This is a genomic window from Streptomyces sp. NPDC003011, from assembly GCF_053591515.1.
The window spans coordinates 1-57671 of the sequence record NZ_JBSFTY010000024.1 but is presented as its reverse complement, the minus strand read 5'-3'; the positions used below and the strand labels follow the sequence as shown (position 1 = coordinate 57671).

The 57671-nt window shown below is 71.8% G+C and carries 45 protein-coding genes and 1 other RNA gene (1 of these 46 running past the window's edge); 23 read left to right on the top strand and 23 right to left on the bottom strand.

Annotation, left to right across the window (positions count from 1 at the left end; genetic code table 11):
• The 4 genes from ACWD0J_RS14815 to ACWD0J_RS14800 all read right to left on the bottom strand — a co-directional run.
• A protein-coding gene (locus ACWD0J_RS14815) for a DEAD/DEAH box helicase (protein ID WP_451496182.1) crosses the window boundary here: on the bottom strand, positions 1 to 4624 show its 5' portion. Its footprint begins 2381 nt before the window's first position; 4624 of the gene's 7005 nt are visible here — the first part of the coding sequence; it begins with the start codon at positions 4622 to 4624; its stop codon lies beyond the left edge, outside the window.
• A 95-nt stretch (positions 4625 to 4719) separates the two neighbouring features.
• Entirely contained in the window at positions 4720 to 5172 is a 453-nt protein-coding gene (locus tag ACWD0J_RS14810) for a PIN domain-containing protein (RefSeq protein WP_451496181.1), read from the bottom strand.
• A complete protein-coding gene (locus ACWD0J_RS14805; protein ID WP_451496180.1) occupies positions 5165 to 5479 on the bottom strand; it encodes a type II toxin-antitoxin system Phd/YefM family antitoxin in 315 nt (104 codons plus the stop codon). Before ACWD0J_RS14805 ends, ACWD0J_RS14810 begins: the two co-directional genes overlap by 8 nt.
• A 13-nt stretch (positions 5480 to 5492) precedes the next feature.
• A complete protein-coding gene (locus tag ACWD0J_RS14800) occupies positions 5493 to 5960 on the bottom strand; it encodes an ATP-binding protein (protein ID WP_451496179.1) in 468 nt (155 codons plus the stop codon).
• 148 nt (positions 5961 to 6108) lie between these two features.
• Between ACWD0J_RS14800 and ACWD0J_RS14795 the strand changes: the two genes are divergently transcribed.
• Both ACWD0J_RS14795 and ACWD0J_RS14790 read left to right on the top strand, forming a co-directional pair.
• Positions 6109 to 7029, top strand: coding sequence for a helix-turn-helix domain-containing protein (locus ACWD0J_RS14795; protein WP_451496218.1), 921 nt, complete (start codon positions 6109 to 6111; stop codon positions 7027 to 7029).
• Entirely contained in the window at positions 7026 to 7223 is a 198-nt protein-coding gene (locus ACWD0J_RS14790) for a DUF397 domain-containing protein (protein WP_451496178.1), read from the top strand. Before ACWD0J_RS14795 ends, ACWD0J_RS14790 begins: the two co-directional genes overlap by 4 nt.
• A 54-nt stretch (positions 7224 to 7277) precedes the next feature.
• Here the strand turns inward: ACWD0J_RS14790 and ACWD0J_RS14785 are convergent, their stop codons facing one another.
• The 3 genes from ACWD0J_RS14785 to ACWD0J_RS14775 all read right to left on the bottom strand — a co-directional run bounded on the left by ACWD0J_RS14785 (position 7278) and on the right by ACWD0J_RS14775 (position 17413).
• The gene (locus tag ACWD0J_RS14785; RefSeq protein ID WP_451496177.1) at positions 7278 to 12851 is read right to left on the bottom strand and encodes an Eco57I restriction-modification methylase domain-containing protein; all 5574 of its coding nucleotides are present in this window, start codon (positions 12849 to 12851) and stop codon (positions 7278 to 7280) included.
• 43 nt (positions 12852 to 12894) lie between these two features.
• A complete protein-coding gene (locus ACWD0J_RS14780; RefSeq protein WP_451496176.1) occupies positions 12895 to 15957 on the bottom strand; it encodes an SNF2-related protein in 3063 nt (1020 codons plus the stop codon).
• A gap of 157 nt (positions 15958 to 16114) precedes the next feature.
• The gene (locus tag ACWD0J_RS14775) at positions 16115 to 17413 is read right to left on the bottom strand and encodes a serine/threonine-protein kinase (protein WP_451496175.1); all 1299 of its coding nucleotides are present in this window, start codon (positions 17411 to 17413) and stop codon (positions 16115 to 16117) included.
• A 247-nt stretch (positions 17414 to 17660) separates the two neighbouring features.
• On the opposite strand from ACWD0J_RS14775, the gene ACWD0J_RS14770 reads away from it, so the two are divergent.
• From ACWD0J_RS14770 to ACWD0J_RS14760, 3 genes are all read left to right on the top strand, one after another.
• Positions 17661 to 19247 (top strand): CBS domain-containing protein, encoded by a 1587-nt coding sequence (locus ACWD0J_RS14770; protein ID WP_451496174.1) that lies wholly within the window; start codon positions 17661 to 17663, stop codon positions 19245 to 19247.
• Between the two features lie 195 nt (positions 19248 to 19442).
• On the top strand, positions 19443 to 20648 hold the full coding sequence (locus tag ACWD0J_RS14765) for a hypothetical protein (protein ID WP_451496173.1): 1206 nt from the start codon (positions 19443 to 19445) through the stop codon (positions 20646 to 20648).
• A complete protein-coding gene (locus tag ACWD0J_RS14760; RefSeq protein WP_451496217.1) occupies positions 20569 to 21705 on the top strand; it encodes a type ISP restriction/modification enzyme in 1137 nt (378 codons plus the stop codon). Before ACWD0J_RS14765 ends, ACWD0J_RS14760 begins: the two co-directional genes overlap by 80 nt.
• Positions 21706 to 21847: 142 nt before the next feature.
• Here the strand turns inward: ACWD0J_RS14760 and rnpB are convergent.
• From rnpB to ACWD0J_RS14745, 3 genes are all read right to left on the bottom strand, one after another.
• Positions 21848 to 22249: RNase P RNA component class A (gene rnpB, locus ACWD0J_RS14755), an RNA gene on the bottom strand.
• Positions 22250 to 22536: 287 nt separating this feature from the next.
• Entirely contained in the window at positions 22537 to 23589 is a 1053-nt protein-coding gene (locus ACWD0J_RS14750) for a DMT family transporter (protein WP_451496172.1), read from the bottom strand.
• Between the two features lie 141 nt (positions 23590 to 23730).
• Positions 23731 to 24552 carry an AraC family transcriptional regulator gene (locus ACWD0J_RS14745; RefSeq protein WP_451496171.1) on the bottom strand — a complete coding sequence of 274 codons (822 nt, stop codon included), beginning with the start codon at positions 24550 to 24552 and terminating at the stop codon, positions 23731 to 23733.
• A 219-nt stretch (positions 24553 to 24771) separates the two neighbouring features.
• On the opposite strand from ACWD0J_RS14745, the gene ACWD0J_RS14740 reads away from it, so the two are divergent.
• Both ACWD0J_RS14740 and ACWD0J_RS14735 read left to right on the top strand, forming a co-directional pair.
• Positions 24772 to 25545 (top strand): MerR family transcriptional regulator, encoded by a 774-nt coding sequence (locus ACWD0J_RS14740; protein WP_451496170.1) that lies wholly within the window; start codon positions 24772 to 24774, stop codon positions 25543 to 25545.
• Positions 25542 to 26147: a hypothetical protein gene (locus tag ACWD0J_RS14735; RefSeq protein ID WP_451496169.1), complete on the top strand. Its 606-nt coding sequence runs from the start codon at positions 25542 to 25544 to the stop codon at positions 26145 to 26147. Before ACWD0J_RS14740 ends, ACWD0J_RS14735 begins: the two co-directional genes overlap by 4 nt.
• On the opposite strand, the gene ACWD0J_RS14730 is transcribed toward ACWD0J_RS14735, so the two are convergent.
• Positions 26098 to 27537, bottom strand: coding sequence for an RNB domain-containing ribonuclease (locus ACWD0J_RS14730; protein WP_451496168.1), 1440 nt, complete (start codon positions 27535 to 27537; stop codon positions 26098 to 26100). The genes ACWD0J_RS14735 and ACWD0J_RS14730 overlap by 50 nt on opposite strands.
• A 78-nt stretch (positions 27538 to 27615) precedes the next feature.
• Here ACWD0J_RS14730 and yaaA point away from each other — a divergent pair, with 78 nt between their 5' ends.
• Together yaaA and eda are read left to right on the top strand one after the other, a co-directional pair.
• Positions 27616 to 28398 (top strand): peroxide stress protein YaaA, encoded by a 783-nt coding sequence (yaaA, locus tag ACWD0J_RS14725; RefSeq protein WP_451496167.1) that lies wholly within the window; start codon positions 27616 to 27618, stop codon positions 28396 to 28398.
• Between the two features lie 89 nt (positions 28399 to 28487).
• A complete protein-coding gene (gene eda, locus ACWD0J_RS14720; RefSeq protein WP_451496166.1) occupies positions 28488 to 29126 on the top strand; it encodes a bifunctional 4-hydroxy-2-oxoglutarate aldolase/2-dehydro-3-deoxy-phosphogluconate aldolase in 639 nt (212 codons plus the stop codon).
• An 86-nt stretch (positions 29127 to 29212) separates the two neighbouring features.
• Here the strand turns inward: eda and ACWD0J_RS14715 are convergent, their stop codons facing one another.
• Genes ACWD0J_RS14715 through ACWD0J_RS14705 form a run of 3 tightly spaced genes read right to left on the bottom strand, consistent with a single transcriptional unit; the run spans position 29213 to position 32474 of the window.
• On the bottom strand, positions 29213 to 30865 hold the full coding sequence (locus ACWD0J_RS14715) for a bifunctional RNase H/acid phosphatase (protein ID WP_451496165.1): 1653 nt from the start codon (positions 30863 to 30865) through the stop codon (positions 29213 to 29215).
• Between the two features lie 11 nt (positions 30866 to 30876).
• Positions 30877 to 31620: a zinc ribbon domain-containing protein gene (locus ACWD0J_RS14710; RefSeq protein WP_451496216.1), complete on the bottom strand. Its 744-nt coding sequence runs from the start codon at positions 31618 to 31620 to the stop codon at positions 30877 to 30879.
• Positions 31617 to 32474, bottom strand: coding sequence for a Nif3-like dinuclear metal center hexameric protein (locus tag ACWD0J_RS14705; RefSeq protein WP_451496164.1), 858 nt, complete (start codon positions 32472 to 32474; stop codon positions 31617 to 31619). The genes ACWD0J_RS14710 and ACWD0J_RS14705 overlap by 4 nt, the downstream gene beginning before the upstream one ends.
• Positions 32475 to 32661: 187 nt before the next feature.
• On the opposite strand from ACWD0J_RS14705, the gene ACWD0J_RS14700 reads away from it, so the two are divergent.
• Entirely contained in the window at positions 32662 to 33951 is a 1290-nt protein-coding gene (locus ACWD0J_RS14700; RefSeq protein ID WP_451496163.1) for a hypothetical protein, read from the top strand.
• Positions 33952 to 34000: 49 nt separating this feature from the next.
• Positions 34001 to 34153 carry a hypothetical protein gene (locus ACWD0J_RS14695; protein WP_451496162.1) on the top strand — a complete coding sequence of 51 codons (153 nt, stop codon included), beginning with the start codon at positions 34001 to 34003 and terminating at the stop codon, positions 34151 to 34153.
• Between the two features lie 107 nt (positions 34154 to 34260).
• Here ACWD0J_RS14695 and ACWD0J_RS14690 read toward each other — a convergent pair whose 3' ends face one another.
• The 4 genes from ACWD0J_RS14690 to ACWD0J_RS14675 all read right to left on the bottom strand — a co-directional run bounded on the left by ACWD0J_RS14690 (position 34261) and on the right by ACWD0J_RS14675 (position 38323).
• Positions 34261 to 35223, bottom strand: coding sequence for a 3-oxoacyl-ACP reductase (locus tag ACWD0J_RS14690; RefSeq protein WP_451496161.1), 963 nt, complete (start codon positions 35221 to 35223; stop codon positions 34261 to 34263).
• A gap of 18 nt (positions 35224 to 35241) precedes the next feature.
• Complete coding sequence (locus tag ACWD0J_RS14685) at positions 35242 to 36318, bottom strand: Zn-dependent alcohol dehydrogenase (RefSeq protein ID WP_451496160.1); 1077 nt, start codon at positions 36316 to 36318, stop codon at positions 35242 to 35244.
• Positions 36319 to 36467: 149 nt separating this feature from the next.
• Positions 36468 to 37346 carry a MaoC/PaaZ C-terminal domain-containing protein gene (locus ACWD0J_RS14680; RefSeq protein ID WP_451496159.1) on the bottom strand — a complete coding sequence of 293 codons (879 nt, stop codon included), beginning with the start codon at positions 37344 to 37346 and terminating at the stop codon, positions 36468 to 36470.
• 161 nt (positions 37347 to 37507) lie between these two features.
• Positions 37508 to 38323 (bottom strand): class I SAM-dependent methyltransferase, encoded by an 816-nt coding sequence (locus ACWD0J_RS14675; RefSeq protein WP_451496158.1) that lies wholly within the window; start codon positions 38321 to 38323, stop codon positions 37508 to 37510.
• Between the two features lie 446 nt (positions 38324 to 38769).
• On the opposite strand from ACWD0J_RS14675, the gene ACWD0J_RS14670 reads away from it, so the two are divergent.
• The 6 genes from ACWD0J_RS14670 to ACWD0J_RS14645 all read left to right on the top strand — a co-directional run bounded on the left by ACWD0J_RS14670 (position 38770) and on the right by ACWD0J_RS14645 (position 45519).
• A complete protein-coding gene (locus tag ACWD0J_RS14670; RefSeq protein WP_451496157.1) occupies positions 38770 to 40509 on the top strand; it encodes an MFS transporter in 1740 nt (579 codons plus the stop codon).
• A 666-nt stretch (positions 40510 to 41175) separates the two neighbouring features.
• The gene (locus tag ACWD0J_RS14665) at positions 41176 to 41826 is read left to right on the top strand and encodes a class I SAM-dependent methyltransferase (protein WP_451496156.1); all 651 of its coding nucleotides are present in this window, start codon (positions 41176 to 41178) and stop codon (positions 41824 to 41826) included.
• 22 nt (positions 41827 to 41848) lie between these two features.
• Positions 41849 to 42826 carry an N-acetylmuramoyl-L-alanine amidase gene (locus ACWD0J_RS14660; RefSeq protein ID WP_451496155.1) on the top strand — a complete coding sequence of 326 codons (978 nt, stop codon included), beginning with the start codon at positions 41849 to 41851 and terminating at the stop codon, positions 42824 to 42826.
• Positions 42827 to 42995: 169 nt separating this feature from the next.
• Positions 42996 to 43811 carry a hypothetical protein gene (locus ACWD0J_RS14655; RefSeq protein WP_451496154.1) on the top strand — a complete coding sequence of 272 codons (816 nt, stop codon included), beginning with the start codon at positions 42996 to 42998 and terminating at the stop codon, positions 43809 to 43811.
• Between the two features lie 112 nt (positions 43812 to 43923).
• The gene (locus ACWD0J_RS14650) at positions 43924 to 44934 is read left to right on the top strand and encodes an LLM class F420-dependent oxidoreductase (protein WP_451496153.1); all 1011 of its coding nucleotides are present in this window, start codon (positions 43924 to 43926) and stop codon (positions 44932 to 44934) included.
• A 294-nt stretch (positions 44935 to 45228) separates the two neighbouring features.
• Positions 45229 to 45519: a hypothetical protein gene (locus ACWD0J_RS14645; protein WP_451496152.1), complete on the top strand. Its 291-nt coding sequence runs from the start codon at positions 45229 to 45231 to the stop codon at positions 45517 to 45519.
• Positions 45520 to 45744: 225 nt separating this feature from the next.
• On the opposite strand, the gene ACWD0J_RS14640 is transcribed toward ACWD0J_RS14645, so the two are convergent.
• Genes ACWD0J_RS14640 through ACWD0J_RS14630 form a run of 3 tightly spaced genes read right to left on the bottom strand, consistent with a single transcriptional unit; the run spans position 45745 to position 48985 of the window.
• The gene (locus ACWD0J_RS14640; RefSeq protein ID WP_451496151.1) at positions 45745 to 46815 is read right to left on the bottom strand and encodes a prenyltransferase/squalene oxidase repeat-containing protein; all 1071 of its coding nucleotides are present in this window, start codon (positions 46813 to 46815) and stop codon (positions 45745 to 45747) included.
• Positions 46812 to 47579, bottom strand: a complete 768-nt coding sequence (locus tag ACWD0J_RS14635) for a methyltransferase domain-containing protein (protein ID WP_451496150.1) — start codon at positions 47577 to 47579, stop codon at positions 46812 to 46814. The genes ACWD0J_RS14640 and ACWD0J_RS14635 overlap by 4 nt, the downstream gene beginning before the upstream one ends.
• Positions 47573 to 48985 (bottom strand): glycosyltransferase family 4 protein, encoded by a 1413-nt coding sequence (locus tag ACWD0J_RS14630; protein WP_451496149.1) that lies wholly within the window; start codon positions 48983 to 48985, stop codon positions 47573 to 47575. The genes ACWD0J_RS14635 and ACWD0J_RS14630 overlap by 7 nt, the downstream gene beginning before the upstream one ends.
• 210 nt (positions 48986 to 49195) lie before the next feature.
• Here ACWD0J_RS14630 and ACWD0J_RS14625 point away from each other — a divergent pair, with 210 nt between their 5' ends.
• Positions 49196 to 49819 (top strand): TetR family transcriptional regulator, encoded by a 624-nt coding sequence (locus ACWD0J_RS14625; protein ID WP_451496148.1) that lies wholly within the window; start codon positions 49196 to 49198, stop codon positions 49817 to 49819.
• A gap of 384 nt (positions 49820 to 50203) precedes the next feature.
• On the opposite strand, the gene ACWD0J_RS14620 is transcribed toward ACWD0J_RS14625, so the two are convergent.
• Together ACWD0J_RS14620 and ACWD0J_RS14615 are read right to left on the bottom strand one after the other, a co-directional pair.
• Positions 50204 to 50437, bottom strand: a complete 234-nt coding sequence (locus ACWD0J_RS14620; protein ID WP_451496147.1) for a ferredoxin — start codon at positions 50435 to 50437, stop codon at positions 50204 to 50206.
• A gap of 6 nt (positions 50438 to 50443) precedes the next feature.
• Positions 50444 to 51901 carry an aldehyde dehydrogenase gene (locus ACWD0J_RS14615; RefSeq protein ID WP_451496146.1) on the bottom strand — a complete coding sequence of 486 codons (1458 nt, stop codon included), beginning with the start codon at positions 51899 to 51901 and terminating at the stop codon, positions 50444 to 50446.
• Positions 51902 to 52125: 224 nt separating this feature from the next.
• On the opposite strand from ACWD0J_RS14615, the gene ACWD0J_RS14610 reads away from it, so the two are divergent.
• From ACWD0J_RS14610 to ACWD0J_RS14590, 5 genes are all read left to right on the top strand, one after another.
• Positions 52126 to 53151 carry an MBL fold metallo-hydrolase gene (locus ACWD0J_RS14610; protein WP_451496145.1) on the top strand — a complete coding sequence of 342 codons (1026 nt, stop codon included), beginning with the start codon at positions 52126 to 52128 and terminating at the stop codon, positions 53149 to 53151.
• Between the two features lie 349 nt (positions 53152 to 53500).
• A complete protein-coding gene (locus ACWD0J_RS14605) occupies positions 53501 to 54712 on the top strand; it encodes a prenyltransferase/squalene oxidase repeat-containing protein (protein ID WP_451496144.1) in 1212 nt (403 codons plus the stop codon).
• On the top strand, positions 54709 to 55392 hold the full coding sequence (locus ACWD0J_RS14600; RefSeq protein WP_451496143.1) for an SCO2322 family protein: 684 nt from the start codon (positions 54709 to 54711) through the stop codon (positions 55390 to 55392). The genes ACWD0J_RS14605 and ACWD0J_RS14600 overlap by 4 nt, the downstream gene beginning before the upstream one ends.
• A gap of 115 nt (positions 55393 to 55507) precedes the next feature.
• A complete protein-coding gene (locus ACWD0J_RS14595; RefSeq protein WP_451496142.1) occupies positions 55508 to 56677 on the top strand; it encodes an energy-coupling factor transporter transmembrane component T in 1170 nt (389 codons plus the stop codon).
• The coding region (locus ACWD0J_RS14590) for an ABC transporter ATP-binding protein (protein ID WP_451496141.1) at positions 56674 to 57671 on the top strand (998 nt) is incomplete at its 3' end. The genes ACWD0J_RS14595 and ACWD0J_RS14590, both read left to right, overlap by 4 nt.

Here is a 57671-nt window from a genome sequence, read left to right as displayed (position 1 = left end):
CGGCGGCGACGGTCGTGTACGGGGTCCGGTTGCGGTTGTCGTGGTCGTCGACGATCCGCGCGTCGTCCCGCTTGTCGTGGGCGGTGACCTTGCGGGGCACCACCACCCGGAAGAGGGCCGTGCGCCCGCCGATGCCGGGGCCGCCGCAGCGCGGGCACGCGGAGGTGTCCTGCTCCGCGTTCTCGCCGGTGCGGACGTGGCCGCATTCCTTGCACACCCGCCAGGTCCGGAGTCCGACGGGGGTGCCGTCGCGCGAGTCCTGACGGTTGGGGCCGAGTTCGAAGCCGTCGACGACGTGCCGGTAGCCGCGTACGTAGTAGGAGTTACCCGGGGCGAGTTCGGTGAGCGCGGCCTCGGCGGGCCGGTCGTAGGTACGCGGGTCGGTCTTCCAGCGCGCCTTGGGCGTCTCGTCCTTGTCCGCCGCACGGGCGTCCGTCGACCGGGTCCTACGCGCCGGTTCCTTGTAGCTGAGTATGGCTTCCAGTCGTACGCCGTCCTCGACGAGGCTGTAGTTGGGCAGCAGGCCGTGTTCGACGAGGAAGCTCTGGGCGTCCGTCTGCCCCATCTGTTGCAGAATCTTGGAGACGCCGGCCGCCTCGCGGCGGAGGCTGCGCTGCTCGCGCGCCTCGTCCTCCACGGCCTCCTGGAGCGAGTCGGCCGCGTCGTTGATCAGGGCGCGGCGCTGGAGGAGTTCGGCGCGTTCGGCCTCCCACGCCCGGATGGCACCGTCGATCACCTCGGCCAACTTGCCTTCGGCGTACCGCCGCAGCGTCTTGCGGGCGTCGCGGGAGACGCCCGAGCCGGGGACACCATCCATCTCGGGGAACAGGCGCAGGAACGCGTCCGCGAGATCCACACGTCCTTGCGTCGCCTTGCGGAACAACTGCAACCAGCCGGTACGGCCGACCAGTTGAGTGACCCGGTCGGGCATGGGCGGTACGTCCTCCAGGGCGCCCCGGGCGGCGCGGTCGATCAGGTAAGCGGTGAACTGGCGGCACAGCAGCTCCCCCGCGGACAGGAAGCATCCGGGCGGCAGGATGGGACCCGCGATCAGATTCCGCGGTTCGGCGAGGTGGTACAGCGCGCGGGGGCTGGTGTCGGCCAGCGTCACCATGAACGCGTTGCCGGTGGCCCGCCCCGCGCGGCCGACCCGCTGCACGTACCCGGCCGTGGACGGCGGCAGCGAGGCGAGGATGACCGACTCCAACTGGCCGATGTCGATGCCCAGCTCCAGGGTCGGCGTGCACGACAGGACGTTCGGGTCGGTGTGCTGGACGCCACGCTTGAAACCCTTCTCCACCTCCTCGCGTTCCCTGCGCTTGAGAACACCGGTGTGTTCGGCGGCGACCACGCTGTACGGCTCGGCCTCCCGGTAGAGACGCCGGTAGTAGTCGGAGCGGTAGTCGCGGGCCGCGCGTCCGCCGACCTCCTCCGAGGGCCGGGCGAGGGCTCCCTCGCACCGCTTGAGCGGGCAGCGCGTGCCCTGCCACACCGAGGCGCGCTCCGGCGGCACGGTCTGCGTCCAGCCGCACTCGGGGCAGGTGAGGGCGGCCCACGCGATCTGTTCGTCGTCCAGCGGGCGGACCCGGATGTGCCCGGGGGTCAGCCCGTACACCCCGTGCCCCTGTTGCTTGTCCGCCTGGTTGGTCCGCCGACGGGCCAGTGCGCCGATGTCGTCGAGGGACAACACCTCGAACAGTTCCGCCAGATAGGCCGCGGCCGTCTCCCGGTCCAGGCCGAGACACCGCTGGGTGAAGTCGACGTACCAGCTGTCCCGGGTGTTGACCCGTTCGAAATCGGTGCGTCCGCTGCGGGCGCCGACGAGGACGAACGCGGGAACCGCGGAGTTGCGGCCGAACGCGGGCATGCCAGGTTCGCGGAGGGTGGTGAGACGGGGGTGCCGGTTGCGGCCCTCCTCGTCTATGAACGGGTCCAGCCACCTGTGGTGGATGCCGCCGATCTGCCGGACGTGCTCCAGGAGCCCGCGCACATAGCCCTCGAAGTAGCGAAGCCGCTCCGGGCTGCCCTCGGCCGGGATGACGGCTTTCGGTGTTCCGGCCGCGTCACCGTCCCCCTCCCCCGGCTCCACGGCCATCGGCAGGAGCTCTCCCTGCTTCACTCGGAACAGCGACTCCGCCGCATTGGCCGCGGCCTCCGGATTAGGCAGATGAACCTCGGCGGCGACCGTGCGGGTCAGTTCGAGGGTTCGGCCCAGCCGGGAGTAGAGGCCGAACTCCAACAGGGTGTTGAAGGCGAGGCGCTCGCCGACCAGTTCCCAGGTGGACTCCGGGATGCGCTTCTTGCCCGCGAGCAGGCGCTTGACCGGGTCCACGTCGTGCAGGTCGGGCGGTACGACGGAGGCGAGGAGCCGCTCTTCCGGGACGGCGGCCCGGCTCACCAGGGAGGAGATCAGCTCGTTCAGCGGGACGCCGTCGGCCTCGAACTCCGGGCTGCCGCTGATGCGTTCCGTCAGCTGCTCGTGGATGAGGGAGCGCAGCGAGAACTTCCAGGAGCGGCTGGCCACGAAGCCGGCGCGGTGGGCGGCGTCCTGCACCGAGTCGTTGAAGATCAGGATCCTGCGGCGGTCACGCTTGTCCTTGTCCCGTTTCGGCAGTTCGCCGCCCGTGAACAGCTGAGTGACGACGACAGAGGCGAGCGGGGCGACACCGGCGCCGAGGAAGCGGATTCCCTGGGCCTGGCCGCAGGCCGGGCAGCGGTCCTGCTTGGCGTAGTCGCTCTGTTCCTGGTTGTCGAACCAGGTCCACACGTACACGCCGTTCTCGGGCGCGGGAGCGATATCGCCCCCGTCGAGCAGGACCTCGTCCGGGTCGAGCCTGCGCAGGGTCTTGCCGTTGTCCTCCAGGACCAGCAGGGTCGCGTCGTGCGCGGCACCCCGGCGAGCTCGGCGGGCCGTCCTGCGTGCCAGCAAGGCGCGGGCCTGCTCGGCCGCCTCCGCCGGGGTGGCCCGGATCATCGCCCGCACCCGGCCCTTGGCGGCGCCGCCCGCCACGCTGGCGCGGTAGATCTCGTCCGGCGCGTGCACTAGGTTCTGCGGGTTGCGGTCGGGGCAGATCGCCGCCCAGCCGGAGCGGCCGCAGTGCCGGCAGTAGGCGGCGGGCAGCCGTCCGGAGCGCTGCACCCGGCGACGCCGTTCGGTCTGTGCGGCCAGGGCGACGGCCCGCCGTTCCTCGTCCTCGCGATCCTGTTCGGTGAGGGCGGCCTGGTCCTCGTCCGACCAGGAGAAGACCGGTTCCGGCGCGACGAACCGCAGGACGCGCGACAGGGCCCGGAGCCACAGGTGGTTCTCCACGAGGAGCAGCGGCCGCTCCTTCTCCGTGGACTCCTTCGGGTCGCGCGCCATCGAGATCAGCGCCACGAACCGGGCGAGCGCCGCGGCGGCGGTCTCCGGGTCCTGTACGGCGGCGGCCCGCCAGGCCGACGCGGCGGGGAACGCCTGGAGCGCCTTGGCGGACGTGAGGGGCTCGTCCTTCGCGCCCAGCAGCGCGTGCGTGAGGGGATGGGCCAGCAGTCGCCGCCCCAGTTCGCGCGGGTCGGCCGTGTCGCACCCGACCGTCAGCTGGGCGACGGCGTCCATGCCGCCGGGCGTCCGCGCCGGGTCGGGCAGGGCGGCCAGGTCGGCGGGCGACGGCACGGGCAGCGAATGATCGACGGGAGACAGGAACTCCTCCACATCCCGCCGGTCCTCCCCCACCACGGCGTCGTCCGGGAACCGTGTCCCGAACACCTGCGAGGCCACGTCGAGCATGGCGCGGGGCCCGCCGGCGGCGCTGCCGGACCCGAGCGTCGCGGATGTCGCGACCGGACAGATCGACCCGAGCGGCCGTCCCTCCTCCGCGGCCCCCACGACGGCCGCGAGCCGCCGCAGCAGCATCGCCACGTCGGTGCCCTGCGCGCCGTCGTACGTGTGGAACTCGTCGATCACGACATACGCCAGATCGGCGTCCCGCCACAGCGGGGCGTCCTGCTGCCGCTGCAGCAGCAGATCCAGCATCTTGTAGTTGGTGATGAGAATGTCCGGCGGATTGCGACGGATCTCCGCGCGGTCCACCTCCACCCGCCCGTAGGGCGCGGTGCCCCGGGACGAGGCCTCGCCGATGTACAGCCCCGCCGTCACCTCGTCCAGCCGCCCGTCCCGCTCCATCTGCTCACCGAGGCGCCCGGCCTGGTCACCGGCGAGCGCGTTCATCGGGTACAGCAGGACGGCCTTGATGCCGGGCTTGCCGGCCGCCTTCGCCCGCCGGCAGTGATCGAGTACGGGGATCAGGAAGGACTCCGTCTTGCCGGACCCCGTACCGGTCGTCACCAGTGTGGGCTGCGGCTGGTGCCCGTCCTTGCTGGTCAGACGGGCGAACGCCTCTGCCTGGTGCGCGTACGGCGGCGGGAAGTCCGCCGGATACCAGTCCAGGTGCAGCTGCCACCCGTCCGCCGCCGGACGGAAGGGACGGCGGATCCGCAGATACGGCCCCCGGAACAACCCGTCGGCGGGATCGGTCAGGAAGTCCTCCAGGGCCTCCTGGGTATCGGGCTCGGCCAGCGCGAAGGTCGTCGTCAGATACTCGACCGTGGTGTCGCGCAGCGTCTGCGCGGCCAGTGTGGGTCTCATGACGCGCGGTGGCCCCCGTCTCCCGTTGTCGTCCGTCGATCGGAATCGATCACGTCCCACTCTACGAGCGGGCACCGACAACGGGAGCGGACAAGTCAGAGATCGTCCGGGAGCAGCCGGAAGGCCGGGTGGCCGGTCAGCGGTCGCATCATGCGGAAATGCCGATCGGTCGTGAACATGTCCGCCGTCTGATAGGCGGCCGCAAGCGCCACGTTCATCGCGTCGGCGAGCCCCACGCCCGCGCCGGAGTCAGCATCGGCATACCCACGCATGACCGCGATGGCGCCGCGCAGGTGAGGGGCTGTGTCGGGAACCGTGAAGCGGCGCGCCTCGGCCTGACAGGCGATGAAGTCCAGAGCGTTCAGAGCGGCCGCGAGCCCGATTCTCCGCGTCAGCAGATAGTCGAGCTCGGTGAGCACCAGGGGAGAAACCACGAGGTGGCCCACCCGGGCGAGGGCGCTCCTGTGGTCACTGTGGCGCGGATCCTTCGGTACGAACATCCGGTACAGGGCGTTGGTGTCAGCGATCGCGACCGGGACGTCACTCATCGCCGTCCTCCGGGATTCCCGCGCCGCCCATGCCCCGCAGCGTCGCTTCGATCTCGTCGTCATCGAGCACAGGTCCACCGAGGTCCGGGAAGTCCAGGTCACCCATCGGATCGGTGCGGAATGGATAGACAGGCTTCTCGTCCTTGCCCACGGGATCCGCGGGCGACGGAGGAGCGGTCTCGTCCGTCACCGGCGACAGTATGGCGACCGGCCGACCGTTCTTGGTCACGGTGATCCGCTCGCCGCGCTCGGCGGCGGCGAGGATCTTCGAGGCGTTCTGGTTGAACTCGCGAGCGGTCGTCTCCATGTACTACACCGTACTACCGCGCGAGCGTGTACTCAGCCCAGACGGTTTTGCCCGGTCCGTCCGGGCGCGGGTGCCAGTCCCAGCGGGTGGCCAGACCCGATACGAGGAGTAGCCCACGGCCGGCCTCATCGGCGCCGGTGATGTCCGAGGCGGGAGGGCGGCGAGGGAGGCGTTCGGCGCGGGTGTCGGTGACCTCGACGCGTACGGCGCGACCGTCGGCGGTCGCCTGGACGCGGAGACGGAAGTCCCGGCCGGGGACGTGGCCGTGCCGGACGGCGTTCGCGGTCAGCTCGGCGACGATCAGGACGATGTCGTCGTGGGGCGCGGTGCCGTACGAGATGCCCCACGCGTCCAGCCGTACGGCCGTCAGGCGGCGGGCGAGGCGGGCGCCGCGGGGCGTCGAGGTGAAGCTCATCTCGAAGGTGCCGTCGGGGGTGATGAGTTGCGTGAGGCCGATGGGGCTGTCGGGCTTGGTCGTCATGCCGATAACGGTCCCGTCGGTGGCGTAGCGTGACCAGTGGTGACGCACTGACGCGACCCGGTTGTACGCGCGGTGCGGCTACGAGTACGAGGTGCGCGGCGTGACGACGTCCCGGGGCGGGCGTTGGTCCGGGGAGGCGGTGCTTGGGATGACGGGTGTGGACAGGGATGCGGGTGCGGTTGCCCTGCCGGGCGGGGGCGGTGGAGCCGTGGTGAGCCTCGCGGACGGGTGGGAGAGCGGTGACGGGGTGGGGCGGCGGCCGGAGGACGAGGCCGGGAAGGGCGTGGTCTGCGCGTTCGGCAAGAACATGAAGACGCTGCGCCTACGGGAGGGGCTGGACCGCGAGGAGTTCGGCAGGCGGCTCGGATACTCGGCCGCGACGGTGGCCTCGTTCGAGCAGGGGCGGAGGATTCCGTCACCTCGGACGATCGACCGGGCGGATGAAGTGCTGAGCGCGGGCGGGTTGTTGAGCGTGTGGAAGGAGGAGGTGGAGCGGGCTCAGTATCCGGGGTTCTTTCAGGGGATGGCGGCGTTGGAGAAGGAGGCCATGGAGCTGCTCGCCTACGACACCCTCGTCTTCAAGGGCCTGCTTCAGACTGAGGAGTACATGAGGGCGCTGCTGAGGATGCGGCGTCCGGTCCTGGATCAGGAGACCATCGAGCAGAGGGTGGTGGCACGGCTGGCCCGGCAGGACATATTCGACCGGTGGCCTGCACCGTTGCTGAGTTTCGTGCTCGACGAGTCGATTCTCCGACGTCCGTACGGCGGAAAGGACGTACTGAGGGGGCAATTGGAGCATCTGCTCCTGATCGGCCAGAAGCGCAACGTCGCGATCCAGATTATGCCGCTGGACCGCGAGGAAAGCGCGGGCGTGGACGGGCCGTTCACCGTCGTCACACGCAAGGACGGCAAGAAGTTCGTGTACGCGGAGGCGCAGGGCACTGGCGCTCTTCAGACCGACCCGGAACAGACGGCTCTCGCCGCAGCACGCTATGGGATCATCCGATCACAGGCTCTCCCTACGCGAGAGTCGCTGGAGCTCGTCGAAGGGTATCTGGGATCGCTATGAACAACGCTGAGTCCTCGACCATTACCTCTGGCCTCGCCTGGTCCAAGAGCAGCTACAGCGGAGCCGAGGGCGGCGATTGTGTGGAGGTCGCCGCCGGTACGGCCGCTGTGCACGTCCGGGACTCCAAGGACGTCACCGGGCCCGTTCTCGCCGTGTCGCGTGAGGCTTGGGTGGGGTTCGTCGAGTTGATCTGACGCTCATAGGTTGCGAGAGCCCCGCCGGTCCAGGTCGGACCGGCGGGGCTCTCGTCAGTCTCCCGGGTGCCGCGTGTCACCGGGTTCCCAGCCGGCCTCGCGCAGGCGACGGGTGAACTCGGCGTGGGCGGCGCGCATCTCGGCCTTGCGGTGAGCCCGGTAGAGGGGGCCGGTGTAACCGTCCGGGACCTTGTACTCCTCCGGGAAGGCCTCCGGCGAACTCAGCTGCTTCCATGCCTCCTTGGGCTGTCCGTACCCGTACTGCTGGTGTGCCTTCGCGATACGTCGGCCCGTCGCGTCGAACCACATGTTCTCCTCGTACTGCTGGAGCACGGGGAACCTGGCGTCGTACATGGCCACCAACTCGTCGGCACTGATGCCGAGCCATACGGCGACGAGGGAGTCGATCTCGACCAGGGCCGCGCGACGGGTGAACTCCGTACGGAGGGGGGTGTCGCGGGTCCAGGTGGGGGATACGCCGTCGGTGAGTGACGGCGTGCCCTCGGGCCACGCGGTGGAGGCGGCCCAGGTGTCCTGTTGCCAGGTGGAGTCGTACAACTCTTGCCAGAGGCGAGCGTAGGCGTTGGTCTGGCAGTTGAGGCGGAGGGTGCGGAGGAGTAGGGCCTGCTCCAAGGGATGGTCCGCCGTCGGTGCGGGCATGACCTCGGCCTCGCCCTTTTGAAGGTCGGAGCGACCGGTTGCACGCAGGAAGTAGTCCAGGGGCAACGAGGCCCAGAAGCCCGCAGTGAGCGCGGTCTCCCTAGCTGTGGCCAGTGCGGCGCTGTGCACCATGTGCACGTGCGCCGGACCAGGCGGAATCAAGGCAGCGTAGAGACTCCGCTCAGTATCGGATGCGATCTGGCGGCGCCATGCCACACGGAAGAAGCGAGAGTACGGGCGCTCAGCCCAACTGCCGAGTGCGACCTGCTGCTCGTCCTTGTGGTCGGAAAGCGCCTGCAATACGTCAGCCACTCGCTCATCGTTCCGTAGTTCGTCGAGCAATTCCTCATCGATCCAGGCACGCCGGGCAAGGGCGGCAAAGTAGTCCGTGGCTGAGCAGGAGTCGGAGCGACGGTAGTTGGTGCGCGGCACTTCGTCTTCGGAAAGCTGGGCTGGGTTCCAGGGCTCCACTTGGAGTGAAGTCCGGGCGCCTTCGATCGGCCGCTTGAAGAATGCCGTGCCCACCCCAATCATTGGCCCTTGGAGGATCACGTCGTTCCAGGAGCCTGCCGGACCAGAGTCCCACGTGAAGTAGCCCGCTGTGCGGTCGTTCTTCTCATGGAAGCCGGGGCCAATACGCGGACCGAGTGCGGCAAGACGGCGCGGCCACTTCGCGAGAGCCGAGATGGCCAACTCTTCGGAGCGTGTCACAGGGTAGAGGAGCTTGGCCTGCTCGACCGGTAGCGGATTCTCCTCGCCTGCCAGCTCACGCCATTCAGCCAGGCGTTCGGCGTCCACCGTGACGATGCGCTGCAAGTGCGGCCGCAGGTCCCATTTACCCCCGTCCTTAACACCTGGCACAGGGCCCTTACCGTCGTGGCGGGCAGACTTGACCAGGACGCTGGGGTGCAGGAGCCAGCTCATGTGCTGGAAATGGACATCCCGGTCGCTGCCGTAGACATTGACGCTGAAGTGAGTGCTATGGCCCACGGGTTTGGTGAACAAATAGAGTTGATTCACGAAGTCCGCATGGAACCGCAGATGGCGATAGGCAGCTTTGCGCAGCACACCTTCCTTCGCCCCAGTCAAATGCGTCGACGGATGAATAATCCCCGCCGTCCCCCGCCCCCCAATGGCCCGCCACCCCAGCAACATGAACGCCCGATACAAATCCGGCTGCGTCCCCACCAGCTCCGGATACGTATCCACCGACGCCAGGAACCCGGACATCGCCGCATGGTCCGCCAGCTCACCCATAAAAGCCGACCGGACCCCAGGCCACCCCATCACATCGGCCTTGCGCTCGTCCCACGCCTCATTGCTCGGCTTCTCGGACAGTTCGAACCACGGCTCGAACTCGGCGAGGACCCCGCTCTCCTTCCACTCCTGCTTGACCCACGGCGGATTCCCCACCATCAAGTCGAACCCGCCCTCCGCGAACACATGCGCGAAGGTCAACTCCCAGTGGAGAAAGCCCCGTTCCTTGGCGATCCGCGTCACCGTCCCGTACCAGGGGAACGTGTACCCGAGATCCGCCGGCTTGGCCCAGGCCGTGGCCTCGATCATCTTCTGGTCGAGCTCGTGCTCCTTGGCATCCAACTGGTCGAGACTCTTGACCCCCTCGAAGGACAGCAGCGACACCTGCTGCCCCTCCCCCGTGTCCACGTCCACGCGCCCGACGACGGCTTCCGCGAACTCGATCCAGTCGTCGAGGGACTTGAGAGCGACCCGCCGTCGGGAGTCGCCCTTCTTCAGGGCCGTACGGTCCTCGCCGTTGGGCCGGTACTCGAACTCGTCGGAGCCGTCGAGGAGCCCGATCTCCTCCAGCGGCCAGAACCACAGCGCGCACCACGCGTCCATGACCTGCTTGAGCCGCCAGTACGGCGTGCCCGTGCGGTTCAGAGCGTCCAGGACGGCGTCTCGGTCCATCGGCTGACGGCCGCCCTGCTCAGAACCCTCCCCCTCCCGGGGAATCGCCGCACCCCAGACGTCCACGTGCCGCGAGATCTCCTGCTCGGAGAGCTTCAGCCGCATGACAACGAGGTCCCACAGGTACTCGACCCGCCGAGCGAGCCTCATCAGCCGCCCGGTCTGCGTCTTCTCCCCGGGCTCAGAGTCCTCATCCGCAGCGGTCCGGGCCGAACCGGCCCCGCCTCGGCGCCCGACATCCGCACCCGTACTCGCACCCGCGTCGTCGACGTCGCCCCCGGCCGAGTCGAAGTCGAACGCGACCGGCTCCCAGATCTCCAGCCCGAGATCGAGCGCGCCCTGTCCCAGCCGGGCGTCCTTCTCCTCCCGCGCCTCCCGCGTCGGGGCCGTCTTCTTCTGGACCGACCGCTTCGACTCCCCCTTGGGATTGCGCCGCATCGCCGAGCGCCACTTGCGCATGGCCTCGACCAGCTCGGGCTCCAGCCAGTCGACGACGTCACCGTCCACCACGGCCTTGACGGTCTCCTCCGGCGTGCCCTTCTTCAGCGTCCGCAGGCCGACCTTCTCCCCGATGGACCCCCACCCCATCGCGGGCAGCAGGAACTGGTGGACCTCGCGGGCCTTCAGCTTCTCGCCGAGCGGCACATGCCTCGGCCGTTGCGGGTCCTTCGTCGTCAGCCAGCCGCCGTCGCGCAAGGTGTTGCCGGGATACACCTTCCGCGCCGCGCCGATCAGCGAGTTGCCGCGGTGGAGGTGAAGGCCGTACCAGGGCGCCTTCATGCCCCGGTACATGGTGTTCAACCACAGGGAGATCTCGGCGAGTTCGACCGCCGTCTCGTTCAGGTCCACGCCGTAGGCGTTGTGCAGCGCGATGTACGCCTTCACCTTCTGCAACTCGCGCTGGTAGTCCTCGGGGTCGATCTCGACGCCCCGCTCGCGCTGCGCCAGCCGTAGATACAGCTCGGCGAGCTGGTTGACGGCCTCGTTGAGGAACGCGCCGGACCCCAGCGCCGGTTCGCACACGCGCCACCGCAGCACGTCCGCCGCGTTGACCCACGCCTTCTCCGGCTCCTTGGGATCGACCTCGCCCTTCTCGTCGAGCCGGAAGCGCAGGGTCTGCTCGACGGTGGCCTGGGTGAGGGACTCCGGCGTGTAGTAGGACGCGCTGGTCTGGCGGTCGCGGCCGGCCAGACGGTAGACGTACGACCCGACCTTGCGCGGCACCGGCACCCGCTCGTGGGTCTCCGGGTTGATCTCCGTACCGACGAACACGCTGTCGTCCGGGCCGTCGGGGTAGCGCCCCGAAGCGACCTGGCTGGCCCTGATCAGCCAGGAGCCGCCGCTCGGATCGCCGCCCTTGGCGACCTCGTACAAGGGCTCGTCGGCGATGAAGCCGGAGTACGACATCAGGCCCTCGTACACCGCGCCGAGGTGGTTGATGCTGAGGTTGGCGTACGAGATGAAGCCGCCGCGTCCGCCGCGCCCGCGGCCCTCGACGACGGTCAGGTTGCGCAGCACCTGGTGCAGGACCTTGTTGCGCAGGCGCAGGTCGAGGCAGCGTGCCGAGTCGGCGATCGTGCCGTCGGGGGCGATGTCGTCGGGGTGCGTGATCTCCTGGTCGACGAGCTTGATCGAGGCCGGGTCGAAGAGGCGGGACTTCAGCGCCTCGATGCGCACGCCTTCGTAGCCGTCGTCCTCGGACAGTTCGGCGGACTCGTCGGGCAGGTCACGCAGGGCCTCCCGTGAGGTGATCGTGTCGGCGACCGGGTGACCGGTGAAGACCTTGTCGAACAGCAGGGCCAGGGAGTCGTGGAAGTGGTGACGGTCGCGGGAGGCGCTGGACAGCTTCTCCTGGACGGCCAGTTCACGCAGCCGGGCCACGCTGTAGCCCTGGACGTACTCCTCGCTCTTCATCGGGAGGATGTCCAATTCGGGACGGGCCTCCGCGTAGAGCAGGAAGAGGATGCGGTAGAGGTAGCGCAGCGACTCCTTGGTGAGCAGGTCCGGGAGCGCGCCGCGCTCGGCGAGCGGGCCGGGGAGCCACTCGGGGAGGTCGTCGGGCCGGACGCCTTGGTGGGCCGCGAGTTCCAGAACCTCGTTGGCGATCAGCTGGACGGACTTCTTCAGGCCCTCGCGCAGGTCGCTGGTCACGCCCACGGAGTGGTCGCGGGACTCCGCCACCAGGCGGGCGATGTCGTCGTCCCCGCCGTCCTCGGCCGGACGGAGCGACCGCGCTCCGAAGAGGGCGGCGATCACTTCGAGTTCACCGGCGGTCGCGCCCTTGACGCCCTTGCGGGGCAGGGCGATCTCCAGGCTGACGGCGAGATGGCGGCCGCGCGCGTAGTTGTCCCGGTCGGCGAGGACCATGACCCCGCCGAAGAGCAGCAGGGCGTAGCGGGGGGCGTTGTCCGCGGCGAGCAGCCAGGCGGCGAGGTCCGTGACCGTGGTGAGCGTCTTGCCGGACGCCACGCGGACGGGTACGGCGAGGCGGTTGGCCGAGCCCTCGCCCCGCGTTCCGGCGATGTCGTCGGCGAAACCGCCGGTCAGGACGACGATGCCGGGCTCGCTGTGGGCCACGGGCACGGCGACGGGACCGGCGGCGCCGTGCACGGTGAGGTGTCCGGGGCGGGGCGTGAAGCCGAGGGCTCGCAGGACGCGTACGTGCCAGGCGTTCAGGCCCGCGCGCCACACCTCCTCCGGGCTGTCGCCGTACGGGCGCGGCGCGGCCTCGGGCTGGAAGGCGGGCGGCTCGTCGGTGCCGGTGTGGGCCTTCAGCGCCTCGGTCGCCACCTGGTGGGCGGCGACGGCCTCCGGGTCGGGCAGGAGGTTGAACTTTTCGGCCTCGCCGCCCACCGTGATGCGCACGTCGAGGTAGGGGCCGGTGAGGTCCCGCAGGCCCTGCCGGGGTGTGGGGCGGCCCTGCCGCTCCTCGGCCGCCCACTCCTTCAGGCGGCCGCTCTTCAGCTGCTTGGGCAGGATCTCGTCCAGGTAGAAGGACGGGAAGTACTCACCCTCGTTGACCAGAGCGTCGAACTTCACGCTTGCTGCTCCTGCCGGATCGCTTCGGTGGTGGGTCGGGTGGTCATGAACTCGGCTCCAGGACGGCCAGGATCCGGATCATCGGATCGCCCGTCGTACGCAGGCGGGTCGCGGCCTTCTCGAGGTTCTCCGCGGCCCGTTCACGTGCGGTGCGTCCACCGCTGAAACCGGGCAGCGGCTGCTCCAGCCAGTGGCCGACCTTCGCCTCGTACTCCCGCAGCGGGCGGTCGATGTGCTCCTCCGCCTCTTGCCTCCGGCGGCCCGTCTCGCGGCGGGTGGCGGCCACGGCCGCGGGCACGTACCGCTGGAGCGCCGCCGGGTCGCCCTGGGCGAAGTGGTCCGGCATGTCGGGTCCCAGGCCGAGGTCGGCGAGGAGCGGCCGGGTCAGTTCCCGTACGCGGTGCTCGTCCTCGGGCCGGTCCAGGTGGTCGACGGCCAGCCAGGTCACGACCGTGGGACGGCCGTCCTGGTTGGACCACACCCCCTGGGTGAGGAAGACCGGCTCCGGGACGCGGGTGCGGTCCACCTGGATCACGGGCGCCTGCTGGCGGCCCAGCTGGACCAGGACCTTGTCCGTGATCCACTCCAGGACGGGGTGCAGTTCGCCGACGTAGTGGGCGTCCGGCCAGAGCGACTGGGAGTCCGCGTCCTCGCGGGCCCGCCGGAGCGAGTCGGCCGCGTCCTCCCGGCTGAAGGTGAGCTTCATGCGGCGGGTAATGGTGTGGTCGCGCAGATAGCTCGCGGGCAGGACGTCCAGGCGGTCGGCGAGATCCTCCGGTGTGTCGAAGCTGAGGTCGGTGCCCTTCACGGTGGTGTCCAGGCGGAACGGCTCCAGGTCGGCGAGTTCCTCCAGGCCGGCCAGGACGTAGTCGCGGCGGTCGGTGAACAGGCGCAGCTCCTGGACGACGCGAGGTGGGGCGTGCTCACCCACTCCGGTCGCCGCCTCTCCGGTCGTCTCCTCGGCCGTCGCGTCCGGGGTGTCGCCGAACTCGAAGCCCGCGTCCTCCTCGTAGTCGTCGTCGAAGTCGAAGCCGAGGTCCGTGTCGTCGTACGGATCGGTCCCCGTGCCGAACTCGGCGTTCAGCTGCTGGGCGAGGGGCAGTTCCGCGGGCACTTCGCCGTCGTCCAGGGCGTCCGGGGAGATGGTCTGGAGATCGTCGACGGCCTGCTGCGGGGCCTCGCCCTTGAGGAGCGCCTCCATGACGCGCGTCTCCTCACGGTCGCCGTCGTTCTCCTTCGTCGCCGCTTCCACGGCGCCGAGGACCGTGTGCACCTTCTCCTCACGGGCGAGGACCTTCTCGGCGATGTCCGTGTCGTCCAACGCCCCCTCGACCGCCGACTCCAGGATCATCGCGCGGAACTCGGGCGGCCGGGTCTGCCCGTACCGGTCGATGCGGCCGTTGCGCTGCTCGACCCGGATCAGGCTCCAGGGCAGGTCCCAGTGGATGAGGTGGTGGCACTGGCGGTGCAGGTTGACGCCCTCGGAGGCGCCGTCGCCGGTGAGCAGCAGACGGACGTCGCCGCCCGCGCGGGCGAACTCGTCGACGTACTCCATCTGGACCCGGTCGGAGATCGCTCCACCGCTGTACATGACCTTGACCGCGGCCCTCGCGTCCGCCTTCGCCTTCCAGCCGAGCAGCGGCGGAAGCACCTCGCCCAGCCAGTCGAGGGTCTCGCGACGCTCGGAGAAGACAACCGCGCGCGTGGGGCTGCCCGCTCGCACGCCGATCCGGTCCAATTCGTCGACGAGACCTGCCAGCTTGGAGGTGGCGGTCCGCCAGCCGCCCCCGGCGGCCGCGCGGTCGATGGCGCGGGCCAGCTCCATGAGGCGCAGGAGTGACGCCGCCTCGGGTGTGCTCACCTGAAGCTCGGACAGCGGCTCATCGGTGATCCGGTGCCGCTCGGGCAGGGTGTGCCCGGTTTTGGCGAGCCGTTGGCGGGCCGTGACGAACAGGGCGCGGTGGGAGGACAGGAAGGACTTGAGAAGGACGTACGGGAAGAGACGGTCCTCCGCCCCCGCCTTCTGGTCCGGTTGCCTCAGCCAGCGCTCGGCGAGTTCCTGGAAGACCTGTTCCTCCAGGTCCTTGGCCTGGCAGCGCACGGGACGGGAGCCGCCCCGCGGTGCCCAGTGCCCCTTCAGCTGCTGTGCGACCTCGGCGCTGACCTTGGTGCGGCGCAGCATCAGGTGGCCGAGCTCCTCCGGCTTCGGGTTCCGCGGATCCTTGACCGCCATGGGGTCGAGGAGGCGGATCAGGCCGGTGAAGGCGGACATGTCGCCGTTATGCGGGGTGGCACTGGCCAGGATCAGCGCGTCCGTGCGTTCGGCGAGCAGGTCGGCGAGGGCGCGGCGGTCGCTGCCCTGGTTGATGAGGTTGTGGGACTCGTCGATGACCACGGCGTCCCAGTGGATGTGCTCCAGCCACGGGCGATAGCGCCTGGGATTCTTGAGCGTGTCCATGGAGATGATCACGCGCTTGTAGTACGTGAACGGGTTGCGGCCCGCCGGGATCTTCCGCTCGATACGGGCGATGCCCGCGCTGTCCAGACGGACGAGCGGGAGGGAGAACCGGGTCCACATCTCGTGCTGGAACTGTTCCAGCACGGGCGCCGGCGTGACGACGAGAATGCGCTCGCCGCGCCCGCGCCGGATCAGCTCACCGAGGATGACGCCGATCTCCAGGGTCTTGCCGAGGCCGACCACGTCACCGATCAGGAGTCGGGGGCGGAGTGGGTTCGCCAGGGCCTTCTCCGCGGGACGCAGCTGGTAGTCCATGCGGTCGAGAAGGAAGCCGTCGGTCAGCGCCAGACGGCGCTCGCGCTGCGGCAGCGGCGTCTTCCGCAGGACGGCCTCCAGGAACAGACGACTGCGGCGGAAGTGCGGTGAGCTGTCCGCGACGAGCCTGGTGTTCTCGGGTCGCAGGACGCGATGCCGGTCCATCGTGGGTACGAGGAAGCGGGCTTCCTGGCCGCGCACGAGGTCGGAGGCGCCGACGGCCTCGATCAGGCACTCGCCGGGTCGTAGCTGCTTGCTGTTGCGGACCATCCACTCCTCGTCCCGCACCTCGATCACCGTGCCGGCGGGAGGAGGGCCTTCGGGTGCGGGCATGGAGGGTCCTTTCGGGTGGTGCGAGGTGGTGTCGAGGGTAGCGCTGTGAGGGCGCAGCGAGGTGGCTGTCCGCGAGGCTGATCTGGCTGGTCACGCCGACACAGCGCGGCCTCACATCGACACAGGCCCCGGGGTCCTGAGAGCAGTCGCCTCGTGCTTACAGATCCGCTCGGTGCGCATAGCGCTCACGCAGGCGGACCGCGACCTTCTGCGCTGCTCGGGGCGGTGCCTTCCGGGCGGTGACCTCAGGTTCCGGTTCCGGTTCCGGTTTCGCCGCCTCGTCCGCCGGGCGCGGGGGCGGGAGGGGATAGCTCGTGGGGACGGGCATGACGGGCTGCGGCGCGGGGTCGACGAGTGTCGGCGGGTGGCCGCCGGTCGGGTCCGGCTGGTCCGCGGTCTCCACGGCCCACTCGATCTCATCCGTGTCGACGATGCCGTAGAAGTCGGGGTCGACATCCGGCAGGATCGCGTCGACAGCCTTCCGGGCCAGCTCCTGGACCTCCGGGTCGACGTGGTCGGAGGGGACCCCCGGAGGCAGTTGCGGGGTCAGGCCCGCGGCCTCGACGAGCTCCTTGAGCTGCCGCGCCGCGACCTCGGGGGGAAGATCGGCATCGATGAGCAGCTTGAGCAGGCTGCTCTCCACCGCGTCGAGATCAGGGCGCTGCGACGGAAAACTCACCAGTGTCTTGGCGAGCAGCGGGAGGAACGGCGATGCGATGCCCTCCCACTTCGGCTCCGACTCCGTCGGGCCGTGCGGGTACGGCGACCTGCCGGTCAGGGCGAAGAAAAGTGTGGCACCGAGTGCGTACACGTCGGCGGGCCTGCTGGCGCGCTTGGCGTCCAGATACTGCTCCAGCGGCATGTAGTCCCGGGTGCCCATCCTGGTGTGGGTCTTCGTCAGCGCCTGGCTGGACGCCCGCTCGATCAGGACCGCCAGTCCGAAGTCCAGCACCATCGGCCCGTCCGGGCCCAGGACCACGTTGTCCGGCTTGAGATCGCGGTGCAGCAGGTTCGCGCCGTGGATCGCGCGCAGGGCGTCCACCAGGGCCAGGCCGAGCGCCGCGTAAGGGCCCAGGCCGAGGGTTCCGGCCTTCTTCACCATCGTGGCGAGAGAGGGGCCCGCGATGTAGTCCATGGCGAACCACGGCCGGGCGACCGACGGGTCCTCCTCGAAGGCGATCAGCGCCGGCACCCGGTCGCTGACCACGGCCCGCACCGCGTCGATCTCTCTGCCGAACCGCTCCCGGTACTGCGGATCGCCGTCCAGCAGGTCCTGCTGGATCATCTTGACCACGACGAGCCGCGGCCCGTCGCCCCCGGCGACCTCATCCGACTCGACCATGTTGTACGCCGCGGCCAGATCGCCCGAGGCGCCGTCCAGGAGGATCCTGCGCGCCAGATAGGCGACGCCCATACCTCCCGCGCCGAGCCGGGCCAGCAGTTCGAACGGCCCCACCACACGAGGGTCCGCATCGGTGTCCAACGGCTCCATCGGCGCTCTCGTACCCCCACGCTCGCGTCACGGCCTTCACCCCGGCCACCCTGCTCTCGATCAGTCTACGGGTGTACCCGGGCGGGCACAGACGGCTGAGAACCAACCGCGTGGCCTGCCCAAGTGGCCATATTCAACCGGTCGTTCGCCGGCGCTGCTATAAGGTCACCGCCACGCGATCATGCGGTGTGGGCTGACGGGGAGGGACGCCATGCGAGCCTGGGTGGTGCGCGCGGGAGAACACGGCGAGCGGGAGCGTGCGGCGCTGGACGAGGGGATTCTCCTCGTCGGCTGGCTCGGGCTCGGAGATCTCGCCGAGACCCGTACCCGGGACGACATCAAGGCGGCCGTGGCCGCCGCCTACCCTGACGAAGGCCCGTACACGGTCGGGAACTGGACGGGGCAGCTCTACCGGTTCGTCCACGAGATCCAGCCCGGCGACCTGGTCGTGCTTCCGCTGAAGTCCTGGCTGGTGGCCATCGGTCGGGTGACCGGCGACTACGAGTACCGCTCCGCGGCGGCGGACGGGATGCGCCATGTACGCCGGGTGGAGTGGCTGGTCACCGACATCGATCGGCAGAAGTTCCAGTCCGACCTGCTGGACAGCATGGGTTCCCTGCTCACGGTTTTCGAACTCAGCAGGTTCGGAGCGGCGGAACGCGTGGCCGCGCTGGCCGAGGGCCGGCCCGACCCGGGACGGCCCGACGCGGACGAGTTCGCGGCGACTCTCACCGAGCCCGCCAAGCTGTTCGAGGAGGTGCGTCGGCGCAGCGCCGACGAGCCCCTCACTCTGTCCATCCGGGACTTTCTCGCCGTATGGGGTGTCCAACGACGTCACCCGGCGGCCACCGAACAGATCGGGAACGACCTGGAGGCGCGGGGCCTCGTCACCATCCCGCCCTTCACCGAGGGCACTCTGGACAGCCAGATCGCGGTGCTGGCGGGCGGGGCCGAGCCGGACGAGTCCGGGACCAGTGCGGTGACCCGGCTGTCCGGCAGCACGGTTCGGTCGCCCGCGGTGCGGAGTGCCGCGCACGCCGCCGTGCATCTGGCGGAGGAGGAGACCGAGACGCAGACCGTCGCGTACCGGGTGAGCAACGTCGACTCCGCGAACCGTATGCCCGAGTCGGTACGCGTCGGGGACAGCATCGGGACCGCCATGACGATCATGGTGTTGCGCGGTTACAGCCAACTGCCCGTCCTCGACGCGGACGGGCGGCTGCGCGGGGTCGTCAGCTGGGAGTCGATCGGGCGTGCCCGCATGTCGGATCCGAACGCCGGCCTGCAGGCCGCGACGGTCCGGGGGCAGGAGGCGGACCGTTCCGACGACCTGCTCGACTGGATCGGAACCATCCAGCAGTCCGGGTACGTCCTCGTGCGCGACCACGACCACAAGGTCTGCGGACTGATCACCGCAGCCGACCTGACGGTCCAGTTCGGCACGCGCGTGCGTCCCTTCGTCCTGGTGGAGGAGATCGAGCAGCGCCTGCGCCGGGTGGTCGACCGGTGCATTCCGCTCGACCGCATCCGCGCCGTCGTCCCTCGCCACCGCGCCTCCCGGGTGCACTCCGCCGCTGATCTCAGCTTCGGAGCGTACGGATACCTGCTCAAGGTCCCCGAGAACTGGGCCGCGCTCGGATGGGGCATCGACCAGGAGCACTTCCTGACGGCGCTCGAGGACTGCCGCAACTTCCGCAACGACCTGATGCACTTCAGCCCCGACCCCATCACCGACGCCCAGCTGCTTCCCGCGCAGGGGCTCCTCGAACTGTTGCGTTCAGTGGATCCTCAGGTCTGATCGAAAGTCGCCACTAGCAGATCTCCATCCGTACTGTGCTTCAGAACGGTTGATCTCGACATCTGTGGGGCAGGCTTTCGGGGCCGCAGTTCGTACTACGCCAGCATGATCGAAGCGATACATGCAGATGTGCTTCCGGAAGACCGCGCACGCTGCGTCCCGGGACACCCCTGCAGCGTTTACTCGGGGGCGGACATGGGGGTTGGCACGTGGATCGACCGGCTCATCTCCGATTTCGGTACGCAGTGCAAGCAAATCCTCGGTGTAGGCGAGCATGAGGCAGGCATCCGCAGCGCGGTGGAGACCCTACTCGGCTCGGCAGCCGAGGAGTTGGGTCTACACCTTCGCCTTCACCCTGAGGCTCGCCTGACGGACCTTGGCGTTCGTCCAGATTTCGCGGCAAGCCTCGGCGAAAATAAGCAACGAACCTTTGGCTATGTGGAGTTGAAGAGCCCGAAGAAGAGAGATATAAGCCCGGGCGGCCTGCGCGGAAAGGACAGGAAGCAGTGGGAAGCCATGTCTCGCCTTCCGAACGTGATCTACACCAATGGGCAAAGTTGGTTTCTTTATCAGAACGGCCAGCAGCAGGGAAGCACTATCCACCTGGAAGGCGATATATATCGAGCCGGACGTCGATTACGTGTATCCGGTACCACGGCTTCCGAATTCGAGCGTATGCTCCGCGACTTTCTTTTCTGGCAGCCCGACCCACTGACCACAGTACGTCAACTGGTCACCAATATAGCGCCTCTGTGCAAGCTCTTGCGGGCTGAGGTACACGACCGACTCCGGGAAGAAGAACGACTCGGCCGCACCAGTGGAAATCGACGCGGCGCGGGACACCCGTTCACTGAACTGGCGCAGACGTGGGAAAATTTTCTCTTCCCACACACCGACGAGCGTGACCATAAGACCGCTTTCGCTGACCGCTATGCGCAGACTGTTACCTTCGCGCTCCTCCTCGCACGCGCCGACGGCATAAGTTTGATCGATCACAGTCTGCACGAGGTCGGAGAGCTACTGGGTGCCGATCACACAGTGATGGGAAAGGCGCTTCAGATTCTCACCGATCATGTCAGCCAGCAGTTCAAAAACAGTCTCGACGTATTGGTACGGGTAGCCGATGCAGTGAACTGGGATTCTATACTTGAACATGATCGGGATGCCCACATAGTTCTCTATGAGCACTTCCTGCAGGAGTACGATCCTGAACTTCGCAAGGCTTCGGGTACCTACTACACACCTACCGTGCTGGTAACGGAGATGGTGCGCCTGGTCGACGAACACTCATCGACTACCTGGCCAGCCCGGACGACCGCTCCTGGAAGAGCGGGAACCCTGTCCGCCCCTGAAGAGGATTCTTCATCGGAGCTTCGACCGGCAGTGGGTCATAGCGGATAGTCGCGTCATCGATTACCCCCGGCCAGGAATCTGGGACGCTGATCGCGCTGACCAGCTGTTCCTCATCGAGCAACACAGTCGGCCAATAAAATCCGGACCCGCCATAATCTTCTCCGCTTTGATTCCGGACATGCATTGCTTCAACAATGATGGCGGTAGAGTACTACCCTTGCGGCACGCAGACGGCTCACCCAATCTCGCTCCCGGCCTATTGGAGCACCTGGCGAACGCATACGGCATTGCCCCGGTCTCAGCAGATGACTTAGCGGCATACATCGCCGGGGTCACCGCACATCCAGCCTTCACGCAGAGGTTCGGTGGGGAACTCAATTCTCCAGGCGTCAGAATCCCGATCACGGCGGACCGTGAGTTGTGGCTCGACGCCGTGCGCATCGGCCATGAAATAATCCGGGTAGCAACCTTCGGCGAAACTTCCAACGACCGAGAAGACGAGGCCGGTGAGACGGGAGAACCTGTCACGTACGCAGTGCCCGTCGACCCGTCGTATATGCCCTCTTCTCTTTCCTACGACTCCGAACGTCAAGCGCTGCTGGTCGGCACGGGAGTCTTCCGGGGCGTCACTGAACGTATGCGTCAGTACGACGTAGGCGGCCGAAACGTACTGGACAGCTGGTTCACTGCACGCTGCGGTAAACCCAAGGGACGCAACCTCACTGATTTGGACTGGATGAGAAGTGAGCGCTGGAAACCGCGATGGAGCAGTGAGCTCATTGAGATCCTCAAGGCCCTTCAACCTCTCACGAGGCTCGAGCCATCACAGGCATCCCTGTTGGAGCATGTCCTGAACGGGCCGCTGATCGACGTAGCCGAGTTGAGCCGCCGCGGAGTGCTTCAACCTCCGGCCTACACGAAGGCGCCGAGGCAGGCGAACGCAGACGAGGAAATGTTGCCCGGTATGAACGATCTTGATGGGCAACCACCTCCTCCGGTGCAGCCACTGGATCCCGCACCGCCAGAAAGGCTGACCAATCCGACACCTCAGTTACGCAAGAAGCAAAACTTGCAGGCACAGTTGAGGCGGCATCCTCCAGCCTGACACCACGGTTGCGTCATGAGCGAGCACAAGTGCAGATGCTTCTTGATCTATGAGCTTGACCAAGCTGACTATGACCGGAGCAGAGGAGCATCTCCGACACAGGCTCCAGCAAGATCACAAGGTCGGCTCGGAGCGGTCACGGCAGACGAGTCGGGCTGTACGCCGGGTTCTGTCGCCCGGTCGCCTCGCGGCGGCCGGGGAGACGGCCATCCATCTAGGGCCGGCGTTGCCGCCGGCCTCGTGCGGTCTACCCGCGGACTCGGGCGGGCAGCCCTCGAACGTCCGCGCAGAGTGCGTTTTACCGCGCTCCTTTTGACCTTGCTCCGGGTGGGGTTTACCTAGCTGCCCAGGTCACCCTGGGCACTGGTGGTCTCTTACACCACCGTTTCACCCTTACCGAGGACCGAGGTCCCCGGCGGTCTGTTTTCTGTGGCACTGTCCCGCGGGTCACCCCGGGTGGCTGTTAGCCATCACCCTGCCCTGTGGAGCCCGGACGTTCCTCGGGAAGCCCCAGGGGGCTCCACGCGGCCGTCCGCCCGGCTCGTCTGCCGTGTGGACCATGTTACCGGGCGCGGGCCCGGTCTCGGTCCGGCCGGGGGTCCGGAGGGAGTCCGGTCGATGGTCCGGCCCGCGGCGGAGCCGCTGTACGAGGCCCCGCCGCCCCTCGGGTGACGCGGCACCGGGCGGGTGGTCGAACCCCGGACCGGACCAGACCGGAGCCCGGCACAGGGCGGGTGATGGCCGACCCGAGCCGGAGACATACACGGACGCCTGGCGGCCGGCCCTGGCCGGAGGCACACACCTCGCCTGCAATCTCCGTGGACAGAGCATCTAGCCCGGATCGGACGCCGACCCCGGCCGGCCGGCCGATCCCGGTTCGGAGCCCGGCCCGCCGCCCCGTGTGTCCGATCCCGGACCGGAGCCGGCGGCAGAAACCGGGCTGGTGGCCGCCCCCGAACCGGTAGCAGGCACCGGGATGGTGACCGACCCCGAACCGGTAGCAGGCACCAGAGGTGCCGCCGACCCCGGTCCGGCCGCCGTCGCCAGCACCGACCCCGCCAGGATCAGCGTGAACGCCGCCACCACCCCCGCCGTCAGGCGTTCGTCCAGGAACACCGCGCCCGCCGCCACCGCGACCGCCGGGTTGACGTACGTGAACACCGTCGCCCGGGTCGGGCCGACCTCCTTGATCAGCTCCAGGAAGGCGACGAAGGCGAGGGCCGTGCAGATGACGCCGAGGGCCGCGAGGGCGGTCAGGACGGAGGGCGAGGGCGTCGTGGACGGCCAGGTCAGCGCCGCCGCGGGCGCGTAGACCAGGGCCGCGAGGGCCAGGCACGGGGCGATGAGCTGGAGGGTCGGGACGTCCTTCAGGTAGCGCGCGGCAATCAGCGGGGCCGTCGCGTAGCCGATCACCGTCACCAGCACCTCGGCCAGGCTCAGCGCGTCTCCGCCGGTCAGGTGCGGGACCGTGAGGACCGCGACGCCCGCCAGGCCCAGGCCGAGCCCGACGACGCGCCTCACCCCCAGCCTCTCCGTGGCGCCGAAGAAGCGGGCCAGGGCGACGCCGACGATCGGGACGCCCGCGATCAGCAGGCCCGCCGTGGAGCTGGACAGGTGGCGTTCGGCGTCGGTCAGGGTCCACCAGGGACCGATGATCTCTATGCAGGCGAAGGCCAGCAGGGGCCGCCAGTGCCTGCGGACGGTCGACGGCAGGCCGCCCTGTCGTAGCGCGAAGGGCATCAGCAGTACGGCGCCCAGCGCGCAGCGCGTGAACACCACCACGGACGGGGACAGCGGGGCGTCCACCGCCACCTTGATCAGTAGGTAGGGGATGCCCCAGACCACTCCCATCAGGGAGAACAGGAACCAGCCGCGTGCAGTCATGCGGCCATGCTCACCGGATCGGCGGCGTGCGTCTTGAACGCTGTTGCGGTCCGCGGGGGCCGGGGCCCGCCCAGCATCAGCGCCCCCGACCGTCAGCACCCCCGACCATCAGCGCCCCCGACCGTCGAGCGCCCCCGACCATCAGCGGCGCTCGTCGTGAACGCTGGTGCGGTACGCCGCCGGGGTCACGCCCACCACCCGCCGGAACCAGCGCGTCAGGTGCGCCTGGTCGGCGAAGCCCACCCGGCCCGCCACCTCCGCCGGTCGCAGTCCGCTCTCCAGCAGGCCGCGCGCCCGATGCACCCGGTGCTGCGCCAGCCAGGCATACGGGGGGATCCCCATCGTCGTACGGAAGGCCCGCAGGAGCTGGTAGCGGGACAGGCCCTGCTCGGCGGCGAGCAGGGCCAGGGACGGGGGTGCCAGGAGGTCGTCGGCGAGGCGGTCGCGTACCGCGTGGGCGATGTGCGCGGCGCCGGGGAGCGTGTCGGCGCAAGGGCGGGCCGTGGAGTGGCGGCGGGTCAGGGCCGTGAGGAGCCACGGGAGGCGGGACTCCGCCTCCAACGGGTCGGGGCAGGCGCTGAGTTCGGTGTGGGCGCGGCTCAGGGCGGTGGCCAGTTCGGGGTCGTCCAGGAGCGGCTCGCGGAAGTGCGGGAGGCCGGCGTCGAGGGTGCCGTCGGTGAGGAGGGAGGGGTCGGGGTACAGGGCTCGGTAGGCGTAGCCGTCCGACGCGGCCGGGCGGCCGGTGTGCATCTCGCCGGGAGCGAGGACGACGATCGAGCCCGGGCCGGGGCACAGGCGGTCGCCCCGGTAGTCGATGACCTCGGAGCCGGCGACGCAGATGCCGATGCTGAACTGCTCGTGCGTGTGCGAGGCGTAGGCGTGGCGGTCGAAGCGGGCGGTGAGCAGGTCGAGCGGGGGGCCGCAGCGGCCTAGGCGTGCCCTGGTCCACCGTGCCTGTTCCATGCGCCGCCCCCTGGTCGTCGTGCTGTGGGGGGAACGCCTGAGGGCTCAGAGATAGTCCGACGTGTCCAGGTCGAAGGCGGAGGGTTCCGGGAGGGTGAGCGGCTTGCCGAAGGCGGCGGCGCGGAGTTCCCGGTGGTCGCCGGACGCCGGGTCGCTGAACGGTGTGGTCCATGAGGCCTCTCTTGACCCTGCCGCAGCGTCAGCGTTTGTACTGGTCCCATGCGGATCGGAGAACTCGCCGCGGCCGTCGGCGTCACGACGCGGACCGTGCGGCACTACCACCACCTGGGCCTGCTCCCGGAGCCCGAGCGGCTCGGTAACGGATACCGGGACTACACGCTCCGGCACGCCGTCGTGCTCGCCCGGATCCGGCGGCTGGCCGAGCTGGGGCTCGGGCTCGCCGAGGTGCGGGACGTGCTCGCCGAGGACGCCGGGAAGGATCTCGTCGAGGTGCTCACCGAGCTGGACGAGGACCTCGCCCGGCAGGAGGCGGCGATCGGGGAGCGGCGGGCCCGGCTGCGCGGTCTTCTCCAGGCGGGCGCGCTGCCCGTCGAGGGGCCGGTCTCGTCCGAGCTCGCGGCGCTGTTCCGCGAGGTGGGGCCGGTGCCCGGCTCCCCCATGGCCGCGAAGGACCGGGAGATCCTCGCGCTGCTCGACACCGCGGCCCCTCCGGCGGACCGGGAGCGGCTGGTCGGGCTGCTGGGCGGCGCCCTGAGCGCTCCGGGCGGGATCGAGCGGGTGCACAGGGCGTACGCCCTGCTGGACGAGCTCGCCGACGCGGACCTGGCGGACCCGGGGGTGACCGGGCGGGTGGACGAGGCCGCGCGGGCGCTCGCCGACTGTCTGCCCCGCGACCTGCTCCCGGAGGCCGGCATCGATCACGAGGACAGTTCCGACAATTTCCTGCGCGCGTTGTACGCCGATTTCGCGCCCGCGCAGGCCGAGGTGATCCGCCGGACGATGCGGATCCTGACCGAGAGGGGGAGCCCATGAGGGTCGTCCACGTCCTCGCCCGGCACGAGGTGCGGATGCTCGCGAGTCTCGTGCTGTGGATGGCGAGGAGACGCCACGGGACGGACGGCGGGCGGGCGTTCGGGTACGCCCGGGGGCAGGGACCGATGATGTTCGGGTTCGCGTTCGTGTGCCTGGTCGAGACGGTGACGATGTCGGTGCTGCTGCGGGACTGGCCGGTCCCGCACGCGGTGATGTTCTTCCTGGACGTGTACACGATCGTCTTCATCGTCGCGCTGCACGCGGCGAACGTGGTCCGGCCCCATGTGCTGGAGGCCGGTCACCTCCGTCTCCGCCGTGCCGTGCACGTCGATCTGCGCGTCCCGCTGGAGCGGATCGCCTCCGTACGCCGGGAGTTGCGGACCGTGCACGAGAAGCAAGCCGAGGGTCAACTCGACCTCGCCGTAGGGGCGCAGACCTCCGTCACCCTCGAACTCGCCGAGCCGGTCGCCCACTTCACCTTCTTCGGCCGGCGTCGGGACATCCGTCGCGTCCGCTTCCACGCCGACGACGCGACCGAACTCGTCCGCGCCCTCACGCAGGCGCGAAACGCACCGTCGCCGCTCCCGGATCGGCCCGGGTGAGCCGTACCCGCAGCCGCTCCCCCAACGGCAGCGGCGCTCCACCGCCCTCGATCCGGCCGATGACCGCCGGGGACTCCACCTGCACGGTGCCCACGGTGGGCCGGCGCTCCTCCACGTCCACGACGCACCCGTCGAACACCTCCCCCACCCGGTCCTGGAGCAGTGCGGCCTCGACGACGTCGACGCATCCGCGCTCCACGGCACCCGCCCGGCGACCGCCGGCCGTCATCTCCTCCGGCAGCGCGTCGAGTGCGGCGAGCACCCAGTCGGGCGGGGCGTGGCCGGCGACGGCCGCGAGGCAGATCTCGGACGCGTACCGGTCGACGAGGCGGCGCAGCGGGGCCGTGCAGTGGGCGTAGGGCGCGGCGACGGCGGCGTGTGTGGTGATCTCCGGGAGGCGGCCGTCGCGGAAGGGCGTGTAGCCGGCGCCGCGCAGGAGGGTCGTGCACTCCTGGAGGAAGGCCGCGTGGTGCGGGAGGCGGGGATCCAGGGACCGGACGAGCCGCGCGTACGAGACGTGGTGCGGCCAGTCGACGCGCAGGGCGTGCGCGGTACGGCGGAGCCGGCCGACGGCGCCGTCCGGGGCGGCGGGCAGGGTGCGCAGGATGCCGGTGCCGTGCGTGATCATCAGGTCCGCCGCCGCCATGCCGGTGAGCAGGGAGATCTGGGCGTTCCAGCCCTCGGCGGGCAGCGGGGCCCGGTAGACCGGCTGGTACGCGCCGTCCCGGGCGACGATCTCCTGCTCGGGCAGGTTCAGCGAGATGCCGCCGCGCTCGGCCTCCAGCGTCTCCCGCAGCCGGCCGATCTCCCCGAGGAGGGCGAGCGGTTCCTCCGCCGCACGTGAGTCGATCTGTCGCTGTACGCCCGCGTAGTCGAGCTTGGCCCGGCTGCGGACGAGGGCCCGCCGGACGTCGACGGCGACCGTACGGCCGTCCGCGTCGAGGTCGATCGTCCACAGAGCGGCGGGGCGCACCTGGTCCGGGAGCAGGCTGGCGGCGCCCTCGCCGAGCACGGGCGGGTGCAGCGGGACCTTCTCGTCGGGGAAGTAGAGCGTGGTCACCCGCCGGTGCGTCTCGGTGTCGAGCGCCGAGGCGGGGACGACGAACGCGGCGACATCGGCGATGGCGTACCGGACGCGGTAGCCGGTGCCCCGCCGGGACAGGTGCATCGCCTGGTCCAGGTCGGTGGAGGCGGGCGGGTCGATGGTGAACAGGGGAATGCCGGTGGCGTCGTACGAGGGGAGCGCGGGCGTCTTCGCCGCGCGGTCGGCGTCGGCGAGCGCCTGGGGCGGGAAGCTCTCGGGCACCCCGAGTTCGGCACGCAGTGCGGTGAAGGCGGCTCGCAGCGGCGCTTCGGCGGCGCCGGTCACGTGGATGCGGCGGCGGGGCATACAGCGAGCGTAGGGCCCGGGCGCCCCGGTGGCACGCCGTACGCTGTTGCGGAGCTCAACCAGAAGGAGACCGATCCCGTGCTTGTCCTGCTGCCGCCCTCCGAAGGCAAGGCGTCCTCCGGTCGCGGCGCCCCGCTGAAGCTGGAGTCGCTGTCGCTGCCGGGGCTCACCGAGGCCCGCGCGGCCGTGCTCGACGAGCTGGTGGAGCTGTGCGCCGCCGACGAGGACAAGTCCCGCGAGGTACTGGGGCTGAGCGAGGGCCTGCGGGACGAGGTCGCGAAGAACGTGCGGCTGCGCACGGCCGGGGCGCGGCCCGCCGGCGAGATCTACACCGGTGTGCTGTACGACGCCCTGGACCTGGCCTCGCTGGAGGCCGCCGCGAAGCGCCGGGCGGCCCGTTCCCTGCTGGTCTTCTCCGGGTTGTGGGGCGCGGTCCGGGTCACGGACCGGATCCCCTCCTACCGCTGCTCTATGGGCGTACGGCTGCCCGGGCTCGGGGCGCTGGGCGCGCACTGGCGGACGCCGATGGCGTCGGCGCTTCCGGAGGCGGCCGGGGACGGGCTGGTGCTGGACCTGCGGTCCTCGGCGTACGCGGCCGCGTGGAAGCCGAAGGGCGAGGTGGCGGGGCGGACGGCGAGCGTGCGGGTGCTGCACGCGCCGACCCGGAAGGTGGTCAGCCACTTCAACAAGGCGACGAAGGGGCGGATCGTCCGGAGTCTGCTGTCGGCCGGGGTGGCGCCGAAGGGCCCGGCCGAGCTGGTGGAGGCGCTGCGGGACCTCGGGTACGAGGTGGAGGCGCAGGCGCCCGCGAAGGCGGGAGCGGCCTGGGCGTTGGACGTGCTGGTGGACGAGGTCCACTGACACCTCCGCCAGCCGTTACGGCCGTTACTGCCGTTGCAGCATACGCAACGAACTTTGCGCATGCTGCATGCCGGAGGCAGGATGACGCCATGGCCCCGTCGCTCCTGGACCTCGCCCCCGTCGTGCCCGTCCTCGTCGTCGAGGACGCCGCCGACGCCGTGCCCCTCGCCCGGGCACTGGTCGCGGGCGGGCTGCCCGTGATCGAGGTGACGCTGCGGACGCCCGCCGCGCTGGACGCGATCCGGGCGGTCGCCCGGGAGGTGCCGGACGCCGTGGTCGGCGCGGGCACGGTGCTCACGCCGGGGCAGGTGACGCGGGCGGTGGCGGCCGGGGCGCGCTTCCTGGTGAGCCCGGGCTGGACGGACGTACTGCTGACGGCGATGCGGGGAGCCGGGGTGCCGTTCCTGCCGGGGGTGTCCACGACGTCCGAGGTGGTGGCGCTGCTGGAGCGCGGGGTGCGGGAGATGAAGTTCTTCCCGGCCGAGGCGGCGGGCGGCACGGCGTATCTGAGGTCGCTGGCCGGGCCGTTGCCGCGGGCCCGGTTCTGTCCGACCGGCGGGATCGGGCCGGGGAACGCGCCCGCGTACCTGGCTCTGCCCAACGTCGGCTGTGTGGGCGGTACGTGGATGCTTCCCGGGGAGGCCATCGCCGCCCGGGACTGGGGGCGGGTCGAGGCGCTGGCACGGGCCGCGGCGGGACTCAGGGACGGTTCACGGGCGCGGGCGTGAGGTGCCGCTGAGGGTGCCGGACGCTCACGGACGCGGGTGCGACCTGCCGTTGACGATGCCGGACGCGCCCTTGACCAACCGGACGCTCACGGACGCAGGTGCGAGGTGTCGTTGAGGAGCCGGACGCTCGCGTTGCCGTCGGCGTAGTACGCGACCGCCGACAGGGAGGCCGCCGACAGCTCCATGCGGAACAGGGACTGCGGCGGGGCACCGAGGGCGAGCCGTACGAACGTCTTGATCGGGGTGACGTGGGTGACCAGCAGCACCGTGCGGCCCGCGTGGGCGGCGACCAGCCTGTCACGGGTGGCGGCGATCCGGGTGGCGGTGGCCGCGAAGCTCTCGCCGCCGCCGGTCGGTTCGGCCTCCGGGTCGGCCAGCCAGGCGTTCAGGTCGTCCGGGTGGCGCTCGCGCACCTCGCCGAAGGTGAGGCCCTCCCAGGCGCCGAAGTCGGTCTCCCGCAGCCCGTCGTCGACCGTGACGTCCAGGCCGAGGCGGGCGGCCACGGCGGCGGCGGTCTCACGGGTTCGGGCCAGGGGCGAGGCGACGATGTGCTCGATGGTCCCGCGCCGGGCCAGGGCCGCGGCGACCCGCTCGGCCTGCTCCCGGCCGACGTCGGACAGCGAGGGATCACTTCCACCGCTGCCGGAGAACCGCTTCTGCGGCGTCAGCGGGGTCTCCCCGTGCCGCAGCAGCACGAAGGTGGCGGGAGCGCCCAGGTCGGCGGGCGCCCAGCCCGGCGAGGCGACCGCCTTGGCGGCACGGACATCGGCCCCGGCCTTCCCGGCTCCGGCCTTCGCGGCTCCGCCACCGGCCGCGTCCGGGGAGGGCGTACGCGAATCGACCGCGTCCGGGGAGGGCGTACGCGAATCGGCCGGAGAGGCGGGGACCGGCTGAGGGACGGCCGAGGCGGAGGCAGTGGAGCCCGCCGCGGAGGCGAACCGGGAAGCAGCGGCCGTACCGAAAGCGGGCGCGGAGTCACCCGCCGTGGTGGAGACACCCGCGGGCCCGGAGACACCCGCCGTGGTGGAGACAACCGCGGGCCCGGAGACACCCGCCGTGATGGAGACACCCGCGGGCGCGGAGTCACCCGCAGTCGCGGGCAGCCGCCCGGCGGCCCCCGGCGCGGAAGCCCCGTCCGCCACCGCGTCCCGCTCCGGTGCGCCTCCCGGCGCGGCGGCGGCGCGGCCGCCCGACAGTGCCGCGCGCACCCGGGCCGCGCCCAGCGCCGCGTCCCCGGGCGGGCCGGACGGCTCAGGAACAGCACCCCTCACCACCGCTGCCGCCGTCGCGTCCAGCTCGGCCGTGGACGCCGACGGCGACCACTGCTCGCCGCGCTTGCCGGCGTCCATCGCCTCGTTGGCCAGCCGGTCCGCGTGCTTGTTCCGGTCGCGCGGGATCCACTCGTAGGTGACCTGCGACGCCGGGAACACTCCCGCCGCCTCCCTGGCCAGGGGCTTCATGTCGGGGTGCTTGATCTTCCAGCGGCCCGACATCTGCTCGACGACCAGCTTGGAGTCCATGCGGACGTGGACGCGGGCCGTCGGGTCCAGGGCGTGCGCGGCGCGCAGTCCGGCCACCAGGCCGCGGTACTCGGCGACGTTGTTCGTGGCGGTCCCGATGTACTCGGCCGCCTCGGCCAGGGTCCCGCCCGTGGCCGCGTCGAGCACCACGGATCCGTAGCCCGCGGGTCCCGGGTTGCCCCGCGACCCGCCGTCGGCCTCGACGATGAACTCCCGCACCGGAAAGGCTCCTAGAGGCCGGACTCGGACGTGCGCACCAGGATGCGGCGGCAGTTCTCGCAGCGGACCACCGTGTCGGGCGCCGCCGCGCGGATCTCGTTGAAGTCGGTGATCGCGAGCTCCTGGCGGCAGCCCTGGCAGGTGCGCTGGTACAGCTTGGCCGCGCCGACGCCGCCCTGCTGCTGGCGCAGCTTGTCGTAGAGCTTGAGCAGGTCCGCGGGGATCGCGGCGGCGATGACCTCGCGCTGCTTGGCCGCCGTGGCCTCCTCGCTGTCCAGCGCCTCGAAGGCCGCGTCCCGGCGGGCGGTCGCGTCGTCGATCTTCGACTGGACGGAGGAGACCCGCTCGGTCAGTTCCGCGACCCGCTCCTGGGCGGACTCGCGGCGCTCCATGACCTCCAGGACGATGTCCTCCAGGTCGCCCTGCCGCTTGGCGAGCGAGACGATCTCGCGCTGGAGGTTCTCCAGATCCTTCGGGGAGGTGGCCGCGCCGGAGTCCAGGCGCTGCTGGTCGCGGGCGGCGCGCTGGCGCACCTGGTCCACGTCCTGCTCGGCCTTGATCTGCTCGCGGGCGGTGTCGCTCTCCTCGGTCTGCGCGGCGACGAGGAGGTCGCGCAGCTGCGTCAGGTCCTTGGTCAGCGACTCGATCTCGGCGTGCTCGGGCAGCGACCGGCGCTTGTGCGCGAGCTGCTGGAGGCGGGCGTCGAGGTCCTGGACTTCGAGGAGGCGGATCTGGTCGGCGGGCGCGGCGTTCAGTTGGGGGCTCCCATTGAGCTAGAGGTCGGCGTGGACGCCGCGTGGGCGGTCCAGGGGTCGGTGACCGTCCGGGAGACGTGGACCCTCAGGCCCCATCCCTTCCGGTCGGAAATTTCGTCGAGCTGGGCGGCGGCCAGCTCGCACCAGGGCCATTCGGTGGCCCAGTGGGCGGCGTCGAGCAGCGCGAGGGGGCTGTCGGCGACGGCCTCGGAGGCGGGGTGGTGGCGCAGGTCCGCGGTGAGGAAGACGTCGGCGCCGGCCGCGCGGACCTGGTCGAAGAGGCTGTCGCCGGAGCCGCCGCTGACGGCGATCGTGCGCACGGTCGCCTCCGGGTCGCCGGCCACGCGGATGCCCTGCGCGGTGGCGGGCAGCCGCTCGGCGGCGCGGGCGGCGAGCTCGCGGACGGTGAGGGGGTGGTCCAGTTCGCAGATCCGGCCCAGGCCCCGGCGGCCCTCCGGGTCGGTGGGGTCCGGCACCAGCGGACGGACGACCCGCAGGCCGAGCGCGCCCGCGAGGGCGTCGGAGACGCCCGGGTCCGCGGTGTCCGCGTTGGTGTGGGCCACGTGCAGCGCGATGTCGTTCTTGATCAGGGTGTGCACCACGCGGCCCTTGACGGTGGAGGCCGCGACCGTCGTCGTGCCGCGCAGATAGAGGGGGTGGTGGGTGACCAGCAGACCGGCGCCCAGTTTCACCGCCTCGTCCACGATCTCCCGGACCGGGTCGACGGCGAAGAGGACCCGCGCGACCTCCTGGTCGGGGTCGCCCACGACGGTGCCGACCGCGTCCCAGGACTCGGCCCGCTCGGCGGGCCACAGGTTCTCCAGCGCGGCGATGACTTCAGACAGACGGGGCACGGCTCAAGGCTACCTGGCTGTTCTCGCCCCCCGAACCGGTGGAGCCGCCGGTCGTCCCGCCCAGCACACTCGCCCCGGCTTCCTCAGGCGAATCGTTTCGGGGCCATCCATTCGTGTGAAGTGAGCGCCTGCCGGTCCCCCGCCCGTGCGTACGAAAACTAGCTTCGTCGCCGGAGGTGACCGAACGATGACGGCCTGTGCGACTGAGTCCGCCGCGTCGGACGAAGACGGAGGGATCCCGCAGGCGGGATGCGCGCTCACCGTCGACGGCTCCTACGCCGCCCGCCTGGCACGGCACGGCGACTCCCTGTTCCCCGAGCGCTGGACACTGGGCGGGCCCGAGCCGTACGCGGTGCCGCTGCCCGGCAACCAGCCGGAGGAGCCCGGCACCGAGGTGCAGCCGATGGGTGACGGGCGGGTGCTCATCCGGCGGCTGCTGGACGGACGGCACGCCTTCTCCCTGCTGTACCCCACCGGACCGGACACCGGTGAGCTGCCGCTCGGCGCGGTCGAGTGCCCGGACGAGGGCACCCGGCTGCGGCTGCTGCCGCCCGCGCCGGGCGGCGACAAGGCGTACGCCCTCGCCGTGGGCCGGCGCTCCAGCGCGGTGTGGCTGGTGGTGGGCGGCGCCTTCGGGCCCGAGCACCTCGCGGAGATCCCGGGGCGCTGCTCGGGCGGCGTGTGGCTGGACGGCACCGGACGGATGCTGGCGCTGGACCGGGAGGCCGGCGGGCGGACCAAGACGGTCGTGGTGGATCTGGAGCGCGCCGGCGAGGTCTCGCCGCTGCTGCAGATCGCCGCGGACAGCGACGACCGGCTGCTGCTCGCGGACCCGGACAGCGGGCTGCTGTTGATCCGCTCCGACGCACCGTCACCGGGACGGCACCGGCTGGGCTGGGGGGTGCTGGGCAGCACGCTGCCGGTGCGCTTCCCGGAGTGCCTGCGGGTGGACGGCTGCACGGTCACCCCGTTCGCGATCCAGCCCGGCCAGGTCCTGATGCCGGAGGGCTGCGCGGTGGCGCTGCGGGTCGACGGTCCGTTCGGCGGCTGGGTCGCGGTGTGGCGGCCGGCGGCCCGGCGGGTCCACCACCTCCCGGCACCCGAGGGGTGGCTGGCGGGCGCGGGCCGCTGGACCGAGGACGGGGTGCTCCACCTGCCGTACGCCACGGCCGAGGCGCCGTGCGGACTGGCACGGGTGGCGGCACCTGCGGGCGAGACGGGAGACGCGGGGCCGGGGGACGCGGGGGACGGGGACGCGGCGGACGGCGGTCCGGGGGACCCGGTCGGGGGCGGTACGGCCGCACGGGCGGCGTCGGGGAGTGTGCCCCCCGGGCCGGACGAGCCGCCGGAAGCGGATCCTGAGGCCCCGGTCGCGGCCCGTCCGGTGCCCTTGCAGCAGGCGCCCCTGGGCCGTCTTGTAACGAACCAGTGCCGGTTGGCCGGGCCGTCTGGATTCGGGCCGTGGAGTGCCGGTTAAACTCGCCCGGCGGCAAGAAGGATCATGTTGACGGGGTGAATCACATCCGATGAGTGACGCCAGCACACACCAGTCGACCGCCGACTCCCAGGAGCCCTCCGGCCACGGCCGGCACCGGGGTCCCGTCGCGGTCCACGACGACGAGGCGGCCCCTCGCGGCCGTCACCGCAAGCCGGTCGAACAGACCGAGTCCGCGGCCTGAACGACACACGGCCCTGGCTTCCCGTACTGGTACGGGAAGCCGGGCCGTGTGCTGGTACGGGAAGCCGGGCCGTGTGCTGTCTACTCCCGCTGCTCCCGCTGCTCCCGCTAGTCCCGCTTGAGGCCCAGCACCTCGGCCGCCGCGAACGTCTCCCCGTCCGGCCGTCGCGCGTAGTGCGGGGTGAGCAGCGCGTCCAGCTCGTCGTAGCTGAACGTGTCCTGCTCGCTGTCGAACTTCGCGGCCACCCGCGGGCGTTCGACGACGGCCACCATGCCTCCGTGGACGACGAGCAGCTGGCCGTTGACCCGGGCGGCGGCCGGTGAGGCCAGGTAGCCGACGAGGGGGGCGACGTGCTCGGGCGCGAGCGGGTCCAGTCCGTTCCCGGGGTGTTCGAGGCCGGCGAAGACGTCCTCGGTCATCCGGGTGCGGGCGCGCGGGCAGATGACGTTGGCCGTCACGCCGTACTTGGCGAGCGCGAGGGCGGTGGAGGTGGTGAGCCCGACGATGCCGCCTTTCGCCGCCGCGTAGTTGGGCTGTCCGGCGGACCCGGCGAGGAACGCCTCCGACGAGGTGTTCACGATCCGCCCGTACACCGGCCCGCCCGCCGCCTTGGACCGTGCGCGCCAGTGTGCCGCCGCGAAGCGGGTGGTGTTGAAGTGGCCCTTGAGGTGGACCCGGATCACCGCGTCCCAGTCGTCCTCGGTCATGGAGAAGACCATGCGGTCGCGCAGGATGCCCGCGTTGTTCACCAGGACGTCCAGCCGGCCGAACTCGGCGACGGCCGACTCGACCAGTTCTGCGGCCTGTCGGAAGTCCGACACGTCCCCGGTGTGGGCGAGGGCCGTTCCGCCCGCGGCGCGGATCTCGGCGGCGACCTGCTCGGCGGGTGCCGTGGAGGCCTCGCCCGAGCCGTCCCGGCCGGGCTGACCGTAGTCGTTGACGACGACGGCCGCGCCCAGCCGGGCCAGCTCCAGCGCCTCGGCGCGGCCGAGCCCCCGGCCCGCGCCGGTGACGATCGCGGACCGCCCGTCGAGTGGTGGTGACGGTGGTGGTGACAGTGGCGGTGACATCGGCATCCGGCGGCCTCCTCAGATCTCCACGCACGTACGGAGCGAGGTCCCCGTGCGCATCTGGTCCAGCGCCTCGTTGATGTCGGCCAGCGGCACCCGGTGGGTGATCAGGCCGTCCAGGTCGACGCGGCCGGCCCGCCACAGGGCGATGGTCCGCTCGTAGGAGCGCAGGACGTCGCCGCCGCCGTACAGGGAGGGCAGGATCCGCTTCTCGTCGAAGAACAGCTCGAACATGTTGAGCTGGAGGACGTCGTCCATGGCTCCCGCGCCGACGACGACGAGCGTGCCGCCGCGCCGGGTGGTGTCGTACGCCGTCCGGGCGGTGGCGGACTTGCCGACGACCTCGAAGACGTAGTCGAAGCCCTCGCCGCCGGTGACCTGCTGCTTGGCGTCGGCCAGCTCGTCCGGCGAGACGGCCCTGGTGGCACCGAACCTGAGGGCGGACTCGCGGCGCGAGGCGACCGGGTCGACGGCGACGATCTCGGCGGCGCCCCTGAGCCGCGCCCCCTGAACGGCGGAGATGCCGACCCCGCCGCAGCCGATGACGGCGACGGACGAACCCGCCTGCACGTCCGCGGTGTTGAGGGCGGCGCCGAGCCCGGTCGTCACGCCGCAGCCGATGAGGGCGGCGATGTCGAAGGGCACGTCGTCGGGGATCGGCACCGCGCAGCCGGCGTCGACGACGACCTCCTCGGCGAAGGTGCCGGTGCCGGCGAAGCCGAACAGGTCCCCGCCGGGGCGCCGGAAGTTGGGGGTGCCCGCGTTCATGAAACCGGCCAGGCACAGCTCGGTCTGGCCGCGCTTGCAGGCGGGACAGCCACCGCAGGCGGGCAGCCAGCAGACGACGACCCGGTCGCCCGCCTTCACCCGGCCGACGCCCTCGCCGGCTTCGAGGATCTCGCCCGCGCCCTCGTGACCGGGCACGAAGGGCGCCGGCTGCGGCAGGACGCCGGCCATCGCGGACAGGTCCGAGTGGCACAGCCCGGTGGCCCGTACCCGGATCCGCACCTTGCCGGGGCCGAAGCCCACCGCCTCGACGTCGTCGAGAACCTCCAGCTTGTCCTGGCCGATCTCGTGCAGTACGGCTGCGCGCATGGTGCGGCTCCCCTCGGAGGGCTCGGTGGCCGGTCGCTCGATGACTGGATGACGGGACGGCTGGACGGCGGGACGGCGGGACGACTCGGTGCGCTCGTGGCGCGGTGGCTCGACGGCTCGACTGCTCGACTGCTCGACGGCTCGACGGCTCAGGAGTGGGTGGTGACGACGGTGTCGGTGAGGACGGGCGCCTCGTTCCGCTCCACCGCGCTGACGGCCACCCGGATCTCGCCGTCCCCGCGCCACATGCGGACGCGCAGGGTCTCCCCCGGGAAGACGATCCCGGCGAACCGGGTAGTGTACGCCCGCACCCGGGCCACGTCCCCGCCGAGCAGCGTGTCGACGACCGCCTTGAGGGTGATGCCGTAGGTGCACAGCCCGTGCAGGATGGGCCGCTCGAAACCGGCGAGCTTGGCGAACTCGGGGTCGGCGTGCAGCGGGTTCAGGTCGCCGGACAGGCGGTAGAGCAGGGCCTGGTCCTGGCGCACCGGCCGCTCCACGACCCGGTCGGGCTCCCCGGCGGGCGGTTCGCGGCGGACGGAGGGGCCGCGGTCGCCGCCCCAGCCGCCCTCCCCCCGTACGAAGATCTGGGCGTCGTTGGTCCACAGCGGGCCGTCGGCGTCGGCGACCTCGGTGCGCATCACCAGGACCGCCGCCTTGCCCTTGTCGTACACGGCGGCGATACGGGAGGTCGCGGTGGCCTGGCCCTCGGCCGGCAGGGGCCGGTACAGGGTCAGGCTCTGGCCGCCGTGCAGGACGCGGGCCAGGTCGACGTCGACGCCGGGCATGGACAGGCCGCCGATCACCCCGGGCGAGCCCGCGCCGGCGACGGTGGCGAAGCTCGGCAGGACGTGCAGCCGGGACTCCAGGGTGTAGCGCAGCTCGTCGGGGTCGGTGGCGGGGCTGTCCTTGTCGGGGTTCGCGCCCGCGCCGACGCCGAGGTGGTAGAGCTGGACGTCCTTGGCGGTCCAGGCCAGGCGGCCGGAGCGTGGCTCGGCGGCCAGTGCCGTGGCTGCGTCGATGGGCATGCGGCTCCCTGAGGACTCAGAGACCTCGGTACGGCCGTCCGCACCGTCGGCCGCACCGAGGTCGTCGCGGGCCGATCTAGAACGCGTTCCAGTCCGGCGCCCCTTGTATAACCCAGCCCACCAAAGTTGTGAAGCCTCCTGACGGAGCGTCAGACATTCGGCTAGGTGGGCTTCGGTTCGGTGGGCTTCGGTGACATTCGTTCCCGCGGGGTCTGGTCCCGCGGGGTCTGGTCCCGCGGGACCTGGTCGCGCCGGAACAGCGCCGTCCACAGGAACTCCTCCCCGAAGTGCGGCGACTCGGAGGGCTCGTCGCCCATGCGGCGCAGTTCGCGTTCCGCGAGGCCGGAGAAGATCCGGCGCAGGGAGTCGGGGGTGTAGGCGAGTCCGCCGTGCAGACCCGGGCGGCGGTAGAAGTCGGCGTCGGGCAGCTCCGAGCCCATGGCGCCGGCCGCGAAGCAGGTGAGGGCGAAGTGACCGCCGGGGGCCAGGACGCGGTCGAGGAGGGCGAGGTAGCTGATCCGGCGGTGGGGCGGGAGGTGGTGGAAGCAGCCGGAGTCGTAGACCAGGTCGTAGGGTCCGGCGAGGACCGTGGCGGTGAGGGCGAAGGCATCCCCGCGGTGGAACCTGACGGTGGCCTCGGCCCCCGCCTCACGGGCCCGCTCCCTCGCCCACTGGACGGCCGTCGGAGACAGGTCGACCGCGTCCACCTCGAAGCCGCGCGCGGCCAGCCACAGCGCGTTGCGGCCGGGACCACAGCCCAGGTCGAGGGCGCGGCCGGCGGTCACCAGGCCGCGGTCGAGGTAGGAGACCAGGTTCTCGTCCGGCTTCGCCGCGAAGAACGGCACCGCTCTGGCGCGGTCCGCGTAGAAGCCGTCCCACCAGGCGGCACCGCGGTCCGTCCAGCGGTCGGCCTCCGGCGCGAACAGGTCGTCCATGAGCTGGAGCACGTCGTCCACCGTGCGTACGTGCCGGTCCATCCGGCCCCCTTCCGGTCCCGGCGATCGTAGCGACGGCGACCAGGAAAGCCCAGGTCATAAGGGGTGAACAGGTGACCGCCGGAGGGCGTCACCGGCCGCGTGCGGGGGTGGGGCCGGGGCGGTGAGCCCTCCGGTCCGGAGTCGGGTGAAACTCCGGTGGCAGGGTGCGCGAGGGGCGTCAGGATGTCTTCCGCCGGGGGCGCCAGGTGCGCTTTTCGGCGTTCGGGGGCCGGCCCGGAAGTCGCCTCAGCCCAGCACCCGGGCCGGCGCGGCTGACGTCACGTCAGATTCTCATGGGAAGGTCAAAAATTCGTTAGCTCGTCGAAGCATCGGAATAGTTGCCCGGGCACACGGGGTTCAAGCTGCACGTATCCGCTGGGTATCCCGCCACATGTCCCGCACGGATCAGCCGGCTCACCTCTCCCCTGGCCTGGAGGCCCCACTCCATGACGCACACGTCGACCGACCAGCCCGCACGCGGAGCGAGCAGGGCCCTCGTCCCGGTGCTCGCGTTCGCGGGCATCGTGGTCGCGGTGATGCAGACCCTGCTCGTCCCGGTCATCAAGGACCTGCCGCAGCTGCTGGACACCTCGCCCGGCAACGCCACCTGGGTCCTGACCTCGACGCTCCTGTCGGGTGCCGTGGCCACACCGATCATGGGCCGCCTCGGCGACCTGTACGGCAAGCGGCGCATGCTGATCAGCAGCCTCGCGGTGATGGTGGCCGGCGCCCTGCTCAGCGCCCTCACCAGCGACCTGCTCATCATGATCGCGGGGCGGACCCTCCAGGGCTTCGCGATGGGCGCCATCCCACTCGGCATCGGTCTGATGCGCGACATGCTGCCCCGCGAGAGGCTCGGCTCGGCGATGGCCCTGATGAGCTCCTCGATCGGCGTCGGCGGCGGACTCGCGCTGCCCGCCGCGGCCCTGGTCGCCCAGCACGCCGACTGGCACGCCCTGTTCTACGGCGCCGCCGGCCTCGGCGTGCTCGCCATCGTCCTCACCCTCCGCGTCGTCCCCGAGTCCCCGGCGCGCGCCAAGGGCACCTTCGACCTGCCGGGTGCGCTCGGCCTCTCGGCCGGCCTCGTCCTCTTCCTCCTCCCCATCACCAAGGGCAGCGACTGGGGCTGGACCTCGGGCACCACGCTCGGCCTGTTCGGCGCCGCGGCCCTCGTCCTGCTCCTGTGGGGCGTGATGGAGCTGCGCGTCAAGGCCCCGCTGGTGGACCTGCGCACCACGGCCCGCCCGGCCGTGCTCTTCACCAACCTCGCCTCGATCATGGTCGGCGTCTCGTTCTACGTCGTCTCGCTGGTCCTCCCCCAGCTGCTCCAGCTGCCGACGTCCACCGGCTACGGCCTCGGCCAGTCGATGGTCGTCGCGGGCCTGCTGGTGGCGCCGCTCGGCCTGACCATGATGGTCACGGCGCCCGTCTACGCCCGCCTGTCGGCGAAGTACGGCCCCAAGGTCACCCTGATCCTCGGCCTGCTGATCATCGCCATCGGCTACGGCGCCGGCCTCGGCCTGATGAGCGCCGCCTGGCAGAGCCTCGTCATCGCGGTGGTCCTGGGCGCGGGCATCGGCCTCGCGTACTCCTCCCTGCCCGCGCTGATCGTCGGCGCGGTCCCGGCCTCGGAGACGGGCGCGGCCAACGGCCTCAACACGCTGATGCGCTCGATCGGTACGTCGGTGTCCAGCGCGGTGGTCGGTATGGTCCTCGCCAACACGGCGAACACCGTGAACGGCGTGGCGATCCCCACCATGCACGGCTTCCGGGTCTCCTTCCTGATCGCGACCGCCGCGGTCCTCCTCGGCCTGGTGCTGGCCCTCTTCCTGCCCCGGACCCGCCCGGCCGCCCGGCCGCAGCTGCGGGCCAGCAGCGAGGAGGACGCCAACCTGGCCCGTGCCGAGCAGGCACTGCGCGCCTTCCGCGGCCGCGTCCTGGACGCCACCGGCACCCCGGTCGCCCGCGCCAAGGTCACCCTGATCGACCGCCGCGGCCGGCAGGCCGGCGCGACGCTCTCCGCGCAGGACGGCACCTACACCCTCGCCGTCCCCGGCCGGGGCACCTACGTCCTGGCCGCCCGCGCCACCGGCCACGCCCCGCTCGCCTCGTCCGCCACCCACGAAGGCGACGACCGCCCGGTCGACCTGGACCTGTCCCTGCCGGCCGCGACGGTCTCCGCCTAGACACCGACGCCCGGCATCCAGCACCCAGCACCCAGCACCCAGCACCCAGCACCCGCGTTCAACGTTCGCTGTGAGCCGCTCGCCGTTTCCCATCACCCGGCGGGCGATCCGCTCATCGGCAGCGACAGCGCCAGCGGCAGCGCCAGGGCGGTGGTGACCGCGTCGGGCCCACAGCGGCTCCGACAGGCTCACCGGCGACAGCCCGGCCGACAGCCCGGCCGCGACCGCGAGAGCCGGCGGCACGGGGACGCGCCTTGCCGGTGACGCATGCGGCGAGCCCCGTGGCGTCGGAGCCGAAGCGGGCCGGTTCGGGCCGCGCGGGGCCAGGGATGCCCGGCGGCTACGGCCCGGCAGGAACCCGGCGCCTTCGTCCCCGGACACGCGACGGCCGGGTCACCGCGCTCGGCCTCGCCGTCATCGCTGTCATCGCCGTCATCGCCGTCATCGCCGTCATCGCCGAGGGCGGGCAGCCGGAGCAGCATGGTGCCGCGCGGGCGGCATCGGTTCGCCCCGCCCGCGGTCAGCGCCCGCTGTCCGCACCCCCTGTCGCCACCCCCTGTCGCCCGTCCGGCGGGGCGTGCGGCAGCATGGGGCGCCCACAGGTCCGTACGCGACGCCACGGCGGTCGTACGGCGCCTGCCCGCCCGTACGACCGAGAGGACCCCCATGCCCGCGGCTCCCGAGCCCGAGATCCTGGCCGCCTTCGAGGCGGCGAAGGGGTTCATGCCGACGGATGAGGGCCTGGCCCTGTACGGGGCCGCCGTGGAGGCCGGGCGGCTCGGGCTGCCGCTCCTCGAAGTCGGCACGTACTGCGGGCGTTCCACGATCCTGCTCGCCGGCGCGGCCCGCGCGGCCGGGGTCGTCGCGCTCACCGTCGACCACCACCGGGGCAGCGAGGAGCAGCAGCCGGGCTGGGAGTACCACGACCCCGAGACGGTCGACCCCGAACTCGGCCTGATGGACACGCTGCCCACGTTCCGCCGCACGCTGCGCCGCGCGGGCCTGGAGGACCACGTGATCGCGCTCGTGGGCCGCTCGCCGCAGGTCGCGAAGGTGTGGAACTCCCCCCTCGGCCTCGTCTTCGTCGACGGCGGGCACACCGACGAGCACGCGAACGCCGACTACGAGGGCTGGGCGCCCCGGGTCGCCGAGGGCGGACTGCTCGTGATCCACGACGTGTTCCCCGATCCGGTGGACGAGTTCACCGGCCAGGCTCCCTACCGTGTCTACCTCCGGGCCCTCGCCTCCGGTGCCTTCGCGGAGGTCTCGGCCACCGGCTCGTTGCGCGTCCTGCGGCGGACGGGCGCGGGGATCTGAGGGCACGGCTAGAGTCGCTGTCGTGTCGTACGCAGGCCCGGACTTCGATCCTCCCCAGCCCCGCCGTCCCCGGCGCGGCCCGCTGACCGTCGCCCTCGCCGCGCTCGTGCCGGGCGCGCTGCTGGGGTGGCTGGTGTACGAGGCGGTGGGCGGTACCGGCGGGGGCGCCGACGGCTCCGCCGGGGCGTCCGGCTCGGCCGCCCGCACGGTGAGCGCGTCCCCCTCCCCCACGGCCGCCACCGCCCCCGCCGACGACGAGAAGCCGGGCGGCTCCGCGGAACCGGAGCCCACCACCGCCCCCTCGACGTCCGTGCCCGCCGTCTCCGGCCCGCTCACCGGGAAGGTGATCGTCATCGACCCGGGGCACAACCCGGGCAACTTCGAGCACACGGCCGAGATCAACCGCAAGGTGGACATCGGGACGAACACGAAGGAGTGCGACACGACGGGCACGGCCACCAACGCCGGTTACCAGGAGGCCCGGTTCACGCTGGACGTCGCCCACCGGATGCGCACGCTGCTTCAGGAGCAGGGCGCCACGGTGCGGCTGACGCAGGACGGCGACCGGCCCTACGGCCCGTGCGTGGACGAGCGGGCCCGGATCGGCAACGCGGCGCACGCGGACGCCGTGGTCTCGGTGCACGCGGACGGCTCGGCGGCCGGCAACCGCGGCTTCCACGTCATCCTGCCGGGCAGCGTGCGCGCGGGCGCCGCCGACACCCGTGCGATCGTGGCCCCTTCACGCGACCTCGGCGAGCGCGTCGCGGGCAACTTCGTGCGCGCCACGGGCAGCGCGCCCTCCGACTACGTCGGTTCCGGCACCGGACTGGTCACCCGCACGGACCTGGGCGGTCTCAATCTGTCAACGGTTCCCAAGGTGTTCATCGAGTGCGGCAACATGCGCGATAGCAAGGACGCGGCATTGCTGACCAGTGGTGCCTGGCGGCAGAAGGCGGCGCAAGGGATCTCTGAGGGAATCGTGAGTTTCCTGCGCGGGTAGTGATCAGCGTGTGGATCCGGGCGGACACCCTGTTCGGGCGGACGATAGTGTCGTCCGTACGATGAGGGGCCACCCCCCGCGCTCACACCGGGCCTGACGGCGACATGGTGACAGCGACGCCTCCACCGACGACTCCACCGACGACGAGACGACCTACGAAGGACCTGAAGTGAATATCCGCTCCCTCACTAGAGGCGACGGCGTGGTGATCGGAGCAGCGGTGTTGCTGTTGATCGCGTCGTTCCTGGACACCTACTCGGCCGACGGGGCCCCGGACGACTACGACTTCCCCAGTGCTTGGGCGAGCGGTCCGATCCTCCTGGGCGTCGTCCTGGCGGGCATCATCGGTGCCGCGCTGGTGATCGTCGCCCGCGGGCTGCCGCAGGTGCCGAAGGTGGCCGGGCTGGACCTCGGTCAGTTCGGCGTCGCGTTCACGGTCTTCGCGGCGTGGAGCGCACTCGGGAACATCTTCGACCCGGCCAGCGGCACCAACAACTTCGACGGTGCCGGGGACAGCCTGGACGCCGGCGTCGGCCTGATCCTCCTGCTGGTCGCGACGCTGGTGATGGCCGGCGCCGCGGTCGCCACCCCCCTCGTCCCGGCCCTCCAGGCCGCCCTGATCCCCGCCCCCAAGCCCCCGGCCCCGCAGCCCTACGGCGCCCAGCCCCAGGGCGGTTACGGCTACCCCGGCGCCCAGCAGGCCCCGTACGGCGGTCAGCCGCAGCCGGGTCAGCCCTTCGGCGGCCAGCCGCAGCAGGCGCAGCCGCAGCCGCAGCCGCCCGCGCCGGAGTTCTCGCCGTTCTGGTTCGCCGTTCCGGTGCCGCGTCCGCTGTACGCGGAGGACGGCTCGCCGACGCCGATCGCCGAACTGGCCCCGGGTACCTGGTACCTCGCGGTCGAGCAGCGCGGTCAGGCGCTGGTCGCGCAGACGCAGGACGGCCGCCGTGGCGTGCTGCAGGACACCACGGGGATCCAGCGCGGCTGAGGTTCCAAGGCCCGCACACGAACGGCCTCCCGCCCTTCCGGGCGGGGGGCCGTTGTCGTACAGTCGCAGCCCGGACCGGTAACTGACATACCGTCAGACGCCTGGAGGTGCCATGCGGCTCGGGCTCGCCCTCGGCTACTGGGGCCGCGGCCCCGCCGCCGGCCATGTGGAGCTCGCCCAGGAAGCGGAGCGGCTCGGCTACGACTCCGTGTGGACCGCCGAGTCCTGGGGCTCGGACGCCTTCACCCCGCTCACCTGGATCGCCGCGCGGACCACGAGGATCGGGCTGGGGACGGCGGTCGCCCAGATGGCGGCCCGGTCCCCGACCACCACCGCCATGCACGCCCTGACCCTGGACCACCTCTCCGGCGGGCGGATGACGCTCGGGCTCGGGCTGTCCGGTCCGCAGGTGGTCGAGGGCTGGTACGGACGGCCGTTCCCGAAGTCGCCGCTGACCGCGACCCGGGAGTACGTGGACGTCGTACGGCAGGTGCTGCGGCGCGCGGCGCCGGTGGAACTGGACGGACGCTTCCATCCCCTCCCCTACCGCGGCCCGGACGCAACCGGCCTCGGCAAGCCGCTGAAGTCCATCACCCACCCCCTGCGTCCCGGCCTTCCCGTGCTGCTCGGTGCCGAGGGCCCGAAGAACGTGGCCCAGACGGCCCGGATCGCGGACGGCTGGCTGCCGTTGTACTGGTCGCCGGCCCGGCCCGAGGCGTACGGCGAGGCGGTGGGCGCTCTGCCGGACGGCTTCCGGGTCGCGCCGCTGGCCCAGGTGCGGCTCTGCGACGACGTCGCCGAAGGGCTGCTGCCGGTCAAGGCGATGCTCGGCTTCTACATCGGCGGGATGGGCCACGCCGCCCGCAACTTCCACGCCGACCTGATGGCCCGCATGGGGTACGAGGAGGAGGCCCGGCGGATCCAGGAGCTGTTCCTGTCCGGCCGCCGCAAGGAGGCCGTGCGGGCCGTGCCGGACGCGTTCGCCGACGAGATCTCGCTGGTCGGACCGCGCGGACGGATCGCCGAGCGGCTGGAGTCGTGGCGCGCGGGACCGGTGACGGACCTGCTGGCGCTGGCCCCGGATCCGCGCACCCTGCGAGTGCTGGCGGAGCTCAACTCCTGACCGCGCGGCCGGTGTCCGGTGGAAGACGGACACCGGGTCCGGGATCACTCCTCACGGGCCCAGTGCTCCTTGCCGGTGAACCGCACCTGCGCGGCCGGCTCGCCCGGTGGGTAGCGGGCCTGGGCCTGGAGCAGCACGCCGCAATGAGTCACCACGCCGCACACCCGGCAGCGGGGAAGCGAACACCGAAGGAGCGGAAAGGAAAAGGGAGTTGACGCCCGCTCCCGTGCCGGCTCGTCCGGACGGCGTCCGCCGCCCTGGTTTCAAACAGGGATTCGGGGCCATCAGACAGGCATGTCTCGAAATCGCAGCGGCTCCAACTCCGCCGGGACGGTCATCGCGATCGTCGCGGACATCATGGCCGCCTTCCTCGGACTGTGGATCCTGATGTACCTGCTGGACGCCAACCGGGCCAACGACCTGGTGCAGTTCGTCCATGACGTGGCCAACTGGCTCGCCGGCTGGTCACGTGACCTGTTCACCTTCGACGAAGCCTGGGCCCGCGTGGTCGCCGGCTACGGCCTGGCAGCGGTGGTGTACCTCTTCGTGGGGCACGCCATCGCCAACCGGGTGCACCGGCACTGACGGCCCCCGGCAGCGAGCAGCCCCCGGCACACCGACCGACGCCCGCCCCCGCCCCGGAGCACCGGCAGCCTCACCGAGGCCCGGGCGCGGGCCGGGGGCGGGCTGCGGTCCGGCCGCCTGGTCGGCCTGCCGTGGGCCGCCCTCGCCGACCGGCCGCACCGGCCGCACCGGACGCACGGACGCACCGGACGCACCGGCCCGGACCGCTCGCGCGCACCGGAGCGCTCAGTCGCAGCAGTCCGGATCGAGGCCCCTGGGCAGCCGGTCGCCGCCGAACACCGTGCAGGTCGCCTCGTCGCCGCCCAGCGCGGCGACGGCGAGCAGCAGGGAGCCGGCCGTCCAGGTGGTCAGCTCCCGGGGCCAGACGGCCTCGTCCTCGAAGACATAGCCCGTCCAGTACAGCCCCGACTCCGCGTCGCGCAGGTGCTGGATCCACTGGAGGATCTCCAGCGCCCGGTCGGACTCGCCCATCGCCCAGAGCGCGAGGGCGAGTTCGGCGGACTCGCCGCCCGTCACCCACGGATTGGGCGCGACACAGCGCACGCCGAAACCCGGGACCACGAAACGCTCCCAGCCGTCCTCGAGGCGGGACTTGGCCTCGGCGTCCGTCAACGCGCCGCCCAGCACCGGGTAGTACCAGTCCATCGAGTAGCGGCCCTTGTCGAGGAACCGCTCCGGATGCCGGCGGATCGCGTGCCGCAGCGCCCCCACCGCCAGCTCCCAGTCGGGCTGCGGCTCTTCACGCAGTTCGGCGATCGCCAGCGCACAGCGCAGCGCGTGGTGGATCGAGGAGGAGCCGGTCAGCAGCGCGTCCGGGACGGCCGTGCCGTCGTCCTCGCTCTTCCAGCCGATCTGCCCGCCGGGCTGCTGCAGCCGCAGGACGAACTCGATCGCCGCGCACACGGACGGCCACATGCGGTCGAGGAACGTGTCGTTGCCGGTGGAGAGGTAGTGGTGCCACACGCCCACGGCTATGTAGGCGACGAAGTTCGTCTCCCGGCCCCGGTCGGTGACGGCCTCGAAGTCCCCGTCCGCGTAGGCCGCGTACCAGGAGCCGTCCTCGTTCTGGTGCCGGGCGAGCCAGGTGTACGCCCGCTCGGCGGCCTCGTGCTCACCGGCCGCGTCCAGGGCCATGGCGGCCTCGGTGTGGTCCCACGGGTCGAGGTGATGCCCGCGGAACCACGGGATCGCCCCGTCCTCCCGCTGCACCGCGAGCAGCCCGGCGACGGTCGCGGCGGCCTGCTCGGCGGTGAGGACCCCGGGCAGGACGAGGTGTTCTGTCCGGGGGGTGGTCACTCGGCGGCCGCCTCGGCTTCGGTCTCGGTCCCGGCGCCGGCAAGACGCGGGAGGTGGGGCTTGGTCGCGTAGGCCACGAAACTCTTGCCGATCAGCGGGTTCAGCGCCTGCTCGGCGACCCGGGTGGCCAGCGGTTTCTTCATGATGTCCCAGACCAGCAGCTTGTGGTACGCCCGCACCGGCAGCGCCTTGTCGTTGTCGACGCCGAACGCGCACTTCAGCCACCAGTACGGGGAGTGCAGCGCGTGCGCGTGGTGGGTGCCGTAGGGCCTGAGGCCGGCCTCCCGGATCCGGGCGAGGAGTTCGTCCGCCCGGTAGATGCGGATGTGGCCGCCCTCGACCTCGTGGTAGGCGTCGGACAGCGCCCAGCAGACCTTCTCGGGGCCGTAGCGCGGGACGGTGATCGCGATCCGGCCGCCGGGCCTCAACACCCGGACCATCTCAGCGAGTACGCCCTTGTCGTCCGGGATGTGCTCCATCACCTCGGAGATGATGACGACGTCGAAGGACTCGTCGGGGAAGGGCAGCGCGAGGGCGTCGCCCTCCATCGCCGTGGCGGTCGCGCCCTCGGGGGCCTCGCCCGCCTCCTTCATCGCCGCGAACCACTTCGCGACCTCGCGGATCTCCTCGCCGTTCTGGTCCAGCGCCACCACCTGGGCGCCGCGCCGGTAGCACTCGAACGCGTGCCGGCCGGCACCGCATCCGAGGTCCAGGACACGGTCGCCCGGGGCGAGCGGGAACCGGGAGAAGTCGACGGTCAGCACGTGGCCCTGCTTTCGCGATCGGATGCTTCGGGGACGACGTCAACGGCATCGGGGGCCGTGGCACGGCCGGGCGGCGGGGGCGCGGAACGGCCGCCGGCCCCGCCCGCGGCGGCCATCGCCTCGCGGTAGCGGGCCACCGTTCCCTCGGCCGCCCGGGCCCAGGTGAACCGCTCCAGCACCCGCGCGCGGCCGGCCGCGCCGAGCCGGGCGCGCAGCGCCGGGTCGGACAGGAGGCGGTTCAGTCCCTCGGCCAGCGCCCCGGAGTCGCCCGGCGGTACCGCGAGGCAGGTCTCCCCGTCGGGGCCGGCGACCTCGGGGATCGCTCCGCCGGTCGTGGCCAGCAGCGGGGTGCCGGTGGCCATGGCCTCCGCGGCGGGCAGCGAGAAGCCCTCGTACAGCGACGGCACGCACGCGACCTCCGCCGAGCGCACCAGGTCGACCAGTTCGGCGTCCGAGATGCCCTTGACGAAGTCGACGGCGCCCGCGAGGCCGTACCGCTCGACCGCCTGGGCGACCGGCCCCTTGACGGGCCGCTTGCCGACGACGACGAGGTGGGCGTCGGGACGCTCGGTGCGGACCTTGGCGAGCGCCTCGACCAGGAAGACCAGGCCCTTGAGGGGCACGTCCGCGCTGGACGTCGTCACGATCCGGCCCGGCACGACGGGCACCGAGGGGTCGGGGGAGAACAGGTCGGTGTCGGCGCCGATGTGGACCACGTGGATCCGGTCCTGCCGGACCCCCAGGTGGTCGACTATCTCCTGCCGGGAGGTGCCGGAGACGGTGAGCACGCAGGGCAGGCGGCGGGCGACGCGCTTCTGCATGCGGGTGAAGGCGTACCAGCGGCGCACGGAGAACCTGCGCCGCAGTCCCCCGGCCGCGTCCAGCTCCAGCCGCCGGTCCACGGTGATGGGGTGGTGGATGGTGGTGACCAGGGGTGCGCCGACATCGCCCAGCAGCCCGTATCCGAGCGTCTGGTTGTCGTGGACGACGTCGAACTCACCGCGCCGGGCGCGCAGATGGCGGCGGGCGCGCAGGGAGAACGTCAGCGGTTCGGGGAACCCGCCGGTCCACATCGTCGCCACTTCCAGCGCGTCGATCCAGTCGCGGTACTCGCCGCGTCCGGGGGTGCGGAAGGGGTCCGGCTGGCGGTAGAGGTCGAGGCTGGGCAGCTCGGTGAGGGAGAGCCGGTCGTCGTGGCCCTCGTCGAGGACGGGGTAGGGCTGGGAGCCGATGACCTCGACGCGGTGGCCGAGGCGGACCAGCTCGCGCGACAGGTGCCGTACGTAGACACCCTGGCCGCCGCAGAACGGGTTTCCCTTATAGGTGAGGAGCGCGATGGTGAGCGGTCGCCCGCCGTCGGCAGCGAGGTCATGTCCCGACCCCGCCTGACTGGCCTCAGCGGTCACTCCGGGCCCCCTTCTGCCTGCACTGTCCCGCGAGACTACGACGGGACGCTAATCTAGAACAAGTTTCAGACTTGATCGTTAAGTCGGCTCTGAATCTACCGGCAGGTAAGGACACTGAGAGCAGTGGATCAGGTGATTCACGCCACGGCCGACCGCCCCTGCCCTGCCGCGTGATCACCGATCCTCACCGACTGTCACGGAACGGGACCCATGCCTGCGGAAGCCAAGGCGAACAAGGCGCTGTCCTCGCCCCTCACCGAGCGGCAGGAGGCGCGCCGTCGCCGCATCCTGCACGCGAGCGCGCAGTTGGCCAGCCGGGGCGGGTTCGACGCGGTGCAGATGCGCGAGGTCGCCGAGTCCTCGCAGGTGGCGCTCGGCACGCTGTACCGCTACTTCCCGTCCAAGGTGCATCTGCTGGTCGCCACGATGCAGGACCAGCTGGAGCACATGCACGGCACGCTGCGGAAGAAGCCGCCGGCCGGCGAGACGGCGGCGGAGCGGGTGGCGGAGACCCTGATGCGGGCCTTCCGGGCGTTGCAGCGGGAGCCGCATCTGGCCGACGCGATGGTCCGGGCGCTCACCTTCGCGGACCGCAGCGTCAGCCCGGAGGTCGACCAGGTCTCCCGGCAGACCACGGTGATCATCCTGGACGCGATGGGGCTGGAGACGACCCCCACGCCGGATCAGCTCTCCGCGGTCCGCGTCATCGAGCACACCTGGCACTCGGCCCTGATCACCTGGCTCTCGGGCCGCGCCTCGATCGCCCAGGTCAAGATCGACATCGAGACGGTGTGCCGTCTGATCGACCTGACGGACTCGGACGCGGGGCCCTAGACCCGGACGCGGGGTCCTAGGCGCCGCCGCCCAGGATCCGCGCGGCGAACGGCGGGCGCCGGGCGCCCGCGGCGGACTCCCGCCCGGCGGCATCCGGCACATGAGGGACCTACGAGACGGGTTCCCTGCGCCGGCATTACCCGGATCAGGTCCCGAGGTCGCCTTCCGGCCCGACCACTGCCTTCCGGCCTCTCAGCCCACCGTCGACGTCGGCGTCGGCGGATGCCGTAGCGTCTCGCCGAAGTCGGCTACTCCGGTTGAGCTCCCTCACTCGTCCCGTAGGCCACTTCCCATCATAGAACTTTCCTACCGGGACAAAACCCCCCGAACCATGATTTTTTCTCCTTCCGATCCCGTCGCCCGCTCACCCACCCACCCGCTCCTCTACTCCTCGGGCGGGAACACCGGCTCCCCGCTCACCGACAGGGTGATCATGATCGCCTCCACCGGGCAGGACTCCGCCGCCGCGAGGACCTTCTCGTTGGCGTCCGTCTCCGGTTCGGCGGGGTGGGACTGGCGGGCCGCGTCGAGGCGGAAGTCGCCGGGGGCGTGGTGGACGCAGGTCGCGGAGCCGACGCAGAGGGAGCGGTCGACCTCGACGTGCCAGCGGTCGCCCATGACCCGTCAGCCCTCCCAGCCCGCCGGCAGGTGGATCATCTTGTGCTCCAGGTACGCGCCGTAGCCCTCCGGCCCGAACTCCCGCCCCAGCCCGGAGTCCTTGTAGCCGCCGAACGGGCCGAGCATGTCGAGGCTGAAGGTGTTCACCGAGTACGTGCCGGTACGGACCCGCCGGGCGACCTCGATGCCGCGCTCGACGTCCGCCGTCCACACGCTGCCGCTGAGGCCGTAGTCGGAGTCGTTGGCGATCTTCACCGCCTCGGCCTCGTCGCCGTAGGGAAGGAGGCAGATGACCGGGCCGAAGATCTCCTCGCGGGCGATCCGCATCGAGTTGTCGACGTCGCCGAAGAGCGTCGGTTCGACGTACCAGCCCCGGTCCAGGCCCGGCGGACGCCCGCCGCCGGTGAGGATCTTGGCGCCCTCCTCCTGGCCGATGCGGATGTAGTCCAGGCTGCGCCGCTGCTGGCGCTCGGCCACCAGCGGGCCCACCTGGGTCGCCGGGTCCAGCGGGTCGCCGACCACCAGCGCGCCGGCCGCCGCCGTGAAGGCCTCGGCGAACTCGTCGTAGCGCGACCGCGGCAGCAGGATGCGGCTCTGGGCCACGCACGCCTGCCCGTTGTTCATCCAGGCCGCCGGGACGATCCCGGCCACCGCCGTCTCCAGGTCCGCGTCCGGCAGCACCACCGCCGCCGACTTTCCGCCCAACTCCAGTGTGAGGCGGGTGAGATGGCGGGAGGCGACCTCCATCACGCGCTTGCCCGCCGCCACCGAGCCGGTGAAGGAGACCTTGTCGACGCCGGGGTGGCAGACGAGGTACTCGCTGACCTCGCGGTCCGCGGGGAGGATGGACAGGACACCCTCCGGCAGCCCGGCCTCGCGGGCGATGGCGGCGAGGATGTACGCGTCCAGCGGCGACTCCGGTGACGGCTTGAGCACGACCGTGCAGCCGGTGAGCAGCGCGGGCGCGAGCTTGGCCGCGGCCACGAACTGCGGGACGTTCCACGGGACCACGGCCGCCACCACCCCGACCGGCTCGCGGCGCACGAGGATGCGGCCGAGGACCCCGTCGCGCCGCTCCTCGTAGGTGAAGTTCCGCGCGACCGTGATCGCCGAGTCCCACACCATCATCGCGCCGAGTGCCTGGGCGAGGACGCTCCAGGAGTACGGCGACCCGTTCTCCGAGGAGATCACGCGGGCGATCTCCTCGTGCCGCACGGCGATGGCGTCCTTGATCCTGGCGACCACCGCGATCCGCTCGTCGAGCGGCATCCGCGGCCAGGGCCCCTCGTCGAAGGCGGTGCGCGCGACGGCCACGGCCCGGTCCACGTCCGCCGCCGAGGCGTGCGGCACGCGCCCGATGACCTCCTCGGTGTGCGGCGAGACCACCTCGATGACGTCCGTGCCCAGGGGGTCGGTCAACTCCCCGCCGATGAACAGCTGTCCGTGTTCCACGAGCTCGGTCATGGCGACTGCCTTCCCGGTTCCTGCCCAGATGCCCAGGGGCCCGAAGACCCGGAGGGCCAGAGACCCAGACTCTGACGTTCCGTCAGATACGGAAACTGATACCAGTTCCACTCGGAGGAGTCCACGGCCGGGACACCGTACGGGAAGGTCGGCTCGGGACCTCGTCGAAACGCGTTCTAGTTATACTCGGCTCGCGCGGCCGGGACGCGGCGATTGGGGAGCCCATGACGCAGGTGTACGACCACGGCGGCGGCGTCCGCTCCCTCAAGGTCCCGATCCCGGACAACCCCCTCGGCCACACCCTGGTGTACGTCGTCGACACCGACGCGGGACCGGTGCTGGTCGACACCGGCTGGGACGACCCGGCCTCCTGGGACGCCCTCACGGACGGACTGGCCGCCTGCGGCACCTCCCCCGGCGCGGTCCACGGCGTGGTCGTCACCCACCACCACCCCGACCACCACGGGCTGTCCGGCCGGGTGCGCGAGGCGTCCGGCGCCTGGATCGCGATGCACGCGGCGGACGGCGAGATCGTCCGGCGGGCCCGCTCGACCCGCCCCGCACGCTGGCTCGCCTACATGGCCGCCAAACTCGAAGCTGCCGGCGCCCCCGAGGAGCACCTGGCGCCGATGCGTTCCGCCCTCCCCCGCTCCGTGCCCGGCCTGGCCCCCGCCCTGCCCGACCGGGAGATCGTCCCCGGCGAACTCCTGGACCTCCCGGGCCGCCGGCTGCGCGCGATCTGGACCCCGGGCCACACCCCCGGCCACGTCTGCCTGCACCTGGAGGAGCGGCACCCCGCCGGACTCCCGGGCCACGGGCGCCTGTTCTCCGGCGACCACCTGCTCCCCGGGATCAGCCCGCACATCGGCCTGTACGAGGACCCCGACGACACCACGGTCACCGACCCCCTCGGCGACTACCTCGACTCCCTGGAACGCGTCGGCCGCCTCGCCCCCGCCGAGGTGCTCCCCGCCCACCAGCACGTGTTCGCCGACGCGCCCTCCCGCGTACGGGAGTTGCTCGCCCACCACGAGGACCGCCTCACCGGCCTGCTCGCCCTTCTGGCCGAGCCCCTCACCCCGTGGCAGCTCGCCGAGCGGATGGAGTGGAACCGGCCCTGGCACCAGATCCCGTACGGATCGAGGAACATCGCCGTCTCGGAGGCCGAGGCGCATCTGCGGCGGCTGGTGAAGCTGGGGCGGGCGGAGGCGGCGACGGGCAGCGAGCCGGTGGCGTACGTGGCGGTGTGAACCCGGCCTCCCTCGCGAACCGCCGGTGCGGTGCGGCGCCTTGCCGTGCCATGCCGTGCCGTGCTGCCGTGCCGTGCCCGGGCGGCCTGCGGGGCGTTCCGCGCAGGCCGGTAGAGTGGCCGGGTCGTCATCACACCCGTACGGGGGGAAGCCGGTGCAAATCCGGCGCTGACCCGCAACCGTGAGCCGTCCGTCGAAGGCGGCGAGCCGGATTGCCCCGGACGGAACGTGACCGGCTCGCGTGCACCGGCGGCCTGCCGGTGTGCGGCACCGTCGAGGTATACGGAGCCGAGCCGCCCGGGGTGTCCCGTGCTGTCCGGCTCCCCGCAGGGAGAGGCACCCGCCGATCATGAACGTCCGCCGCAGCGCCACCGTCCTGGCCGCCGCCACCGCCGTGATCGGTGCCGCCACCGCGCCCGCCGTCGCCGCCACCCCGTCGCCGTCCGCGTCCCCGGTGCTCCCCTCCGGTCTCTACGGCAGCGCCGACCCGGCCTACGACGGCGTCTGGCGCCAGTCCCTCGCCCTGCTCGCCCAGCACACCGCCGGCGTCGAGCCCGCCGCCAAGGCCGTGACCTGGCTGACCGGGCAGCAGTGCGCGAACGGGGCCTTCGCCCCCTTCCGCGCCGACACCACGACGCCGTGCGGCGCCAAGCTCATGGTCGACACCAACAACACGGCCGCCGCCGTCCAGGCACTCGCCGCGCTCGGCGGCCACGACGCCGCCACCGGCAAGGCCGTCGCCTGGCTGAAGTCCGTGCAGAACAGCGACGGCGGCTGGGGCTACACGCCCGGCGGCGCCAGCGACACCAACTCGACGTCCGTCGTCGTCGGCGCGCTGACCGCCGTGGGGGACAAGCCGGAGGACGTGCGCAAGGGCGGCCGGACGCCGTACGACGCGCTGCTGAAGCTCAGGCTGCCGTGCGAGGGCGACGGCGCCGGGGCCTTCGCGTTCCAGCCGGACAAGAAGAACAGCCTGGCCGCCAACGCCGACGCCACGGCGGCGGGCGTGCTCGGCGTGCTGGGCCAGGGCCTGGTCGCGGAGCCGGGCAAGCCGTCCGACGCGGTGAGCTGCGCCGACGACCCGACCCCGGCGCAGGCCGCCGCCGACGGCGCCGCCTACCTCACCCGGGCGCTCGGCGAGGACGGCCACCTCAAGTCCGCGCTCCCCGGCGCCACCGACCAGCCCGACTTCGGCAACACCGCCGACGCCGTCGTCGCGCTCGCCGCGCAGGGCGGGGCCGCGCGGGCCGCCGGGCCCCTGAAGTGGCTGGAGAGGAACTCGGCCGCCTGGGCCAGGCAGAGCGGGCCCGCCGCCTACGCCCAGCTGATCCTCGCCGCGCACGCGACGGGCACCGACCCGCGCGACTTCGGCGGCGCGGACCTGGTCGCGCAGCTGAACGCGACCGGGCCGGCCCCGCGGACGGCCGCCGCCGAGTCGGCCGAGGACGGCTCGGGCGGTGACTCCGACGCCGGCATCTGGTGGATGGTCGGCGTGGGCCTCGCCGTCGGCGCCGGCGCCGGCTTCCTGATCAGCGGCCGGAACAAGAGGCGGCAGCCGTGACCCGCCGCCGTGCCGCCACGCTGTTCGTGGCGGTGTCGGTCGCCCTGACGGGAGGCACCGGGCAGGCGCAGGCCGCGGGCTACCGCTACTGGTCCTTCTGGGAGCGCGACGGCGACCGGTGGGCGTACGCGACCCAGGGCCCCTCCACCACCCGCCCCCTCGACGGTGACGTCCAGGGCTTCCGTTTCGCGGTGAGCGAGGACTCCGGTGACGCGACCCGGCCGCGCGGTGCGGCGGACTTCACGGCCGTCTGCGCGGACGTGCCCGCGCGGGACGGCAGGAAGCGGGTGGCCCTGGTCATCGACTTCGGCACGGCGGCCGACGCCCCGTCCGGCGAGACCCCGCCGGCGCGGCGAACGGCGTGCGCGGTCGTCTCCCCCGACGCGACGACGGCGGAGGCCCTGGCCTCGGTCGCCCCGCCGCTGCGCTACGGCAGCGACGCGCTGCTGTGCGCGATAGCGGGCTACCCGCGGACGGGATGCGGGGAACAGGTGGCGACGGGCACCGGCCCGAGCGCCCCTTCGGAGGAGAGCGCCACCTCGGAGGGGAGCGCTACTGCGCAGGAGAAGGACACCGAGGACACGGGACCGTCGCTGGGCCTGCTGGCGGGGGTGGCCGCGGTCGTCGCGCTCGGCGCGGCGGCGGTATGGCAGGCGAGGCGGCGCAGGGATGCGCCGTAACCGCACCCGCGCCACCCGCGCCACCCGGGCCGCGGGCGGTCGTGCCACCGGAGCGGCGGGGGTCTTGCCGCTCCGGGAAAGCCGAGGGCGGGGAAGCCGAGTGCGGGAAAGCCGAGTGCGGGCAAGGCCGGAGGCGGACGGCACCGACCGGGCGCGGGTGAGCGGTCCGGGCACCCTGCGCCGCCCCGGGGCGACGTCCCTGCACCCCGGCGCCTGGTGGCTGTGGGCCCTCTCCCTCGGCACCGCCGCCACCCGCACCACCAACCCCCTCCTGCTGGGCCTGCTGATCACGGTCTCGGCCTACGTCGTGGCGGCCCGCCGCTCGACCGCCCCCTGGGCCCGCTCCTACACCGCCTTCGCCCGGCTCGCCCTGGCCGTCCTGCTCATCCGGCTCCTCTTCGCCGTGGTCCTGGGCTCTCCCGTCCCCGGCACGCACGTGCTCGTCGCCCTCCCCGAACTGCCCCTCCCCTACTGGGCCCAGGGCATCCGGCTCGGCGGCAAGGTGACCGCCGAAGGGCTCCTCTTCGCGTTGTACGACGGCCTGAGACTCGCCACGCTCCTGATCTGCGTCGGCGCGGCGAACGCCCTCGCGAACCCGGCCCGGCTCCTCAAGTCCCTGCCGGGCGCCCTGTACGAGATGGGCGTGGCCGTGGTCGTGGCGCTCACCTTCGCGCCGAACCTGATCGCCGACGGCCGGCGCCTGCGCGCGGCCCGCCGTCTGCGCGGCCGTCCCGACAAGGGTGTCCGCGGCCTCCTGCACGTGGGGCTCCCGGTCCTGGAGGGCGCCCTGGAGCGTTCCGTCTCCCTCGCCGCCGCGATGGACGCCCGCGGGTACGGCCGTACCGCCGACGTCCCCGCCCCCGTCCGCCGGACGACCGCCGTCCTCACCCTGGGCGGCCTGCTCGGCGTCTGCGCGGGAACGTACGGGTTGCTCACCGCCGAGGGCGGCACGTACGGCCTGCCCGTCCTGCTCGCCGGGTGCGCCGCCGCCCTCGCCGGTCTCCGCCTCGGCGGCCGCCGCTCGCCGCGCACCCGCTACCGCCCCGACCGCTGGGACGCCCGCGCCTGGCTGGTCGCCGGGTCCGGCGCCGCCGTCGCCGTCCTGCTGACCCTCGCCGCCGCCTCCTCCCCGCAGGCCCTGGAGCCCGGCGTGGTCCCCCTCGTCGCCCCCGCCCTCCCGCTGTGGCCGGCGGCGGCCGTGCTCCTCGGTCTGCTGCCCGCCTTCGTCGCACCCGCCGCCGCACCCGCACCCACTCCCGTCCATGTCGTCAAGGAGGCATCGTGATCCGGTTCGAGGACGTCTCCGTGACCTACGACGGGGCACGCCGGCCCGCCGTCCAGGGCGTGGACTTCGAGGTGCCGGAGGGGGAACTCGTCCTCCTCGTCGGCCCGTCCGGCGTCGGCAAGTCGACGGTCCTCGGCGCGGTCAGCGGTCTCGTCCCGCACTTCACCGGCGGCACCCTGCGCGGCCGGGTCACCGTCGCCGGCCGGGACACCCGTACGCACAAGCCGCGCGAACTCGCCGACGTGGTCGGGACCGTCGGACAGGACCCGCTCTCGCACTTCGTCACGGACACCGTCGAGGACGAACTCGCCTACGGCATGGAGTCCCTGGGGATCGCCCCGGACGTCATGCGCCGCCGCGTCGAGGAGACCCTCGACCTCCTCGGCCTGGCCGGCCTGCGCGACCGCCCCATCGCCACGCTCTCCGGCGGCCAGCAGCAGCGGGTCGCGATCGGCTCGGTCCTCACCCCGCACCCACGGGTGCTGGTCCTCGACGAGCCGACGTCCGCGCTCGACCCGGCGGCGGCGGAGGAGGTCCTCGCCGTCCTCCAGCGCCTCGTGCACGACCTCGGGACGACGGTCCTGATGGCCGAGCACCGTCTGGAACGGGTCATCCAGTACGCCGACCAGGTCGCCCTGCTGCCCGCTCCCGGAGCGGCGCCGGTCCTCGGCACCCCGGCCCGGATCATGGCCGTGTCGCCGGTGTACCCGCCGGTGGTGGACCTCGGCCGCCTCGCGGACTGGTCCCCGCTGCCCCTGACCGTCCGGGACGCCCGCCGTCGCGCCGGTGACCTGCGCGAACGCCTGACCGGCCGGGAGCAGACCGGGAAGGCGGCCAGGGAAGCGAGCCGAGGAGCGGGCAGGGAAGCGGCCAGGGAAGCGGGCTGGGGAGCCGCCCTCAGCGCCCCGGCCGCCGCGCCGGCTCGGTCGCGTCTACGGGTACTGGGCGGCGGCCAACCGGCGCGGTGGCGGTCCCATAACCGGCTGGAACGTCC

Excerpts from the sequence above, each read along its gene's own strand:
- ACWD0J_RS14810 (WP_451496181.1), bottom strand. The coding sequence starts at position 5,172 with ATGAGTGACGTCCCGGTCGCGATCGCTGACACCAACGCCCTGTACCGG.
- ACWD0J_RS14805 (WP_451496180.1), bottom strand. The coding sequence starts at position 5,479 with ATGGAGACGACCGCTCGCGAGTTCAACCAGAACGCCTCGAAGATCCTC.
- ACWD0J_RS14800 (WP_451496179.1), bottom strand. The coding sequence starts at position 5,960 with ATGACGACCAAGCCCGACAGCCCCATCGGCCTCACGCAACTCATCACC.
- ACWD0J_RS14795 (WP_451496218.1), top strand. The coding sequence starts at position 6,109 with ATGACGGGTGTGGACAGGGATGCGGGTGCGGTTGCCCTGCCGGGCGGG.
- ACWD0J_RS14790 (WP_451496178.1), top strand. The coding sequence starts at position 7,026 with ATGAACAACGCTGAGTCCTCGACCATTACCTCTGGCCTCGCCTGGTCC.
- ACWD0J_RS14780 (WP_451496176.1), bottom strand. The coding sequence starts at position 15,957 with ATGCCCGCACCCGAAGGCCCTCCTCCCGCCGGCACGGTGATCGAGGTG.
- ACWD0J_RS14770 (WP_451496174.1), top strand. The coding sequence starts at position 17,661 with ATGCGAGCCTGGGTGGTGCGCGCGGGAGAACACGGCGAGCGGGAGCGT.
- ACWD0J_RS14765 (WP_451496173.1), top strand. The coding sequence starts at position 19,443 with ATGGGGGTTGGCACGTGGATCGACCGGCTCATCTCCGATTTCGGTACG.
- ACWD0J_RS14750 (WP_451496172.1), bottom strand. The coding sequence starts at position 23,589 with ATGACTGCACGCGGCTGGTTCCTGTTCTCCCTGATGGGAGTGGTCTGG.
- ACWD0J_RS14745 (WP_451496171.1), bottom strand. The coding sequence starts at position 24,552 with ATGGAACAGGCACGGTGGACCAGGGCACGCCTAGGCCGCTGCGGCCCC.
- ACWD0J_RS14740 (WP_451496170.1), top strand. The coding sequence starts at position 24,772 with ATGCGGATCGGAGAACTCGCCGCGGCCGTCGGCGTCACGACGCGGACC.
- ACWD0J_RS14735 (WP_451496169.1), top strand. The coding sequence starts at position 25,542 with ATGAGGGTCGTCCACGTCCTCGCCCGGCACGAGGTGCGGATGCTCGCG.
- ACWD0J_RS14730 (WP_451496168.1), bottom strand. The coding sequence starts at position 27,537 with ATGCCCCGCCGCCGCATCCACGTGACCGGCGCCGCCGAAGCGCCGCTG.
- eda (WP_451496166.1), top strand. The coding sequence starts at position 28,488 with ATGGCCCCGTCGCTCCTGGACCTCGCCCCCGTCGTGCCCGTCCTCGTC.
- ACWD0J_RS14700 (WP_451496163.1), top strand. The coding sequence starts at position 32,662 with ATGACGGCCTGTGCGACTGAGTCCGCCGCGTCGGACGAAGACGGAGGG.
- ACWD0J_RS14695 (WP_451496162.1), top strand. The coding sequence starts at position 34,001 with ATGAGTGACGCCAGCACACACCAGTCGACCGCCGACTCCCAGGAGCCC.
- ACWD0J_RS14690 (WP_451496161.1), bottom strand. The coding sequence starts at position 35,223 with ATGTCACCGCCACTGTCACCACCACCGTCACCACCACTCGACGGGCGG.
- ACWD0J_RS14685 (WP_451496160.1), bottom strand. The coding sequence starts at position 36,318 with ATGCGCGCAGCCGTACTGCACGAGATCGGCCAGGACAAGCTGGAGGTT.
- ACWD0J_RS14680 (WP_451496159.1), bottom strand. The coding sequence starts at position 37,346 with ATGCCCATCGACGCAGCCACGGCACTGGCCGCCGAGCCACGCTCCGGC.
- ACWD0J_RS14675 (WP_451496158.1), bottom strand. The coding sequence starts at position 38,323 with ATGGACCGGCACGTACGCACGGTGGACGACGTGCTCCAGCTCATGGAC.
- ACWD0J_RS14670 (WP_451496157.1), top strand. The coding sequence starts at position 38,770 with ATGACGCACACGTCGACCGACCAGCCCGCACGCGGAGCGAGCAGGGCC.
- ACWD0J_RS14665 (WP_451496156.1), top strand. The coding sequence starts at position 41,176 with ATGCCCGCGGCTCCCGAGCCCGAGATCCTGGCCGCCTTCGAGGCGGCG.
- ACWD0J_RS14650 (WP_451496153.1), top strand. The coding sequence starts at position 43,924 with ATGCGGCTCGGGCTCGCCCTCGGCTACTGGGGCCGCGGCCCCGCCGCC.
- ACWD0J_RS14645 (WP_451496152.1), top strand. The coding sequence starts at position 45,229 with ATGTCTCGAAATCGCAGCGGCTCCAACTCCGCCGGGACGGTCATCGCG.
- ACWD0J_RS14625 (WP_451496148.1), top strand. The coding sequence starts at position 49,196 with ATGCCTGCGGAAGCCAAGGCGAACAAGGCGCTGTCCTCGCCCCTCACC.
- ACWD0J_RS14620 (WP_451496147.1), bottom strand. The coding sequence starts at position 50,437 with ATGGGCGACCGCTGGCACGTCGAGGTCGACCGCTCCCTCTGCGTCGGC.
- ACWD0J_RS14615 (WP_451496146.1), bottom strand. The coding sequence starts at position 51,901 with ATGACCGAGCTCGTGGAACACGGACAGCTGTTCATCGGCGGGGAGTTG.
- ACWD0J_RS14610 (WP_451496145.1), top strand. The coding sequence starts at position 52,126 with ATGACGCAGGTGTACGACCACGGCGGCGGCGTCCGCTCCCTCAAGGTC.
- ACWD0J_RS14605 (WP_451496144.1), top strand. The coding sequence starts at position 53,501 with ATGAACGTCCGCCGCAGCGCCACCGTCCTGGCCGCCGCCACCGCCGTG.